The sequence below is a fragment of the Bhargavaea beijingensis genome, assembly GCF_900101985.1.
Lineage (GTDB): Bacteria > Bacillota > Bacilli > Bacillales_A > Planococcaceae > Bhargavaea > Bhargavaea beijingensis.
The window spans coordinates 1-57671 of the sequence record NZ_FNAR01000010.1 but is presented as its reverse complement, the minus strand read 5'-3'; the positions used below and the strand labels follow the sequence as shown (position 1 = coordinate 57671).

The window sequence follows — 57671 nt, the reverse complement described above, 5'->3', positions numbered from 1 at the left end:
CATGAAAAACGAGGAGATCTCCACGATCATCCATACGATCGGAGGAGGCGTCGGATCTGATTTCACTGTCGAAGACATCTCCTATGACAAAATCATCATCATGACCGATGCCGACACCGACGGCGCCCATATCCAGGTGCTGCTCCTGACTTTCTTCTACCGCTACATGAAGCCGCTGATCGAGGCAGGCAAGGTCTATATCGCGCTCCCCCCTCTTTACAAGGTCTCAAAAGGCAGCGGAAAAAAAGAGAAAATCGAATACGCCTGGACAGAACGGGATCTTGATGCAGCCATCCGGAAAGTCGGCAAAGGCTATGTCCTCCAGCGTTATAAAGGTCTCGGCGAGATGAATGCCGACCAGCTCTGGGATACGACGATGAACCCGGAAACGCGCACACTGATCCGCGTCACGATCGAAGATGGCGCGAAGTCAGAACGGCGCGTCACGACGCTCATGGGCGACAAGGTCGAGCCGAGGAGAAAGTGGATCGAGGACAACGTCGACTTCGGCATGGAGGACGGCGATACGATTCTCGAGAACGAATTCCTGATGGCCGAGACAGCTGCTGAGGAGGAACAGGCATGACGGAAACCGCACAATACCAAGACCTTCCGCTCGAAGAGGTCATCGGCGACCGCTTCGGGCGGTACAGTAAATACATCATCCAGGACCGGGCATTGCCCGATGCGCGCGATGGACTGAAGCCTGTCCAGCGGCGCATCCTGTTCGCGATGATGGAAGAAAACAACACACACGACAAACCATTCCGGAAATCGGCGAAGACGGTCGGGAACGTGATCGGCAAGTATCACCCGCACGGCGATTCCTCCGTCTATGAAGCGATGGTCCGGATGAGCCAGGACTGGAAGCTCCGGCACCCGCTGATCGAGATGCACGGAAACAACGGATCTGTCGACGGCGACCCGGCAGCGGCCATGAGATACACGGAAGCCCGCCTGTCCGCAATCGCTTCCGAAATGCTCCGCGATATCGGCAAGCGCACCGTCGACTTCATCCCCAACTATGATGACAACGAAAACGAGCCGACAGTCCTGCCGGCTGTGCTCCCGAACCTGCTGATCAACGGCTCGACGGGCATTTCCGCGGGATACGCAACAGATATCCCGCCTCATGCCCTCCACGAAGTGATTGATGCGGTCCTTATGAGAATCGATAATCCACAGGCGACAACCGATGAACTGATGACCGTTTTGCGGGGGCCGGATTTTCCGACCGGCGGCATCATCCAAGGCGCTGAAGGCATTAAAAAGGCCTATGATACAGGACGCGGCAAGATCATCGTCCGCTCGAAGACGGAGATTGAGAAAATTCGCGGCGGCAAGCAGCAGATTGTCATCACGGAAATTCCTTACGAAGTGAACAAGGCACATCTCGTCAAGAAAATGGATGAGCTCCGGCTCGACCGGAAACTTGAAGGCATTTCGGAAGTCCGCGACGAGTCCGACCGCACCGGCCTCCGGATTGTCGTCGAGCTGAAAAAAGACATCGACGGTGAAGCGATCCTCCAGTATCTGTTCAAAAACACCGATCTTCAGGTCAGTTACAGCTTCAATATGATCGCAATCGATGCGCGGCGCCCGAAACTCATGTCACTCGGCATGCTGCTGGATGCCTATATCGCGCACCGGAAGGAAGTTGTCACAAAGCGCTCGGAGTATGACCTGCTGCGTGCAAAAGACCGGCTCCACATCGTGGTAGGGCTCATGAAGGCCCTGTCGATCCTCGATGAGGTCATCCGCACGATCCGGGCGTCCAGCGACAAGCGGGATGCAAAAAACAACCTGATCGAATCGTTCGAGTTCACCGAACCCCAGGCGGAGGCGATCGTCTCCCTCCAGCTTTACCGTCTGACAAACACGGATATCACGGAGCTGAAAAAGGAAGAGGGAGAGCTCAAGGCGCTTGTCCAGGAACTCACCGAAATCCTCGCTTCCGAGAAAAAGCTGTTCCGAGTGATCAAAAACGAGCTGAAAGACATCAGAAAGCGGTTTGCCGAGCCGCGGCGCTCTGCCATCGAGGCTCAGATCCAGGAAATCAAGGTCGACCTGGACATCCTGATCCCGAGCGAGGACGTCGTCGTCACCGTCACAAAAGACGGCTACGCCAAGCGCACGAGCCTGCGCTCCTACGGGGCGTCCGGCGGCCGCGATCTGGAGATGAAGGAAACCGACCGCCTGCTGTTCGGTGGCACGCTCAACACCCAGCAGACACTCCTGATCTTCACCTCTTCAGGCAATTACATCTATCAGCCGGTCCATGAGCTGCCGGATATCCGCTGGAAGGACCTCGGACAGCATATATCGAGCATCATCCAGCTGGGCCCGGAAGAGGAGATCATCGCCGCGATCGGCATCGATTCATTCGACCGCGAAGACATGGACGTGGTCACGGTCACCAAGGGCGGCTTTATCAAGCGCTCCGCACTCGCCGACTACCAGGTCAAGCGGCACAACCGGGCCTACCGGGCCGTTTCCCTCAAGAAGGGGGACACCCTGCTGTCGGTGCACCTGGCAAGGGCCACCGACGAAGTAATGCTCTTCACGCATCTTGCCTACGGGCTCCGTTTCCCGCTGGAGGAAGTCGCACCTACAGGTGTCCGCACGGCGGGCGTCAAAGGCATCAACCTGAAAGACGGGGACTACGTCGTGTCTTCGGTTCTCCGTTCACCGGAAGACAGCCGTTCGCTGATCCTGGCAACACACCGAGGGGCGGTCAAGCGCATGCCGGTCGATGAATACGAGCTCGGCACGCGGGCAAAACGCGGCCTCGTATCATTAAAAGAACTGAAGACGAATCCGCACCGGTTGGCGGGTGTCGTTCTGGCCGGAAGAGAAGACACCGTCATTTTGCGGACGGACAAGGACGAAGAAGTGGCCGTCCTGGCGCATTCCTACCGGATGGCCGACCGATACTCAAATGGCAGCTTCGTTGTCGACCAGAAAGAAGACGGTTATGTGACCTCTGTTTATCTTGAAGTTGATATGAAAGCCAAAGAAAACGAACAGCCATAAACGGGCCCCCCCTGTCCGCACGCCAAAAAGGCTGCAGGCAGGGGGGCGTTTGTTTTCAGGAATAAGGTGTTGCCGGTTTCGTCATTCATCGTACCGGTTTCTGCATTCGCGCCCGCAATTTCGTCATTCAGCACATCCCAATGACGAAATGATCTGTTGAAATGACCAAACCAGACGTGTGAATGACGAAACCGCAGCAGAAAGTGATTAAAAAGCATAAGACAAAGCGGAGGGAAGCGCCCTCCGCTTTCATTCCTCTCCGGAATCGCCGATTCCGAGGTTATCGTAAGTATAATAGCCGTTTTCCTTATGGATCAGGCGCTCTGCGACATCGAGTGCGCCGGATGCGAAAATATCCTTGGACTGTGCATGGTGTGCAATGGTGATGGTCTCATCGTGGCCTGCAAACAGCACTTCGTGCTCACCGGTGATCGTGCCCCCGCGCACCGAATGGATCCCGATTTCTTCGTCCGTCCGCGCGCCTTCCGTCTGGTGGCGGTCGTGTACGGGATGGACATTCGGCCTGGCCGAAGCGATGGCGTCATACAGCTTGATGAGCGTCCCGCTCGGCGCATCCACCTTTTTGCGGTGATGGCGTTCTGTCATTTCAATATCAAAGCCGGGTAGGAGGGAAGCGGCATACCGGACGATTTCCGACAGGATATGGACGCCGTAGCTCATGTTCGCGCTGAAGAAGATCGGCTGGCGGACCGCCTTTTCCCTCATCTGCTTGATCAGGACTTCCTTTTCGCCTGTGGTCGCGATCACCAGCGGGAGGCCGGTGTCCGCATCAAGCAGGGCTTTCGTCAGGACAGGATGCGAGAAGTCGATGACCGCATCGGCTTCCGGCAGGCGCTCATCCGGACGATAAACCGGAAAGCCGTCCGCCGTCTGGCCGCGCAGCAGCAACACGCCCACAATTTCATGTCCCCGTTCCTTGGCAAGGGCAGCGACGCGCCGGTTCGACGCGCCATACCCGCAAAGCAGCAATCTCATGTCAAACCTCCATCATCATTGTTTCAAACTGCCGGATCAGCCGGCTGTGTTCCTCCTCTTCCAGCGGCAGGAGAGGGAGGCGCACTTCGTAGTCTCCGAAGCCGAGGTGCGAGGTGAGCACTTTGATCGGAATCGGGTTCACATCAACCGACAGCGCACTGATCAGGGGACTCAGTCGATAGTGAAGCTCCTGAGCCCGTGTCAGGTTGGTGAATGTCTGTTCGTACATTTCCTGGAACTGGGCAGGCACCGCATTGGCCACCACCGAGATGACTCCCTGGCCGCCAAGCGATGTGAACGGAAGCGCCGTGTCATCATTCCCACTGTAAAGCGCAAACGACGGATCGGTCACGAGGCGTACCCGGGACATATAGTCGAGGTCACCGGTCGCATCTTTCAGGCCGACAATATACGGATGGCGGCTCAGCTCCAGCACCGTTTCAGGCGTGATCGTCATGCCTGTGCGGGAAGGGACGTTATAAAGGAGGGCAGGAAGCTCCGCAGCATTCACGATCGCCTCGAAATGGCGGATCAGGCCGCGCTGGCTCGTCTTGTTGTAGTAAGGGGTGATCAGCATGAGGCCGTCCGCGCCGATTTCTTTGGCTTCACGGGAAGCGCGGATCGATTCCGCGGTCGAATTCGAGCCGCTTCCTGCAATCACCGGTACTCGGCCGGCAGCCGTTTCAACCGCAATCTCGAGAAGGCGGCGGCTTTCTTCGGCAGTGAGCGTAGAGCCTTCTCCGGTCGTGCCATTGATGACGAGCGCCTGGATGTTGTTTTGGATCAGGAACTCCAAGTGGCGGCGGAAGCTGTTGTAATCAACTTCGTCGTTCGTGAATGGGGTGGTGACTGCGGCGGCAACTCCTGTAAATAGGTGTGTCATGTAAAATCCCTCTTTCTATCCATAATGTATTCCGGTCTCCCGGTTTCCGGCACAAACGCCCGGTCAATGGATGAAATGTCCCATGCATCGGCAATAATAAAAGCCGGAAACGGTAGTTTCCGGCTTGTGATTGTGGTTGTCGACGATGCACGACCCTAGGGTCACAAGTGGAAGCACTCCATTATTACGAGAATAATGACAGCCTGCATATTGTTCATATACAGTCCAACGGGAAACAGTCTGCGAACCAAATCCCGTTTCGGCAAATCTCCCTTTCCGCCCGCTACCGGTCTGCAGCCGTTGCAGCGGGGTACTCATGATCTTTGCACCTCATCCATTGCTATTCAATTGTGTTAGTTTGAATCTTGTGTACTACGTTAACATGAAGAAGAAAAGAATGCAAAGGGTTTTGTGCAAATAATCGGAACTGGAGTTGCCGAACCGGATCCGATAAACAGGAAACAGCTGGATAAACGGATGAAAACGGTCATCAAGCCAAAAAGCCAGTAGAAAAAGCATCCGACATATCAACAGAAACGGCCAAGGTCCGAAATACGTCTCAACAGAAATGAGACGAAAGCGAATGGATGTTGATCAGGTATAAGCATCTCACTGATCCATCCCGGATCAAACAGGATGAATCAAATAAACAAACAGATCTCAATGAAGAAATACATCCCAAACCGCTGAACCAGGCAACTCCAAGACCCAAATTTCCGTTTCGTCTCAATATCAGGAGTATACTACATAATGAAACGCAACTTCCTAAAATAGAAATTATGTAAACTAAAAACAAGAGAAGCCGTTTGAGCCCCGAATCCTCTCCTCCTATCCAATCCAGCATACCGCATATCATCATCGGTACACCACGCCAATCAAATGGTTTGTTGAGTGCTCATGGCCCTTTCGATTTCAATGCATATCGAGCATTGAATAAGAACGCTTCGCTGTCGGCTTGCTTTTAGCATCCAGCTTTGATAACGGATCAACTCATGAGTCTCAAAAAGCTTGATTCGCTTTTTTGAATGCCGCTTATTACTAGTGCCGGATTGCACATTTCCTACAGGTCTTAAAGTGCTTCGTGAGTAAAGAATCATCATGTGTATCCATGGCTCATCGGCCACTGTTTGAAAATCGCGATTCTCAGATGGATGGACACAAAATAACCCGCAAACTGCACACCCGATCTTTGGTTTTTAACTTAATTGCAATATGACATCAAATAGGTACACAAATGCAATAGTTATACTTGCACCTTTCAATTATCGGAATATTATACAGCGCTTTCAATGGATCTGTTGCAATAATCTCTTATTGCAATCATTGAACTTGTATATTGCATCTATTTGACAGGCGGGATTCAGTTGACATCCCCGCCCAGAATCCGATGCATTTGACGCAGTGAACGGACAATGATTTCTTGTTCAAATTCTCCCATGGATACAAGGGCCTCATTCATCTGTTCCAGTATTTTTTCATCAATCTGTTTCACCTTTTTGCTGCCTTTGTCGGTCAGTGAAAGAATCTGGATCCTTCGGTCTCCGGGATAAGGTCTCCGTTTGACATATCCGCCGTTTACAAGAGTCTGAACCTGGCGGGAAAATGTTGTGATATCCATGCCGAGCCCCCTGGCCGTCTCCTGCATCGATGGCTCATTTCTCGACTGGATTTCATGCATGATGGTGCTTTGCTGCACAGAAACATCCGTGCAGGCTTCTTTGTGGATCTTGTTCAGTTCCCCGTTCAGTGAATGGAATGTTGCAAGCAGCTGTTCCATGCCTGGTCCCCCTCCCCTTCTGAATTTATTGTACATTCTAAAAACGGAACGCCCATCCGATTGGATGCGCGTTCCGCAAAAAAGTCAGGCATATTGGATTTCATCTTCGTCATAAGCATCGACAGCATTGTTGATATGAACTGTTGTCTTCAGCATCAGTTTTTCATTGTCTCTGTTGATCAGCCAGCGGTCATCCGGAACGATTTCAAAAGGAATCATCCGGGTTTTCTTCGACTTGGAATCACCGATCAATTCGATGGAATGCTTCGTAATGGTGCGGTCCACCTCTTCGAAATCACTCATGGCATCTTCCCGGTGAATCCGGACAAATACTTCCAGTGTGATATGGTCAATAATCTGATCCGCTTCCCCGCCGTCGATGTAGACGGTTCCGTTCAGCGTCTCTCCTTCTTCCAGCACTTGATTGTCGACGACTGTATCGACTTCAAGTCCTCCGATGCCGACCTTCGATAGGAATGATTTCAACATGTTACTCTCTCCCCGTATGTTCGATAATCCTCCTGCTATCCGTTTCATATCTCATGTCCGGATTGAATTCATGTTCATCGTATCGCTTTTTGAACAATTTGAACAGGTGGGACACAATGACCTTCAGAAGTGCATAACCCGGTATCCCGAGGATGACTCCCGGCACACCGAACAGCGATCCGGCAGTGAGAAGGACAAAAATAATGGTAATTGGATGAATATGAAGTGTTTTACCCATAACCTGCGGAGAGATAAACTTCCCTTCGATCAGTTGAACGATTGTCCAGACCACTGCGAGCTTCAGGATCATGAATGGTGAGGTGACCAGAGCGATAATCAGGGCAGGCGTAATGGCAATCACAGGGCCGAGGTACGGGACGACGCTCGTCACCGCAGCCAATGCACCAAGCGCCAGCGCATAGTCCATGCCGATAATCACGAATCCGATATAAATCAGCAGGCCGATGCAGAATGAGACGATCAGCTGTCCCTGGATGTAATTGCTCAGTTGCTGGTCCGCTTCGCTGAAGATTCCCTTTGCCTCACGCCTCATTCTCGGCGGCATCAGCTTCATGATGTATTCCGGGAGCTGATCCCCATCCTTCAGAAGATAAAACAGGATAAACGGAACGGTGACAATCGAGATGACAATGCCTGTCAGAGTGGAGATGAAGTTCGTCACTCCGGAAGCAATCCCGCCGGCCGTATCCCTGAAGAATCCGGCAATGTCTTCGAATAATGTATCGACCAACAGATTCAGGTTCACATCCAGCTGATTATAGTAGGTAGCAAATAGTGAGGTAGCCAGATAATCATCGATGTTCAGAATCAGCTGCCTGAAGTATTCCGGAAATTCCTGAACCAGGTTGATCACCTGCGTTTTCAGGAACGGGTAAATCAGGAATACAACGAGTGAGATCAGTCCGATTCCCCCGACGTAAATAATGAGAATCCCCCAGACCCGAGGGATTCTCGCCCTCTCCAGCAGCCGGAGTACCGGACGGAGCAGGTAAAACAATACGGTTGCCAGCACAACAGGCAGTACAACGGTTTGGACAAGTACTTTCACAGGCGTGAATACAAATTGGATCTGGTTGAACACCAGGATGATCAGACCGGTCAAAAGAATGATCCCCAGGACGAACAATGTCGTTCGCCCGCCCAGAAAACGGATCACCCGGCTTTGACCGGGATTGCCCTTTGTTCCTTGCATCGGCTTCCCCCCTACTCTCTGTTTATGGCATAAGGTGCGCTGATGCGCCTTTCATCGCTCCGGGAGTCCCAAGAAACTCGCTGATCGCTTCCCGATTGGCGGATACGTCAAGTTCAAGGACTGAGCCGGCATGCGAATAAGTTCCGAAACTGTAGGTCCCATCCACGGGAATGGTCATCCGTTCAAGCTCCAACCCACCCGAAGCGGCCGCTTTCAGCACTTTGCGGAGCCCGTCCAGGCCGCCGACATCGGTTTCAACGTAACTCGTAGCGGCACCGGCCAGTTTTGGAAGGCGCGGCAGGGTGCTTGGAGAAATCACTTCGTCCTTCAGGGCGGCAATGACTTTCTGCTGGCGTTTCACTCGTCCGAAGTCCCCTTCGCTGTCCGCACGAAATCGCGCATAGCCGAGAAGCTCTTTGCCATTCAGGTCATGAGTGCCCTGCGTCAGTGTTACACCAATTTTCTCGGACATCGGTTTTTCCACATCGATCCGGACGCCGCCGGGAGCGGCGATATCAATCAGTTTTTCGAAATTGTCAAAGTCTGTCACGGCATAATGGTGAATCGGTACACCGAACATGCCGGAAATCGTGTCCTTCGTCAATTGCACACCGCCAAGATAATAGGCTGTGTTCAGTTTGTAGGATTGATAACCCGGGATATCCGCATAGATATCCCTCATGAACGAGACAAGCTTGACCCGGTTGTTTTCTTTATCGAGCGACGCCAGGATCATCGTATCCGAACGCGACTTCCCCGATTTGTCGTCATCGATGCCAAGAAGCAAGTAATTTTCTACATAGGGATATTGCGGATCGATCGGATCGCCGCTGAACGGCCCGGAATCCGGCTTTTCTCCGGCCGCCAGTTCGCGTCCCTGGTTATATTGCCAAACGGAGTACAGGCCGGCGGCAATCGCCAAAACAAAAAGCAGAGCGAACAGTGTCCGGAACGGACGGAGCCTGCGGCGCCGTTTCCTGCCCCTCCTTGTATGCGATGTTTCCATTAGAATTCCTCCAAACTCTTATTCGTGAATAGGACGCCGCCTTCCTTACCGGGGTTGCACTTGCTGGCTGGTTTGCCGGGTGCTACAATACATTCCGAGTGTATCCATAGGAAGAGAAGGTGCTGAAATGGCAGGACAAAAGACCGAAAAAGCAATTTTCGCCGGGGGATGCTTCTGGTGCATGGTCAAGCCGTTCAAAGAATGGGACGGCGTGATTGATCTCGTCTCAGGCTATACCGGCGGAACGCTTGAGAACCCGACGTACGAGGACGTCAAGCGCGGAGACACGGGGCATTTCGAGGCGGTCGAGATCGAATTCCTTCCGGATGTATTCCCCTATGAGGAACTGCTGAACATATACTGGCAGCAGATTGATCCGACCGACGACGGCGGACAGTTCCATGACCGCGGTGACTCTTACCGGACGGCGATCTTCTATACGACCGAAGAACAACGTGAGGCTGCCTTGCGTTCCCGGGAAGCCCTCGAGACAAGCGGACGGTTCGACAAGCCGATTGTCACGGAAATCCTTCCGGCCTCGATATTCTACCGGGCCGAAGACTACCATCAGGACTATTATCTCAAAGAACGCGAGCATTATGAACAAGACCGTGCCAAATCCGGCCGAGACAACTTCATCAGCACCCATTGGGGACAGTGAGCATCCGTTTCGGCGGGTGCTTTTCTATTGATCTCCCTTGCTTTTTCACAATTATATCTTATATCAGCTTCCAGTCCGACTTACAAGGACACCCGAACTTGCGTTCTCAAACATCACCGGTTAATATTGGGAATGAAGGTGATGAATATGAAACTTATGCAGTGGGCGTATGCCCGCAAATATCAGATCAAAGCTGTTTTTGATGACTTTCCGGAGACGGTTTTTTTATTCAGGCGCATCGGTGAGTTTTATTTCCTTTTTTCATGCAGCGGCGGCGAATTTACGCGCCTGCCGGAACGAAATGACTACAACCGGATGGAGGAGCTCATCAACGAAGAGCTCGGTACATTGGAACATTATCTGAACCGCCGGAGCAACCGGCTCGGCGCTTCATAGACCGACGGTACTTCTCCGCATCTCCGGTTACAGTTCGGCATGTGTTTGTGGTATAATCGGAGCATTGTGAACAAGGAGGAGAATGCATGATCCAGGTCAGCAACGTCAGTCTTCGCTTCGGCGACCGCAAGCTGTTCGAAGACGTCAATATAAAATTCACACCGGGGAACTGCTACGGACTGATCGGCGCGAACGGCGCCGGGAAATCCACGTTCCTCAAAATTCTTTCCGGCGAGCTGGAGCCGCAGACGGGCAACGTATCGATGGGGCCAGACGAACGCCTCGCCGTTCTGAAGCAGGACCACTTCCAGTACGAAGAAAACGAAGTTCTTGAGACGGTCATCATGGGCCACAAGCGCCTGTTTGAAGTCATGACGGAGAAAAACGCCATCTATATGAAGGAAGACTTCTCCGACGAAGATGGCATGCGCGCAGCCGAACTTGAAGGCGAGTTCGCCGAAATGAACGGCTGGGAAGCGGAAACCGATGCGTCGATCCTCCTGCAGGGCCTCGGCATCCCGGAATCGATGCACCACGTCAAGATGAAGGAACTGAGCGGTTCCGACAAAGTGAAGGTCCTCCTCGCACAGGCGCTCTTCGGCAAGCCGGACGTCCTGCTGCTTGACGAGCCGACCAACCACCTTGACCTGAAAGCGATCCAGTGGCTGGAAGAGTTCCTCATCAACTTCGAGAATACCGTCATCGTCGTTTCCCACGACCGCCACTTCCTGAACAAAGTATGTACCCATATTGCGGATCTCGACTTCAGCAAGATCCAGGTCTACGTCGGCAACTATGACTTTTGGTACGAGTCCAGCCAGCTGGCGGCAAGGATGGCGGCCGAGCAGAACAAGAAAAAAGAAGAAAAGGTCAAGGAACTCCAGGCATTTATCGCCCGATTCAGTGCGAACGCCTCGAAATCCAAACAGGCCACTTCCAGAAAGAAAATGCTCGATAAAATCGAGCTGGACGACATCAAACCGTCTTCACGCCGATATCCGTATGTCAACTTCCAGATCGGACGAGAGATCGGAAACGATGTCCTCCAGGTAAAGGACCTTACGATCACCGAAGAAGGCCAGACATACGTAAAAGGCATCAACTTCACGATGAACAAAGACGATAAAATCATCCTTCTCGGAAATCCCCTTGCCAAAACGGCACTTCTGGATGTCCTTGCCGGCGAACGTGAACCGGAAGCGGGCTCATTCAAATGGGGCGTCACCACTTCGCAGGCGTACTTCCCGCAGGACAACAGCGAGTTCTTCGAAGGCACCAACCAGCCGACACTCGTTGACTGGCTGCGCCAGTACTCTCCCGAGGACCAGACGGAGACGTTCCTCCGCGGCTTCCTCGGAAGAATGCTGTTCTCCGGCGAAGAAGTGAAGAAAAAGCCGTCCGTCCTTTCCGGAGGCGAGAAAGTCCGCTGCATGCTGTCGAAGATGATGCTGACAAACGCAAATGTCCTGCTCTTCGATGAGCCGACGAACCACCTCGACCTCGAATCGATTCAGGCGCTCAACAACGGCCTGATCGCCTTCAAGGGCGCAATGATCTTTACGTCGCATGACCATCAGTTTATCCAGACGGTTGCAAACCGTGTGATCGAAATCTTGGATGACGGGACCATCCTCGATAAACAGCTCAGCTACGATGAATACCTGGAATGGCGTGACACTCAGGGTGTTGCCAACTGATTCCACAAAAAAGGAGACGGCAAATGCCGTCTCCTTTTTTCTGTTCATTTACCGCTTGCGGATAAACCGGCGCGCCAGCGTGCCGGCAGGAAGTTTCCGTATCACCTTGCCGCCTTTTGCGCTGATGCGTTCAAGCGTGCGTAGAAGCTTTACATTGCCCGTCCAGTGCTCCTCCAGCACCTCTTCTCCTGCCGAATTGACCAAAGTGTTCACGATGAACGTGGCGACCGCCACGTCATCGAGATAGCCGCCCGGCCCGAGGATACCTTCCGGCAGAAAATCGATCGGCGAGATAAAGTAAAGAATCCCGCTTGCGACAAGCAGCTTGCTTTTCCTGTCGATCCGGCTGTCGGTCATCGACTTCATGAGAAGATGGAACAAGTCCGGCGCAAACAGGATGATATCGGCAAACCGCCCCCGCTTTCCGGGCTTGTCCCCGAGCCAGGAGGCCACCTTTTCCCTCAGCCGCTCATAAAAGTCCTGCTGCTCCTTCCCAGAAGGCAGCGGACGCTTCAAATCTGAATCCATTCGATCACGTCCCTTCCCCGTCCTATACCAAAGTTACCGCCAAATAAAACGTACATGAAAAATATTCCAAGCCTGCCCCGTGAAACGAAAAAGAGGCTTCCGGAACATCCGGAAGCCTCCATATGAATCCGCCGCTCAGAGCTTGACGACGTTTGCAGCCTGTGGTCCGCGGTTGCCTTCGACAACTTCGAACTCAACTTGCTGGCCTTCGTCAAGCGTCTTGAAGCCTTCGCCCTGGATGGCGGAGAAGTGTACGAATACGTCGTCTTCGCCTTCAACCTCGATGAAGCCGAATCCCTTTTCCGCGTTGAACCATTTTACTGTACCTTGTTTCATGTTGACTTTACCCCCAACTTAAAAGAAATAATTTTAATATGGAACTTTTTTGGAGGAACAAAAAAATTCACATATTATAAAAAGTACCGACTTGAACCCCGATCACTTTTTATAATAGGTGAATCCGTGTTTCCAGTCCTTTTGTTCAATTAATGACATTATACCATCTTCAGGAAGCGTGTCAACGACGACGCCCGGAATATTTTTTTATTTTTTTGAAAACGGGTGCGGCTTTCCGTCTTTCATGACGATCAGGCCGTGATAAAGCTGCAGGTCCTCCGCGCAGTCTTCACAAAAGCAGATTTCTTTCACGTTCCAGAACGCCCAGAACTTGCCGTCTTTCTCCGCCTCATGCTCACACTCCTGCCGCAGCCGGGCAATCAGCTCGGACAGGCCCGCCCGTGCAGTTTCCTCGCAGTCGAAAACCTTCCGTTCCACGACATGCTCTTCCCAGCCCTCAAATTGCCACCATGGTTCATAGTCTGCTCTCATATAAATGATTTCATACATACCGATCAACCTTCTTTATCAATGTGATGCTGACTTCGATCCCATTGTAGCAAATGAATGCCCAATGTCCACGCGTAACGCTCGGCTGCAGGCGATTCGGATGTTACTCGAGCGGGTATGCGATATAATGGAGACAGGCCGCGCCGGAAACAAAAATGAAACTTTCCGGACGATCCGGACGTAAAAATAGTGAGATTCCTTTAGGAGGTCCGGCCAGATGAATACATTCCAGCAATTTTTGACGCGGCATGCGATCATGCTGCCGGTCAGTTTCGGATCTTGGCTGTATTTCCTGTTGGGTGCCGGCATGGGGTTCGTTCCCGCCACCGGCCTGCTCATCGCCATCTACCTTGCGGGCGATTTTGGGATCAGGCAGGTTCAGATCGGCTCAACGGTGAAACAGCTCGGAATGACTAGGTCCGAATATAAACATATCGTCCACCAGCTGGGACAGGCAAAAGCCAAACTGCGGCAGCTGAATACCCATTACGGCAGCATCCGTTCTGTACAGGCATTCCGCCAGCTGAACGACTTGAATAAGCTGTCCAAGCGGATCATCGGGATAGTCCAGCAAAACCCGAAAAAGTTCTATAATGTCGAGAAATTCTTTTATGCCCACCTCGACTCCGCGGTCGAGCTGTCATCCAAGTATGCGCTCCTGGCAAACCAGCCGGCAAAAGACGATGAAATGAAACAAGCACTTGAAGACACACGGGAAACCCTGAAAGACCTGAACGTGGAAATCCGCAAAGACGTCAAACGCGCGCTTGCCACGGACCTGGAAACATTGAGGTTCGAACTGGACTATGCGGATGTCCTGACGGGTAAGGAAAAAAGGCAGCTTGAACGGCAAGAGCAAAAACAGCTGGAACAGCCCGAAGAAGCGCCGCTGAAAGGAGACGACACTGATGACAGACAACAAACCCGCCCGTGAAACGGCTGACCTGACGATGGACGACCTTCTCGACAATCCGTTCGATCTGAAGCCCCAGACCGCCCTTCTCCCGGATGAGATGGCAAATCAGGCACCTGCCAAGCCGGGCGTCAAGCTGATGGAACGCCTCAGTGAGGAAGAGCAGCAAAAAGCACGGGATCTCGCCAAACAGATTCCCGCAGGAGATTATGAAGCGATCCTCACCTACGGCGCTAATGCGCAAAGCCAGCTTTCGACGTTCTCCCATAAGATGCTCGACCACGTCCAGTCCAAAGACATCGGCCCTGTCGGCGATGTCCTGAAAGACCTGATGGGAAAGCTGAACGAAATCGATCCGGAAGACTTATCTGTTGAGAAAAAAACAGGCATCCGAAAATGGTTCGGACGGGTGCAAAAATCCGTTCAGGAGCTGATGACGAAGTATCAGAAGCTGAGCACCCAGATTGACCGCATCGGCGTCCAGCTTGAGCATGCCAAGCGCGGACTCATCGAGGATGTCCATATGCTTGACCAGCTGTACGACCAGAACAAGGCCTATTTCCAGGCGCTTAACGTTTATATTGCTGCGGCAGAACTCAAGCGGGATGAAATCGCCAATGAAATCATTCCGGCAATGAGAAGAAAAGCCGAGGAGACAAATGACCAGATGGCGATCCAGGAAGTCAACGACATGGCTCAGTTTGTCGATCGGCTTGAAAAGCGCATCTACGACTTGCAGCTGTCCCGCCAGATCACGATTCAAAGCGCTCCACAAATCCGGATGATCCAACAGACGAACCAGACGCTGGCCGAAAAGATCCAGTCGTCGATCATGACCTCGATCCCTCTATGGAAAAACCAGATCGCCATCGCCCTGACCCTCAATCGCCAGCGTAAAGCGGTCGAGTCCCAGCGGGCGGTCACAGAGACGACAAACGAGCTTCTTCTCAGAAACTCCGAGATGCTTAAGATGAACAGCATCGAAACTGCCAAGGAAAACGAGCGAGGCATCGTGGAAGTAGACACGCTCAAGAAAACCCAGGAAAACCTGATCTCCACCATCGAGGAGACATTGGCCATCCAGGCGGACGGACGCGCTAAGCGGAAAGCCGCAGAAATCGAGATTGCCAGAATGGAAGAAGAACTCAAGCAACGCCTGATCGCAGTTTCGGAAAAAGCGGAAAACCGTCCTCAATGAGGACGGTTTTTCTGTTTATCCTACATATTTCCGGTAGCGAGCACCAGCAGTTTTCGGAGAATGCGCAACGTTTCGTCGGAAAAACGGTCGATCGATTCAGCCGACACCGACCGGTTGCCGAACATCATCCTGAACAGCTCTTGCTGGCGCGCAGTTGCCGGTGCCGAGGACAGAAACAGATGAATGACCGTAATCCCCTGCTTTTCCGCCTCCCGGACGGCTTCTGCCGTATCGACGATCCCGTTCTGGCCATATCCGAACGCAGAAGGCTCACCGTCCGAGAACACCAGCAGGAACCGGTGTGCCTCCGGACGCTGAAGTAATCTTCGGGTCATCCAGCGGACAGCGAAACCGTCCCTGTTGTCATCACCCGCCTCCAGCTGCAGGATCCTTTTCCCGTCATCCTTGCCGTTATCCTGGAACCGGTGCAGCCACCGGAAAGTATTCGGCTGGCGCGTTTTGGTCGCTGCCGCGGAATCTTCCTGGTAGACCGCTATGCCATGCGCCGTGTCCATCGAACGGAGAATGTCGTGAAAGAGAAGGACAGCTTTTTTCGTCTCGTCCAGTTTGTCCGCCATCGACCCCGAGCCGTCCACCAAAAGACCGAACGCTGCATCCAGCCGCTTGGACGGGCTCTGCTTCCGGTAGAACGGTCGCGGACGTTCGGTAAGGAGAACCGAAACCGGATTTTTGGACAGGCGCCCCTTCGGCAGCCCTTCCCTTCTCTCTTCCTTTTTCCTCTCGATCCGTTTCTGCATTTCTTTGACGATTGCGCGTACATGCGGGACGGATTCTTCCCGCCATTTAAGGATCCGTTCGAGGGCTTCAGTGCTGTTGTCAGCCTCGGCAAGCATCTCCCTATAAACGACTGATTCATTTGCCGTACCGAACCCTTCTGCTTTTTTCCAGGAGCCGGATTCGGCCGAAATCGCCTCGCTTCCCGCCTCACGTGCAACGCCTGTGCGCTCGTCTGCGGATGACCGGCCCCGCTCGGATGATGTCGCTTCCGTTCCTTCACGGCCTTCCCTGGCACCCGCCCCATCGCCCTCTCCAATCCGTCCGTGTTCAAGCTCATAGTTAAGGTGCATGCCTTTCTCCGACCGGTTGGCAGCATGCCAGGTCGAGAACAGCTCCCCGACCGAATCTTTCTTGCCAGATTCCCCTTTTTCCCGGTCTCTGGTTCCTCTATGGTAATGAAAGTCGGATTTCGGGCCTGTGAGCCCATCTCCTACCGCGTAATAAGTGTGATGGAGGTCTCTGTCCAGGCGTCCGTACAGCAACGGAGCCAAACGCTCTGCCACACGGACCGAGTCCGCCGTCGATCGGGCATCGAACACGTGGAAAAGCACAGGTTCCACGAGACCGGCCAGCTCCTCTTCGGATGAAGCATAGTCATCCGGCATTCCGTGAATGACAGCATAGAGGTGATTGAACAGCGCATCCGCACGGAATCCCCGGCTTAGGTTGACCGGCTGCTGGCCTTTATGAAACTCTCCGTAAAGCTGCCTTCTGAGCGTGAACGCTTCCGCCGTGCCGGACCGTTCGGCGATGACCTCGTCCGTGATGCGGAGCTCTTCGAACAACAGGACGGCCGACCGGAGAAATTCCCGGAGCGGATTCGTTTCCGTTGCTGCACGATACTCCCCCCAGACAGCCAAGTCGAACCGGGACCAGAATCCTGCCGCAAGCAGATAAAGGTCCGACAGCCTGCCCAGTTCGGTTACTACTGGGTCCCGATGCCTCCAAAACACGCTCATCGCCAGCTCATTGTAGGCAGGACGGAATTCGATATGCTGCCTTTCGGTCAGCCCGAGGTCCGCCACACCGGTAAGTGCTCGTGCAAGGCGCTCCAGCCTCAGCCTCTCCCCTGCATCGATCAGTTCGTCATTAAAATCGATAAACCGGTTAATGGATGTCATCAGGCATCACCGGATCCATGTGGCAGCAAGATCCATAACAAGTTGCCGTTCTCCCGGATCTTCGAGCTTTTCCGCGATTGCATAACGAACAGCCCGTTCAGGCCCCATATGAAGTGCCAGTTCCGTGGCATCGATCAGGCTTCTGATGGACGCGGCTTCATCGGCCAAAAGTCCGTTTTTCGCCTGGTTTTTCAGATCCTCCGAGATGTTCAGCATGGTCATGATAAGCGTGCGGGGAGCATCGGGGAACTCTCGTTCCAAGAGCGCCTTCGATTGTTCCTGGCCGAGATAAGGAACCTGGAAAGCGATGAACCGGTTTTTCAGCGCTTCATTCATCGGAACCGTCCCGACATATCCCTCGTTGATCGCGGCAATGACGGTAAAATCGGGATGGGCGTGGATGACCTCGCCGGTAAACGGATTCGTCAGCATCCTCCGATAGTCCAGCACACTGTGGAGAATCGGAAGGGTTTCCGGCTTCGCCATGTTGATTTCATCAATATAAAGGATATGGCCTTCTTTCATCGCCTTCACGACCGGCCCGTCGACGAAATCGATCACCGTATCCCCGTCCTGCCGGATGATTGTTTTGAACCCGATCAATGATTCGGCGTCAAGGTCGACCGAACAGTTGATCTGATGCATCGGCTGGTTGAAAAACGCCGAGACCGATTCGGCAAACTTCGTTTTTCCAGAGCCTGAAGGGCCCTTCAGGAGGACGGGACGGCGGATGACCACCGCCGTCAGCACATCCTCCCATAGGTGATCATCCGGTGTCACATATCCCCCCTGGCCGATCAGTGCCGCCTCCTCGGCGGGATACGTCCGGCCATTTCGTTCCTTCCGCTCTTCTTCGATAATCGCCAGCATAAACAGTCCTCCCTCAGCAAAAGGCCCGGCGGTTTTCCCGCCGGGCCTCCGGATCATTCAAAATACGTTTTATAGAAACCGCCGACTTTGCCCGTGTTGTCCACGACAAAAATGAATTCATCGGTCTCGTTTTTCACTTCGTATTCCTTGCCCGGTGTCAGCACATTCGACACTAAGTACTTTTCCGCGTCCGTATGCTTGCACGTCACTGTGCGGATCGCCGGCGCGTCTTTCCACTGCCTAAAATCCATCGGCTGCCGCCTCCTTTAACATGGTTCCATTATAGACAAAAGGGATCCCTGATTTCAATGATACAGGTGGAGCGTATTGTGTAAAGTGGAGTGGGCATAGTTTGCGGGGTGAGTGTTTTATCTGGTGTGCGGGTTTCGTCATTCACGGGAAAAGTCTCGTCATTCATGGCTCCGGTTTCAGTATTCACGACCGCAATTTCGTCATTCGTCCCAAGCGGATGCCCCAATGACGAAATGATCTGCCGGAATGCGGAAACCGCCGGGATGAATGACGAATCCAAACAGGCGAATGACGAAACCGCAACAGCAAATGAAAAGCCCCGTCCCCCTTGACGACTCCGCAAACCCCAAACAAAAAACGCCCCATTAAGAGGCGTTTTTCATCGTATTGCAGATCAGGAACCGAGGAGAAGGTCTTCCGGATTCTCGATCATTTCCTTGACAGTCTTCAGGAAGCCGACGGAGTCTTTGCCGTCGATGACTCGGTGGTCATACGAAAGCGCAACAAACATCATCGGGCGGATTTCGACGTTGTCGCCGACTGCCACAGGGCGCTTCTGGATGGTGTGCATGCCGAGAATCCCGACCTGCGTGCCGTTCAGAATCGGTGTGGAGAAGAGCGACCCGAATACGCCGCCGTTTGTGATCGTGAACGAACCTCCGGAAAGGTCGGACAGTGCAAGCTTCTTGTCGCGGGCCTTTGTCGCGAGGTCGGCGATGTCTTTCTCGATCTCGGCAAAGTTCTTGCGGTCTGCGTCACGCACAACCGGTACGACAAGGCCTTCTTCCGTGGATACCGCAATCCCTACATCATAGTAGTTCTTGAGCAGGAGGTCATTGCCGTCAAGCTCGGAGTTCACGTAAGGGTACTGTTTAAGAGCCGCAACGACCGCTTTCGTGAAGAAGGACATGAAGCCGAGGCGTGCACCGAACTTCTTCTCGAACTCGTCTTTTTTGCGCTTGCGCAGTTCCATGACGTTTGTCATGTCGATTTCGTTGAAAGTAGTGAGCATCGCTGTGTTCTGGCGAACTTCCAGAAGACGCTTTGCGATGGTCTGGCGGCGGCGCGACATTTTCTCGCGTGTTACGCGGCCGGATTCTTCATCTGAGGAAACGGCCGGTGCCGCAGGTTTGGCAGCCTGTTGCTGTGGCGCTTGCTTAGGCGCAGCAGCTGCCGCTTCGACGTCCTGGACGCGTACACGGCCCATCGGATCAACCGGTGTGATGGAAGCGAGGTCGATGCCTTTTTCGCGGGCAAGCTTGCGCGCTGCGGGGCTGGCGATCGTACGGTCGCCGGCGCCGGCTTCTTCGCTTGCTTCCACGGAGGCAGCAGGTGCCGCCTGCTGCTCTTCTTTTTTCGCTTCAGGAGCAGGTGCCGCTTCCGCTGCAGGCTTTTCAGCCGGAGCTGCGGCTGCGCCGGAACCTTCGCCTACGATGGCAATAACCTGTCCGACTTCCACTGTGTCGCCTTCTTCTGCGAGCAGTTCCTGGACTACGCCCGCTTCTTCGGAGATGACTTCGACGTTGACTTTGTCAGTCTCGAGTTCGACGATGAATTCGCCTTTTTCTACTTGTTCGCCCGGCTGTTTCAGCCACTGGGCGACCGTTCCTTCCGTGATGGATTCTGCAAGTTCAGGCACTTTGATTTCTGCCAAGGTGGATTCCTCCTTATGATCATGCAAACCTTAGGATTTGCTCAGTGCTTCATTGATGATGCGGTCCTGTTCAATCTTGTGGGACTTTCCGTCGCCTTCCGACGGGCTCGAACGGCGGATCCGGCCGCAGTAGCGCACCGGCTTCTCCCCTGCAAGTTCCCGTACGAACGGTTCTGCAAACGACCACGAACCCATATTTTTCGGCTCTTCCTGTACCCAGACGAATTCCTTCACATTCGGGTAGCGCTCGATGATTTCTGCAATCCGCTCAGACGGGAACGGGTACAGCTGCTCGACGCGGATAATGTGAAGCCATTCGTAGCCTTCGCCTTCCTTGACCTGCTCGGCAAGGTCGATCGCCATCTTGCCGCTGGCAAAGGCGATGCGCTCAACCTTTTCAGGATCATTTCCGAGACCCGGCTGTTCGATGACTGTCTGGAACTTGCCGGACGTCAGGTCTTCTACATCAGCGCCGACCAGCGGGTGGCGGAGAAGAGACTTCGGTGACGTGATGACAAGCGGACGGATGATGTCTTCGCCTAGATGCTGCGCCTGGCGGCGAAGGATATGGAAGTAGTTCGCGGCACTCGACAGGTTTGCGACTGTCCAGTTGTTTTCCCCTGCAAGCTGGAGGAAACGCTCAAGGCGGGCACTGGAGTGCTCCGGCCCCTGTCCTTCATAACCGTGCGGAAGAAGCATGACAAGCCCGGACGTCTGCCCCCACTTCGAAGCGCTGGAAGAGATGAACTGGTCAAAGATCATCTGTGCCATGTTGGCAAAGTCGCCGTACTGGGCTTCCCAGAGGACGAGCGCATTCTTGTTCTCAAGCGTGTAACCGAACTCATATGCGACAATCGATGCTTCGCTCAGCGGGCTGTTGTAGACCGCGAACGAGGCGTTGGCGTCACTGATATGGTGGAGCGGCACAAGTTCCCTGCCGTCTTGTTCATCATGAAGAACAAGGTGGCGATGCGCAAACGTGCCGCGCTGGGAGTCCTGTCCTGTCAGGCGGATCGGATGTCCGTCCTGCAGAATCGAACCGAATGCCAGTGTCTCCGCATGCGCCCAATCAATCTTGCCCTTGCCGTTAAACGGCTCTTCACGGCGCTTCAGGATGCGGGAAAGCTTCTTGAAGACACGGAAGTCTTCAGGGTAGTTCAGAAGCTCTTCGTTCATCTTGCGGAGACGATCTTCGGACACACCTGTTTCCACGCCCGGATAGCCGGCCATGATGGTTTCAGGCGTGCTGTTGTCCGCCATCTCTTTTGCGGATGTCTCTTTTACCTTGTCGTAAGACTCCTGAAGCATGGCGAATGTTTCAGCGTCGAACTTCTCGACTTCTTCCGGCTTCACGATCCCCTTTTCAGTCAGCTCCTGGCCGTACAGTTCACGGACTGTCGGATGCTGGTGGACCTTGTGGTACATGACCGGATTCGTCACAAGCGGCTCATCCATTTCGTTGTGGCCGTAACGGCGATAGCCGACGAGGTCGAGCAGGATGTCCTTGCCGAACTTGTTGCGGTATTCGAACGCGAAGCGGGCGATGGCGATGACCATCTCGGGATCATCCGCGTTGACGTGGATGACCGGAACTTCGTACCCTTTGGCAGGATCCGAGGCATAGCGGGTCGAACGGGAATCATAGAATTCCGTCGTGAATCCGATCCTGTTGTTCGCGATCACATGGATGGAACCTCCGGTCTTGAATCCGCTTGTGCGGCTGTAGTTCATGGTTTCCATATTGATGCCCTGGCCTGCAAATGCTGCATCACCGTGCACAAGAATGGCAAAAGCGTCTTTTTCATTTTGTTCCGGAAGGCCCGGATGGCCAGTATCTTCCTGGGCAGCACGAGTCTGGCCGGTGACGACAGGGTTGACCACCTCAAGGTGCGACGGGTTGTAGGCCAATTTGACCTTCAGGCCGTCAGGAGCCGTGTAAGTGGCGCCCATATGGTATTTCACATCGCCGAACCAGCCATGTGTCAGTTCGAGGGAACCGTCTTCTGGAATGAACGGCTCTTCCTCGAGGCCCGCAAATTGGGCAAGCATGATCTCATATGGCTTGTTGAGCACGTGGGTCAGAACGTTAAGCCGGCCGCGGTGAGCCATGCCGATGAGAACTTCCTTCATCTTTTCCTCATGGGCACTGCGGACAAGCTCATCCATCAGGACCACAAGCGAATCGAGGCCTTCGATGGAGAAGCGTTTTGCTCCGACGAATGTGCGGTGGATGAATTTCTCGAAGCCTTCGATCTTCGTCAGGCGGTCGAGCAGTTCGCGGCGCTGGCTATCATCCAGCCCCGGCCGAACTTTGCCCGACTCGATGTAAGAACGCAGCCATTTGCGCTCTTCCGGGTTGATGACCTGTGTGAACTCATAAGCCGCCTTGCCTGTGTAGATGCGCGTCAGATGATTGATTGCATCAAGGCCGTTCGATACCCCTTCCGGAACCTGTTCATGGAAGAAAATCGAAGCCGGCATCGATACGAGGTCCGCTTCAGTAAGCCCGTAAGCGGACGGGACAATCCTGGAATTGTCCAGTTCGCGGTCCTTCAGCGGGAAAATGTTCGCCGCAAGATGGCCGTTTTGGCGGATGGAATCCGCCAGCTGTGCCGCTGCAACGATTTTGCCGAACTGTGCCGGGGAAGTGCCTGCAGGCGCTTCAGCTGTGCCGGTAACGGAATCCGACAATACCGGTGCACCGAAACTCCTGAAAAGTTCCGCTAATTCTGGGTCGACCTGGTCCGGATCGTTCTGGAACAGATCATACTGCTCCATCACATACCCCAGGTTCGGCCCGGAGAAGGAACCCCAAGGCGAACCGGGAGCAGCAAAATTGTTTGACATGTAGATACCCTCCACTTTTTACGCTGGCATCGTCTACCTCTATATTAAAGGTCCGCATCAATTTTAGCATGCCGTCTCTGACACTGAAAGCAAACGGCATCCAAAGAGACGCCTGCGTTTTTGTCCAACTCAATCTTACTACTGTACCGACAAAATACAATCTTTTTTTACTAAAAAACAAGGCATATCCGTTGTAAGCGGATACATGCCTCTAGATTACTGATGGACGTGTAATATTAAACATTTTCAACCGGAAACATCCAATTTATCTGGAGTGTGAAAGAATCAGAGAAGCCATTTCTCCGGGGGTTTTCGGCGGTTCTGCCTGCTCCATTTTCAGGATGATATTCTGCGCGCGGTCCTGCAGCGATCGGATGGCGTCAAGAAACGCTTGGCGCCCGACTTCCTCTTCCTGCAGCACAACGGCGAAACCGGCTTTCTCGAACAGCCCGGCATTCAGGATCTGGTCCCCTCTGCTCTTTTCTGCCGACAGAGGAATAAGGAGCATCGGAAGCCTGAGCGCCAGAAACTCAAAGATGGAGTTCGAACCCGCACGGGATACGACCAGATCGGCCGCTTTCAGCATATGGCTCAGCTCATCTGTGACATACTCAAATTGCGAATAACCTTCCATCTGATCCAAAGCCGTGTCCAGATGACCCCTGCCGCACAAGTGGATGATATCGGTCGTTTTCAGAAGTTCCGGCAAATTGGAGCGGACCGCCTCATTCAATACCGCGGATCCCTGGCTGCCGCCCATGACGAGAAGGACCGGCTTCCTGCCGGAGAAACCGGAGATCCGGAGTCCTTTATCCTTTGATCCCTCGAACAGCTCCTGGCGGATGACCGGGCCCGTACAGGTCGCTTCGGCTTTCCGGACGTGCGGAACCGTTTCTGGGAACACCGTGAACACATGATCCGCAAACGGCATTGCCAGCTTGTTTGCAAGGCCGGGCGTGACATCGGACTCATGGATGACCACAGGGATCCCCGCCATCCGGCCGGCGAGAATCACCGGTACGGAGACAAATCCTCCTTTGGAGAAAATCAGTGATGGCTTCAGTTTGCGGATGATCCGATATGCCTGGAGCACGCCCGCTCCCACCTTGAACGGGTCACTGAAGTTTTTCATCGAGAAATAGCGGCGGAGCTTCCCGCTCGAAATTTCATAATAGGGTACGGACGGATGGGATTCCGTGATCAGATTTTTTTCTATTCCTTCGCGGGACCCGATATAATGGACGTCGTAGCCCTGCTCAATCAGCGACGGGATAATCGCCTGGTTCAGTGAAACGTGTCCGGCCGTACCGCCGCCGGTGAGGATGATGTTCGGTCGTGTCATTGCTTTTCCCTCAATTCATTTACAGTGTTTCAAACATATGAACGCATTATCCATCGTACCACAGCTGAATGCAAGTATCCTACGGAATGGAGGCAAGACAGAATGAAAACGCGCAGGCCGCTCCGCCTGAAGGCCGGCACGATGGCGAAAGTCGTCGGTCCGATCCTTGTCACCCAGGTGGCGATGTACCTGATGGCTTTCTTTGACATTCTCATGACCGGCCGCTATGACTCCGAACACTTGGCCGGCGTGACGATCGGCTCTTCATTCTGGAATCCCGTTTATACGGGGCTCGCAGGAATCCTCCTGTCCGTGACTCCGATCGTCGCCCAGTCGATCGGGGCGGGCCGCAAGGAGGAAGCGCGCCCCACGGTACAGCAGGGGCTGTACATCAGCCTGGCTCTATCCGCGGCAGTGCTGATCCTGCTGCAGGCCGTCATCCGCTTCGGTCTCGGCCAGATGCCGATCGAAGAAGAAGTCCGCCACGTATCCGCCGGCTATCTGACGGCAATGAGTGCCGGGCTGGTCCCGCTGTTTGCCTATACGGTCATCCGTTCGTTTATCGATGCCCTCGGCGCCACGCGGGTCACCATGATCATCACCCTGCTCTCCGCACCGGTAAACATTCTTCTGAACTGGCTGTTCATCTTCGGCAAGGCGGGATTCCCGGAACTGGGCGGTGCGGGAGCCGGTGTCGCGTCTGCCATCACTTATTGGATCATCCTGGCGATAGCGGTATTTGTCACCCGCACCAAACGCCCGTTCCAGCCGTTTCAACTATACGGCAAATGGGAGCGTATCTCCATTCCGAGATGGAAGGAGATTGTGTTCCTGGGCGTTCCGATCGGCATTTCAATCTTCACGGAAACAAGCATCTTTGCGGTGGTCACCCTCTTTATGAGCGGGTACTCGACAGAAACCATTTCCGCCCACCAGATTGCACTCAACTTCACCTCACTCCTTTACATGATTCCGCTCAGCCTTTCAATGGGTGCGACGATCCTCGTCGGCCATGAAGCGGGAGCAGGCAGGTGGAAGGAAGCGAAAGAATACAGCTGGCTCGGTGTCGGAATGGCAATGTTGTTCAGCCTGGTCTCCATCTTTATTCTCGTTACATTCCGTGAAGGGATCGCCTCCCTGTACACAGAGGACAGAGCCATCGTCCGGCTTTCCGTCCAATTCTTTATCTTCGCGGCGTTTTTCCAGCTGTCGGACGCCGTACAGGCACCCGTACAGGGAGCGCTCCGGGGATATAAAGACGTGAATGTCACGTTCATCATGGCCATCATTTCATACTGGGTGATCGGCCTTCCGGTCGGCTACCTGATCGCCAACCATACCGGCTTCGGCCCATTCGGCTACTGGATTGGCCTCATCACCGGACTGACCGCAGGAGCGATTACGTTATCGGTCAGACTGTTGCTTATCCAGCGGAAAAAAGCAGCTGCCATGCTCCAACTATAGTTCCTGTCAAACAGCCCCGTGCCTCCATTAATATGGAAGCGCGGGGCTGTCTTTGTTGTTACTCCAGAATACCGGAACGTTCCATTGTAAGTTTAACGCTTGCATCGATTTCCATGTCGGCAAACGTATCGTTCCAATTCCCTTTTTTCCAAATATCCTCATGGAAGGCACGAACCCTGCGCCCGATGCCGATGGCGTCACTGCCGGCTTCCTGGAGCCTTCCGATCAGCCGGTCAATGTCTTCTTCGATGAGTTTTCCCAGCTGGTCCTCCAGCTCATTAAATTGCTTTTCCCCTTTATACACAGGCCCGTGTGCGAACTCTTCCGCCTCAACTACAATCTGCAGATCGATGCCCGCCTGTTCTCCATCTATGTTGATTTTCTGCTTGTTGTCCACCAGCTCCAGCAGGATCGGAACCTTTTCCCCATCCACATCGACCTCATAGCTCATTCGGAGAATGGATCCTTCTTCTCCTTTGAGCATGGTGAGAAGTCGTCCCTCATCGACAGTCAGCATCTCTCCGGTATATTCCATGCCCTTGAACAATCCGGTTCCGGCAAGTTCGGGCTTTCCGGATTCTTGGTTGATCCTGATAACCGGAAGCGAGAGATCCATCCCCTCGTCAAAAAGGATGGTGCAGACTTGCTGAAGATCATACATGGTAGATAATGAATACTGGTGGAACGTATTGATCATCTTGCTGTAACTTTCAGAGCTGTTAAGGAATTTGGAGTAGTCCCCTGAGATTGCGAAATAATCCTTAAGCTCCCCCTGGGTCAACATCACATGAGCGATCACCCGGTTCCTGGGTATTCGAAAGAAGTTGTCCAAAAAATCATAGACTCTGTACCTTGCCGCATCTTCGGTCAAGAAAAGGATTTGCATAAAGCTGAGGTCCAGCACCTCGCTGGAGCGTTCGTTCGCATCGTTCCGGGCTTCCCCGTATGTGCGTCCCTTCGCTTCGATAGTGGAAATTTCCAAACTGCTGTCAGTCACTGCCGGAAAGCCATAATTCACTGTTACTTCTTCGGAATCTCCTTCAATACCGACCATGGTCACCATCTGGGTGTCTTTGAAGATCAGCTCATCCCAGCAACCGGACAAAAGCAGGGCTGCCGGTAACAAGATGATAAGCAAGCGCTTCATGAAGATATCCCCTTTCCGGCATTTGTCCGTCCTTTAATCTTATTGAAAACAATGACTGCTGCTGGCAGGGCCACTCCAAATATACCGTGTATATAGGGGATCACCTTGGCGTTGAACTGAACGGCATTCTTATTCACCACAAAATAGGTGGCGATAATGAATAGGACTGTCATCCATACAGCAATTTTTTTGTAATACAAGATTCCCATCAGGCCCAGCAGCCGAATCACAGCAAAAGCATAGAGAGAGATGGTTACGATGGACCAGGCCAGCCAAATATAGATGAAGAACAAGTCAAGCCGCTCTACGAAGGTCACTTCCTGGGACCTCAGCAAATAGATGATGGGATCAGGGAACAGTTCAAATTCCTTGAGGGAAAAATAGGCGAGCGGAAAAATCAGCATATATAGGAAGAATGCAAACCATATCGCGAAATAAAGGAACAACCTTCGGAAACCGACCTTCTCCGGTTGCATCAGCCTAAAAAGCAAGTACAGTTCAATCCCGACAAACGGAAGCTGGGCTGGCTGGACCGCTTTTCGAAATTCTCCCAAAGACAACTGTCCGACCGGTAACAGATTAGTCCAGATCAGATCATTGACAGCCATGGAAACAAACAAGATGAAAATCACAATTAGCGGAATGAGGATGACGCCAAGGTTAACGGCAGTGGACGGTTTGCTGAGCACAACCGCAAGCATCACCGAGCCCATCAGAACGATAACCAATAAAACAGGCGTCTCCGGAAAAGCCCAGACATTTAAGGTGTAGACATTTTTCCCTGTAAAACTCACACAAATGAAAAACCAATAACCCGCATACATGATGCAAATCGGTTTTGACCATACAAAATACTGGAAAAACCGCTCGAAGAGCCATATATGGGGAAGGAAAAGCAATCCAAGGCAGAAAAAAACGAACCAAGACTCGGTGCCGGCTATCTGGATCAGCGGTGACTGAAATGAGATGAAGACGGTGCCGGTCTGGGCGATAAACAGCATGAGGAACATCTGCAGTTGTGTAATTCTTGTTCCCATTACTTGCGGTTCCCTTCACTCGTGAAGGTTTTCTGCTGCTTGTCCGGACGGAAGTAAGGCACCCGGAAAAAGACATCCTTGAACCGGCTCGGATCGAACGGAGTAATCGGAGACAGGTAAGGCTGGCCAAGTGAGGTAAGATTCAACAAGTGAATAAAGAGGAACAGCGTCCCGATGACCATCCCGAGAAAACCGAGCAGTGCCCCGAGGATCATGAAAGGAAACCGGATCAGCCTCACCGCCATATTCATCTCCACGGAAGGGATCACGTAACTGGCGATGGCTGTCATCGCAACCACGATGACCATCAGGCTGGATGCGAGGCCGGCACTGACGATGGCATCTCCAATAATGATTCCACCGACGATGCCGACGGTCTGGCCGATCCGCTGCGGCAACCGGATGCTCGCTTCCCTGATCAGTTCGATGAACAACTCCAGGACGATTGCTTCGAACAATGGCCGATAAGGGATGTCGTTGACCGCCAGCTTTACCGTTTTGGCAAGTTCAAGGGGCAGGATTTCCGAATGGAAGCTTAAAACAGAGATATAAAAGGCCGGAAGCAGAATCGCAGTGAAAAAAGCGACTACCCGGACCATCCGATAAAAGGAGCCGACGATGATCCGGCTGTTGTAGTCATCCGGAGATTCATAAAATGCATAAAAGTTTGCAGGCCCGATCAGCGTCGTTGGAGAACTCTCGATAAAAATGGCCACTTTCCCCTCAAGCAGATTATAGGTCACCCTATCCGGACGCTCGGTATTGATATAAAGCGGAAAAGGCGTATACACATTGTCCTCCACATAATCTTCAATCTGCCCGACACTGTAGAATTCGGTATACGGAATTTCTCTAATTCGTCTTTGGATTTCGGTCAGCACATCCGAATCTATGGCATCCGACAGATACAACAAATGAATATTGGCAAAGGTTTTTTCTTGATGGAAGCTTTCCATCACCAAATCTTTGCGTTGAAGCCGTTTTCTGACCATGCCGACATTTGCGGCGATATTTTCAATAAATCCTTCGTGTGGTCCCCTCACAACGGATTCGTTCTCCGGTTCTTCAGGAGATCGTTTCGGGGCATTATTGGCCTGAATGGCAAGCATCATGTTGGTATCCGGAAAAATGACGATCAGATTGCCCATACACACCTGGGCGGCCAGCTTTTCCTGGTTAAAGGCTTCAGCGGAAGAGGTGGCTGAATTGCCCCATTGGTCACTTCCGGATACCGCCCTTTTTTCAAGCAACTCAAGATGCTTGTCTGCCATTTCGGTATTAATGAGTGTCGAATAGTAACAGAGAAAAGCAGAAACACCCGCGACCTCGCATTCCTTCACTTCAAGGTCTACTGAGTTATTGAAAAAGCTATGGATGGATTGCACATACTCGGCATTCAAATGAATCACCTCTTCCGCAAGTATCCGCTTCCTTCATCAGATTTATTCTCTCTTCTGCATGACGGACGAGATGCTCACCCGCACTTGAAAAAAGACCACAGAAAAAAGCCATCACTCATTAAACATCTTGAGTGATGGCTCGTTTTTCTGCTTGATTATTTCTGGATAAACTGCTGAGTCCAGTAGTGGCCGTTCGAATCATAGCCGATGCCGATGTGCGTGAACTCAGGTGTAAGGATGTTCTGGCGGTGGCCAGGCGATTCCATCCAAGCTTTCACGACTTCTTCAGGCGATCGTTGGCCCATCGCGATGTTTTCGGCAGCTTTCTTGTAGCTGATGCCGGCTGCCTTCATCTGGTCAAACGGGGAGCCAAGAACCGGGCTATTGTGTGAGAAGTAATTATTCTTGCGCATATCCGCGGACTTCGCCCTTGCCGCCTCCATCAGTTTCGAATCTGCCGCCAGCGGCTTGAGACCGGCTTTGGCGCGTTCAGCATTGGTGAGATCGAGGACTTTCTGTTCAACTGCGCTCAGGCCGGCAGTCTGCTGAGGCGCTTGTTCGTTCGGTTCAGCAGAAGGCTTGGACGGTTGCTGAGGAGTCGGGGCAGGAGCTGGAGCCGCAGGCTTTTCAGCTTCGGGCTTCTGTTCTTCCGGTTTTTCAGGTTCAGGGGTCTCTTCTTTAGGCTTTTCCGGTGCTGGAGCCGGTTTCTCTTCTTTCGGTTGCTCTGGGGCCGGTGCTGGTTCAGGTTTTGGCTGTTCCTGCTTGTCCCCGGTTTCTGGAGCTTCAGGTTCCTCCGGTTTTACAGATTCCGGCTTTTCCTGTCCGGCAGCCGGTTCAGGTAGTTTGAACCCATATTCTTTCAGGACTTTCTGGATCAGGCTATGGATGTCCAGCTTGGACAAGTCTTCGCCGTTATAACGGATGACTTCTCCGGCTACATATGTATGCAGAGAAACACCCTCCACGTTGATCTTCTGGGATGGTTCGTTTTCTGTTGCCTGCTGTGCGTGCGCAGCGATGCCCGGCGTCAGAAGCGCCGCGCTCATAGCGAGAACGGAAATCGTTTTTTTCATTCTCAATTCCTCCCTTCGGCAACCATCGTACACGAAGGGTGGAATGCATATCGTTCCAGCACTTTCCTCCAGGACCAGCCATCCCCCCGCCTATGAAAATAGGCGTCCCTGCGGATGGTTCATAGGAAATTTCCGGCAGGACGCCCGACTATTTCATTTTAAGAGCGGTTGACATCATGTTGTCAGAGACCGATAGAAGCGGATGAGCAGATCCTGATCTTCCTTGCCGAGAGAGGAAGATCGGATGCGTTCTGTGATCTCTGCCAACTTATCTTCGTGTTTTTTTCTCAACCTGGGATGGGTCAGCCTGTCAGCCAGTTCATCTTCGGCCAGGGAGCGTATCTCCTGGAAGGAGGATGCTTCCCGGGCGGCCGCCCTTCCCCGCCAAAGCTTCCTGTACGCCGAGACCAGGCGCTCCTGGTCATTCATCGCCTGGCACCCGGCACATGGATTCCGGAGAGCCCCTCACCGATCAGGACGAGGTTTGCCGGCATGTTCATGTATTCCGGAATCCATTGGACCATCCCGTATGCGTATTGGAACAGGGACGGATATTTGCTTCCCTTCAGCGGCACATAGCCCTTCATCCGGTAGACCGTCCCCGGCAATGAGCGGATCCAATCCTCGAATGCATCCCGGTCTACCGGCTCAGTGAATGTCACAAGTTGCGTGCCGATCGGAAGGTGGCTGCCGATGCCTGCTTGCCGCACGGGAGTTGTGGAAGGTTGCTGCTCCATGCCGCGGAGGGCGGCCAGGGGGATCTTGCTGTCCACCGTTTCAACAATCTGCGCAACAGGGTTCAGCGATTGGATGCCCATGACGGCCTCACTTTTCTCGGAATCCGTCAGCAGATCGCTTTTGTTCAGCAAAATGAATCCCGCATGGCGGATCTGTTCAAGAAACAGCATCCGGACCTGGGGCGACATGCCATCTGCCGACAGGTAACGCCTTCCGTCCGCCACAGTGACAATCCCCTTTACGGCGAGTTGGTCTCCAAACAAAGGGGAATGCACGGCATCCAGCACTTCGACAGGATGGGCTGCCCCGGTCGTCTCGATGAAAATAATATCGACGTTCTCGTGGAGCAGGGACTGCATCTGTGATTCGGTCTTTTCCGCGCCTGTGCAACAGATGCACCCGTTCAGGATTTCCTTCAGCGGCACGTCATCCTCAACCGCATCCGAATCAAAGGCCAGTTCACCGAGTTCATTCATGATCACTCCCGGCTTCAGTCCCATTTCTTTTGCCTGTCGGATCAGGCCTGCCAGCAACGAGGTTTTCCCGCTCCCGAGAAATCCGCTCAGGATATAAACTTCGGTCATCTTCAGTCATCCTTTCAATGAAACAGGCGGAATCCTGTTTGGACTCCGCCCGCTTCTATTTCTTTAATTGGTCATGCAGAATGTCAGTCGCTTTTTTCAACATCGGATCATCGGCCTCAATCTTTTTGCGCAGCTTATCCATCAGGGCGTAAGTCGTATCCCCTTCAAGAACACCAGTTGCCTCGAGGCCGGCTTCAGACTGGAGATTTCGGACCGCTTGTGCCGTCGACTCGTCAAAGACGCCGTCCGCTTCCCCAGGGTCATGGCCCACCGCGTCGAGCATCTGCTCGGCGGAGAGGATCGTCATCGATGTGTCACCGTCCTTCATCGCTTTTTCCGGATCGATATACGGAAGTTTCACGTATTCCGGATAGGCGACAGGGTCGGTCGGCTTGATGCCTTTCTCATGGATCCAGTTGCCGTCAGGCGTCAGCCACTTGGCAGTTGTCAGCTTCAGGTTCGAGCCATCCTTGAAATCCTGAGGGGACTGGACGGTGCCTTTGCCGAATGTTTTCTCGCCAACGCTCCGGATGCCCGAAGACTCCATCAGGGCGCCCGCCAAGATTTCGGATGCGGAGGCACTGCCCCCGTCAATCAGCAGGACGACCGGCATCTTCACCTTGGTACCGCCGGTGGCATAGGTGATCTGGGGTTTACTGCCCTTTTCTTCGATCTGGAACAGGCCCTTCCCCTCTTCTACAAAGAGATTCGAAATCTCGATTGCCGTACTGAGAAGGCCGCCGGGATTCTGGCGGACGTCAATCGCCATCGCCTTCATGCCTTTTTTCTCCATGTCTTCGATCGCTTCAAGCAGCTCATCGAATGTTTGTTCCGAAAAGCTGGTGATCTGGATATGGGCAACTTTGTCATCTGCCATCTCGGCATAAACCGTCTCAATCGGAATGACGTCCCGTTTGATTGTGACATCAATCGGTTCTTCAAGGCCCGCCCGCTCGATCTCAAGGGTGACTTCAGTGCCTTTCTCGCCCCGGATCAGCGTCACCGCCTCCGTCGAGGACTTGCCTTGGAGGCTCTCGCCGTCCACGGAAAGAATCACATCATCCGGTTGGAGATGCGCTTTTTCGGCAGGAGAATTCTTGATCGGCGAGACGATCATGATTTTCCCGTTGCGCTCCTGGATTTCCGCACCTATGCCCTCGAAACTCGAGGAGATGCTTTCATTCAGATGCTGGGCTTCCGTCTGATCCAGGTAATCGGAATAAGGATCCCCAAGGGCATCGATCATTCCGTTGATCGCCCCGTTCACGAGCTCTTCGTCATTTACATCTTCAAAGTACTGCTTTTTCACCGCATCATAGGCATTATAGAGCTTATCGAACTCGCCGCGATCGCTCTTCGGCGAAACGACCTCGACCACTTTGTCCTCACCGACGGTCAGCGCGAAAAATGTCACGCCTGCGGTCAGGAGGACGAGGCCGAACATGAGCATCAGAAGGAAAAACGGCTTGATGCGCAAATAACGCCCTGCAGGTGTCTGATGCCTTTCCTCCGGACTGTTGCCGTTCCGGCCATGATTGTTTTCATCCATGCTGTTTCACCACTTTCAACCGAAGGCCCGCACTTCGTGTACGGGCCGATATGCGGAAAAGACCGCCACCTTCCGATGGCAGTCAATCCGGGTCATTCCTGGATGGCCGCATCGAGGGCGACTTCGATCATCTCGTTGAATGTCGTTTGCCGCTCCTCTGAAGATGTTGCTTCGCCCGTAAGGATGTGATCGCTGACGGTCAGGACGGCAAGTGCCTGCCGGCCGAATTTTGCAGCGAGCGTGTAGAGGGCAGCCGTTTCCATTTCCACGGCAAGCACGCCGTAACTTGCCCACTTTTCGTGCTCCGCATCTTCGCTGTAGAAAAGGTCCTCCGTAAATACATTGCCGACTTTGAGGTGAAGTCCTTTTTCGATTCCTGCCTCGTATGCTTTCAGGAGCAAGTCGAAATCGGCTGTCGGAGCGTAGTCGATGCCTTTGAAGATGATTTCGTTCATCTTCGAGTTTGTCGAAGCGCTCTGCGCAAGAATAACGTCACGGACCTTGACGTCTTTCTGGATCGCACCGCAAGTACCGACCCGGATCAGCTTCTGTACGTCATATTCTTGCATCAGCTCCGTGATGTAGATGGAGATGGACGGAACCCCCATGCCTGTCCCCTGCACGGAGATCCGCTTTCCTTTGTATGTGCCCGTGTAGCCGAACATATTGCGGACTTCGTTGTACTGGACGACATCTTCGAGGAACGTTTCCGCGATGTACTTTGCCCGGAGCGGATCGCCCGGCAACAGGATCGTATCGGCGATATCGCCTTTTTTTGCATTGATGTGTACACTCATTTGGTCAAACCCCGCTTTCACAAATTCTTTTCCATCATATCGTGTTTTTGGAACGCCCGCAATCACAACACAGGCGTCCGCCATAAACGGACGCCTGGTTTCAGTCGCTTTCCCGGTATTCTTCCCATAGCTCGTCGAAAACACGCGAAAGCATGTCGGGGTCCGCCCGCTCCTCCAGGTAACGCGACAACACATCAAAACCGGTTTCCGTCTTCGGAAACTCATGGTCGAGAAAAGCCGCTTCCGCAAACACGGCTCTCGGGTCTTCTTTCGGCCCTCCCCGGTGGGTCAACAAGAATTGATAAAAGGTTCGCCTCACCGGAACACCGCCTTTCCGAATGGTTTCAGAAACTGCCGGGATGCTTACTCACCGAACAGCTTCAGATAATTGCCGTATCCTTCCTCTTCCAGCCTGTCCTTCGGTACGAAACGCAGTGCTGCGGAATTGATGCAGTAGCGCAGTCCGCCCGCTTCGTCCGGTCCATCCGGAAAGACATGGCCGAGGTGGGAATCCGCAGTTTTGCTGCGGACTTCCGTGCGGCGCATCCCGTAGCTGGTATCAAAGTGCTCTGTGACTTCAGAGTCCTCGATCGGCTTCGTAAAACTTGGCCAGCCACATCCGGCGTCATACTTGTCTTTGGATGAGAACAAGGGTTTGCCCGAGACGATGTCGACATAGATTCCTTCATCGAAATGCGCATCGTATTCGTTCTGGAACGGCGGCTCCGTGCCGTTTTCCTGGGTGACTTTAAACTGCATCGGTGTCAGTTTCTGCTTCAGGTCTTCTTTGTTCAAGATGTCACTCCTCCCACACGGTTTCCTGGAACGCTTTTCTGCCCGATCCCGCAAAATAGCGGTTGTAATGGGCCGGGTTCTTCAGATAGTAATCCTGATGTTCTTCTTCAGCCGGATAAAATGCTTTGGCCGGCAGGATCTGTACGGCGATCGGCCCGTCAAATTGGCCTGAGGCCTCCAGATCTTCTTTGGAGCGCTCGGCGGCTGACCGCTGTTCTTCGTTGTGATAGAAGATCGCGGTTCTGTAGGAATCCCCGCGGTCGAAAAATTGGCCGCCAGGATCGGTCGGGTCGATCTGCCTCCAGAAAATCTCGAGCAGCTCAGCATACGATATGATGTCCGGATCAAACGTGATGTCGACCGCCTCGTAATGGCCGGTCGTCTCCGAGCACACCTGACGGTAAGTCGGATTTGGCACATGCCCGCCGGTATAGCCGGACACGACCGCTTCCACACCGTCATATTTGTGGAACGGCTTCACCATGCACCAGAAGCAGCCCCCTGCAAATGTCGCTTTTTCGGTTGCCATCGCACGCCTCCTATTTCCGCGGAATGAGAATCTCAAGCTCAATCTCATCCTGCGGAAGATTGATTTCTTTTGCCCTTACCTGGATGCCCCCGGATACAGGCAGCCTGGACAGGTCGATAAACAGTTCCTCTTCCTTGGGACGCACAATCATCCAGCCGGGCAGTCCGACCGTGTCCCCAAGAAGCTTCAGGATCGTCGAAGGCGGAATCGTCAAGTTCCCGACTTCCACCGATTTCTGCTTGAGAGACAGGTTTCCGTCATCAAGCACTACAGGATCGAAGTGCATCATGACCGGCAACTGCACTGCGAAAACCGTCAGCTCCGACACCAGAAGCACATCATCTTCGAACTCCAGCGTAACGGGAATCCGGTCATTGTTGATGGCCTGCCTGATATACGTATTGGCGATGCCCTCCAGGTCCTCCCGGGTCGCCGTCACGGTCAGCCTGTCCACCTTTTCCCCGGCCGGAGCAGCTTCGGGAAGCGGAGTTCCTTCGACCGGCCGGCTGATCCAGAAAATAACCGCAAGGACGCCGGTTACAATTAGCGCAGCCAAAAGAAAAAACGCGATTTTCCATTTGTTCACCCGGCATCCCCCTTTCAAAACTCCAATTCCCCGCCGGACAGCCTGTTCAAACCGCACTGGGACAGAGATTCGATAATCCGGTCCGTCATGCGGCTGTAACCTTTGCTGTTCGGATGGAAAAAGTCAGTATGGTAAACCAGATCCCGGTTGGAGACGAACAAGTCGTCCACCGAGACAAAACACGCCCTGCCGTCCGCCACTGCCGCATCTTCGAGGACGCTGTTCCATTCGGAGAGGATCCGGTCGAAATCGCTTTTTTCTTCAGTCACGACCGTCAGTGGGTTATAAAGCCCCAGGATGATGAGTACGGCATCCGGATTGGCTCTGCGGATCTGAAAAAGCGAAGTCGACAGCCGATCCATGAACGGCCCCAGCTTTCCTTCAAAGGCTTTCGCGTCGAGGTTGAACAAATCCTTTTTGATGACCTTCATCAGGTCGTTCCCGCCGATGGTCAGTGTCAGGATATCTGCTTCCGCAATGGCTTCCCTGACCCTGGGGTCGGAAAGCTGTTCTTCAAGCTGATCGCTTCTGCGTCCCCGTTTGGCCAAATTCCGGACTTCCACATTTTTGACGCCTTTCCACTCCTCCATCCTAACCGCAAGGCGCCCGACGTATCCTTCCCGTTTTCTTTCATCGCCGACTCCCTGGGTGAGGGAGTCGCCGAGCCCCACCAGCACAACAGTCCTTGGTGCAAACGTCGGCGGCACGACGTATTGATCAAAGCCGCTTTCGCCAATCACTCCGAATTCGCCCGGATCGCCCCCCGGAATGCAGCCGGACAGGAAAAGGACTGCTGTCAGCATCCAAATCCATTTTTTCATCTCTTTATTCCCCTTTTCGAAACAAAAAACGGGGAACCGCAGGCTCCCCGTTTTCCATTCTCAATCCCAGTAATACATGAAGCCAATCGCACCGGGACCGGTGTGGGTACTGATGATGGGAGAAGTGAACATCATCTTCACGTCATTGAAGCCGTCCTCTTCGATCATTTGCTTGAGCGGATCTGCCATCGCCAGGCCGTTTGCATGCGAGATGCCGACTGCCCGGAGTTTGCGGCCGACTGTCTGCTCCTTGAAACTGTTGAAAAGTTGGCGCACGACTTGCTTATGGCTTCTTGCCTTACCGACAGGTGTGTAAACTCCGTCCTTCAGTGCCGCAATCGGCTTGATGTTCATCAAAGAACCGATCATGGCTTTCCCTTTTCCGATCCTGCCGCCTTTTACAAGGTTTTCAAGCGTATCCACGACCACATACAGTGCGGTGTTTTTCCGGATCGTGTCGACCCGCTCCAAAATTTCTTCGAAGTCTTTCCCGTCCTTTGCCATCTTTGCAGCCTCCTGAACTTGGAATGACAAACCGAAGGAGATAAACTCCGAATCGATCACGGTCACGTCGGCATCGGCAAGTTCGGCTGCGGCCCGGGCCGACTCGACGGTTCCGCTCATGCCGCCGGTCATATGGATGGACAGGATTTTTCCGCCTTCCTTACCGAGAAGTTCATACAGTTCCTTAAATACACCGACAGGCGGCTGGGAACTTTTCGGAAGCTCCACGCTTTCCGCCATCATGTCCAGGAATTCTTCCGGGGACAGATCGACCTGATCGACATACGTTTTGCCGTCGATCTGGATGGAAAGCGGCACGACGTGGATGCCGAGCTCGCGGACGGTCTCCCTGCTGATATCTGCTGTTGAGTCTGTTACGATATGAATGGTTGTCATCTTGTCGCCCCTTCAGATTGCGCTGATTCGCTTGCTGGTATTGGTGGTAAGAGAAGAATAGAATCCGGCGGACGGCAAAGTCAAGAAAAGAGAGGTGGAGGCCTTGGCCTTTGATTACAAGAACAATAAGGAAGAATTGTGGAATGCCATCACGCACGGACTCGGTTTCGTCCTGAGCATTCCCGCACTTGTCTTCCTCATCCTGAAAGGCAGCGAGTACCGGTCGGCACTCCATGTAACCGCCTATACCATTTTCGGCGTATCCATGCTCGTGCTGTACCTCATGTCGACATTGCTTCATAGTATGCCAGCCAAATATAAGCGATTCTTTTCGATCCTCGACCATTCGTCGATTTATGTGCTGATTGCGGGAACCTACACCCCGCTCGTCCTGACCTCGCTCGGCGGGACGCTCGGCTGGACCCTGTTCGGAATCGTATGGGGGCTTGCAGTCCTGGGAATTCTGTTCAAGGTATTCTTTATCCACCGGTATGAAGCGGTATCCCTCATCTTCTACATCGCGATGGGTTGGCTGATCGTTTTTGCAATCCGGCCGCTCCATTCGGTGATCGGCACCGGCGGGATCACGCTGCTCGTCATCGGCGGCCTGTTGTATACCGTCGGGGCCATCTTCTACGCCTGGCGCCGGATTCCGTACAATCATGCCATCTGGCATCTGTTCGTCATCGGCGGAAGCGCCGCGATGTATTTCTCCATATTGCTGTATGCATGAGGGCAGCCGGGTTTCCGGCTGTCTTTTGATATTTCCAGATTTAAGCCGGGTTTCCGGTTTCCTGCTGCTGTTTTTCAGCGGCCCGTTCCGACGTTGCTTCACGGATTCTGTCTTGGATGAGCCGGGTGATCTCGGCGGCGGATCGGTCAAGGATCTCCTGGTGGCTGATGGCTTCCAGGACGTCGACCGTGACATGGGCCGGTCGGATCCGGTTGTTGTTCCGCTCCATGATGTCGGACGTTCCATGGATGGCGACCGGGACGATCGGGACCTCGCCTTCTTTTGCGATACGGACGAATCCGGATTTGAAGTCACCCGGCTTTCCGCCCCGGCTTCTCGTTCCCTCCGGGAAAATGAGCATCGAGTGGCCGGATCGGAGTTTTTCCGCCATGTCATAAATGGAACGGACGGCGCTTCGCCTATCCGAGCGGTCGACGAACACACAGTTCATCTCTTCCATCCACTTCCGGATGACCGGCAGTTTCCTGACTTCTTCTTTGGACATGAATCCGAACGGCTTTGGAAGATGGGCGATCAAAACCGGGATGTCAAAGTTCCCTTCATGGTTGCTGACGAACAGCACCGGCCCGTCCGGCAAGTTTCCTTTGATGGACATACGGATGTCGCTGTTTGTCCTGCGCAAAATGCCGGTTGCCCACCTTCTCGGCTCCCTGATGACCGTATCGGCCAGCTTTTCCGGAGAGGCGTCACCCTTCATCCGGCGGACCTGCCTGAGAGCCGGGATGGAAAAAGGCAGATAGCCGAAAAGATAGCCATATGTCCGGATTGACCTTACCACGTTCAAAGTGTCTTCTTCCTCTCATATATCCGGTAGTCATACCGGATGCCATCATCCGACTCATGTTCTTCCGATTGGGAGACGAGCACCCAGCCTTCCTTGTAGTCAGGAAAATAGGTATCCCCGTCGAACGGTTTCCTGATGAGCGTGATATAGAGCCGGTCGGCCCGCTCCATCAGTTCATCGAACAGGCCGGCGCCTCCGATGACCATCACTTCAGGCGCATAGTCCTCTGCCCGGCTGATCGCCTCATCAACGGAATTTACGACGACGGCACCCTCGGCCTGATATTCAGGATTTCGGGTGACCACGATATTCAGGCGCCCGGGAAGCGGACGGCCGATCGATTCAAACGTCTTGCGTCCCATGACCATTGCCTTGCCCATCGTCTGTTTTTTAAAATACGCAAGGTCACCCGGCAAATGCCATGGCAACTGATTGTCTTTTCCGATCACGAGATTCGGATCGTGTGCCACAATATAGGAAATCATCGTTTGTCCTCCTTTATGATCAGACTGCTATCGGCGCTTTGATCCTCGGATGCGGGTCATATCCTTCCACGCGGATGTCCGCCGTTTCCAGCCCGAAAATCGATTTATCGCCTGCGTCAATGACAAGCGACGGTAGCTTTCTGGGCTCGCGGGAAAGCTGCTCGTTCACCTGATCGAAGTGGTTGGAATAGATATGGGCGTCACCGAGCGTATGGACAAACTCGCCCGGTAAAAGTCCGGTTTCACGCGCGATCAGATGGGTCAGGAGCGCATAGGATGCAATGTTGAACGGCACCCCGAGAAAAACATCCGCACTGCGCTGATAAAGCTGGCAGGAAAGCTTGCCGTCCGCCACATAAAACTGGAACAGTGTGTGGCACGGCGGCAGCGCCATGTCTTCTACCTCAGCCGGGTTCCATGCGCTAACAATATGGCGCCGGGAATCCGGGTTGTTGCGGATCGATTCGATGACGTTTTTGAGTTGGTCGATCGTCCCGCCCCGACCGTCCGGCCACGAACGCCACTGTCTGCCATAAACCGGCCCGAGATCTCCGTAAGCTTCAGCAAACCGGTCATCCGACAGGACCTTTTCACGGAATTGATCCATTTCCTCATCAAGGATCGCCTTGAATGCCGGATCCGTTGCTGCACGGCGGCCAAAGTCCGTCATGTCAGGACCCCTGTATTCGTCGCTTTTTACGTATTTTTCAAATGCCCATTCATCCCAGATCGCGTTTTTTTCCGCCATCAGTGTACGGACATTGGTGTCCCCTTTGATGAACCAAAGCAGTTCAGACACGATCAGGCGGAACGCCGTTTTCTTCGTTGTCATGAGCGGGAACCCCTCACTCAGGTCGAACCGCATCTGATGGCCGAAAATGCTCCGTGTCCCGGTGCCCGTGCGATCCCCCTTGTCCGTCCCGTTTTCCAAGATGGTTCTGCAAAGCTGCAGGTATTGTTCCATCGATCCAACCTCCCATGGCCCGCAACCGGACCGTATTCCATACAGGATTTTTATGTAGGTCTACATTCCGGAAAACATGTTTCCGCACTCCTTATTGTACGGGAGAATCGAGAGGGAATAAAGAAAAGACCCGGCTGGGGATCAAGTCCCAATCGGATCTTCACGATAGCCATTTCGGTGGTGTGTTTTTCGACCAGAAGATATCGCCCAGCTCAATGTGCCGGCTGTATCCGTCTTCGGAAGTATGGTAATGGAAGTTAAAGTAATAACCGTCGAGCGGACGCTTGTCCGTCCGGACGTGAAAGCGGATCAGGTCCTCACCGCTACCTGTGTCAAAAATGTGAAAGATTTTTTCAGAGTAGCCGCCTGCCGGCTGTTCGCTGATGGAAAGTGAGCGGATTGCGTCATCATCAATAGAAGCAAGCGTCATCTCGATCGCTTCTTCAATCTTCGGGAGGATGACCTGATCGAATTCACCGGAGATGGCCGGACCGATTTTCGTTCCGAACTTCTCGTACGACTGATCACGTGCTGCGGTCTTTGCAAGCTCTGAAAAAGGCGCATCCTCAACTTCTGTAAGTGTCGCGGGCAGTTCGGCCGCAACGGCAGTCCCGGCACTGCCCGCTACCTCTTTATGGTCCCGTTCGTCCAGCAGCTGATCCCAGATTTCATGGCTCGGTGTGATAAATCCCAAAGTGACAAGCGCAACGGCAGCCATCAGTGATTTCCGGATCCACTTCTTCATGGTCTTCCCCCCGTTCTTCTATTGGCCGGCAGATCCTGCCCCTGTTTTGGATAGTGGTTTCCTTCTCGCTGTTTTCATTGTACAATAGACGAGGACTCAATATAAATAGTTCCCAAGCTCCAAAGGAGGTACAATGATGGACGCAAGCATCTGGATCGGAATCGGCTTCCTCGGGCTTCTTGCCTATCTGAGCTACTTCAACTTCACTCACTGATCAGCAAACAAACGCCCCTTTTCCGGGGAACGAGAAACTCCCTGAGCATGGTGCTCAAGGAGTTTTTTCTATAGTTGTGGAATCCGTTTGTTGCCCCATCAGCCGTTTGTAGGCATTTTCCTCTTCCGACAGGGCGGCAGACAGAATCTTACGGGTTGCCGAAAGGTAAATGGCCGCGGTCTCCGCGTTGCCTGCTTCCGCCTCTTCGATTCCCTTGGGGATCTGCTCAAGAAGCAGTTTCATTTTGGCCCTCGTCCGCTCACGGGCATCGTGGATCTGGTTAAGCCGTTCTAATTCCTGTTCTAATTGATCAAACATACGAATATCTCCTTCCTGGGATAGAGCGCCGTCCGCAGCGGGAACGGCAACACCCCAAACGATGAATAATCCAATTATACAAGAATCAATGGTTTTTTTATACTTTTTTGTCTTTTCAACATAAAACCAGCCGCACGGGTGATCCGTGCGGCTGGTTTTTAGGATTCGATGTTGAGATAACCGTAATGAAACTTGGTGTTCGGGCGGTCGATTCGGGTGAAGCTGTACCGATCAAACAACTCCGACCGGAAGTGGGCTTTCAGTACGATTCTCCGCCGGGCGACCCGGACAGCTTCCGAAAACAACCGGTCATCCGGCCGGTCGTGGATCCCTGCAGAACGCAGTGGCGCGAAGGCGGCAGCTTCCTCGATTGCTTCCTCGAACATCGGATCCAGGTAAACGATGTCGTAACTGTCCGCCCCGCAGCTTTCCAGAAAATCGGCAGCTTGTGCATTCCGCACCCCGATCCGGCGCATGGCGTCCAGCACCTCTTTCGGTGAGTCGGTGTAGGTCGCCAGTCCATGGCCGACAAGATAAGCGACAATCGGGTCGGCTTCACAAGCTGTCACCAGTCCGGAGCGCCCTGTGACAAACGATGCGACCGTGCTGTCGGAAGCAAGGCCCATTGTGCAGTCGAGGAATGAATCTCCCACCCTCAGATTACACGCATCGACCATGGCATCTCTTCCTCCGCACTGCAGCCGCTTGATGCGGATGGCGGCAAGTCCCGGGTGGAAAAACAGGGGCTTCACATCAGGATCGGAGTGATACTCGTACCGCTCCTTGCCGGCCACGACCACCGGCCGGCCAAACTCCCGCATGAGTTTCCTGACAGAACGTTTTTTGCGCGGCACAAATTCCGTGCCGATTTCACACGCCACTTGCTCTGCAAGCCGGACACTCTCACCGTCCGGGTGCTGGCCGGTGGTGACGACGGGCAGGTTCACTTCACCATCTGCCGGAGAACACCGGAAACATGTGACTGGACCTGCTCCAGGTCATGGTCTTCGATCTGCTCACGCGGGATGAAGTATTTCAGCTCGGAGCCTTCAAGCACCGCAATCGACGGCGAGCTCGGAGGCACTTCCTCGAAATACCCGCGCATTTTCTCTGTCGCTTCCCGGTCCTGGCCGGCGAATACCGTGACGAGGTTGTCGGGTTTTTTCTCTAGTTCCTCCAACGCCCCGGTCACAGCAGGACGCGCAAGTCCTGCCGCGCAGCCGCATACGGAATTGATGACGACGAGTGACGTGCCTTCCGCGGACGCCATGAAAGCATCCACTTCTTCCGCCGTTGTCAGCTCCTGGAACCCCTGGTCCGTCAATTCACGTCGCATCGGTGCTGCCACCTGTTTCATATACGATTCATATGCTTCCATTATTCATTCCCCTTTCGCTTTCGTTCTCATCTCGGTCATCTGCTTCCACATTGACCCCTTTGCTTCCTCCCCGCCTTCTATGCGGGCCGCGGCCATTTTGGCTTGGAGCTTAACCTCGAATTCCGGGTCGTCTTCCATCTCCTTCAATGCAGGAAGCGCCTTTTTCGTACCGGTTTCGTACAGGTACATCGCACCGCGCCAGCGGACGATCTTGCTTTTGTCCTTGAGCGTGCGGATGGCGAGATCCTCGAATTCAGGGAATCCGAGGTCACTCATTGCATCGGCTGCCGTGCGGCGGACCGGTGCGCTCTTGTCTTCCATCGCCTGTTCGATATAAGGGACAACGGCCGCGTCCTCGATCATGCCGAGATAAACGACGGCCAGGCGGCGGACGGACATCTTCTCGTCCTTCAGCGCCTCCATCAGAAGCGGCACGTCGGACATGTCCGGATCGGGCAGCTGATCCAGCAGCCGGAACCGTTCTTCCCAGCTGCCGGCCGCCCGGTACTCTTCAAGCGTCACGTTTCGGCGGCCGAGGACAGGCGCTTCTTTTGTCTCGCTGCCGGCTTCCATGATGGCATCCAGCCGCTCCTGCGGGTAGGCGGCCTCGAGCTCCTTGACGATCTCTTCGCCAATTTCCTTTTTGTCACCGTACCGGATTCCGTAATCCGCCCATTTTCGCTGAAGGATGTAGTTCTCGTCGTCCCCTTCCATGAGCACGTTCATCGCGTCGACAAACCGCTGTCCGAGACCGAATCGTTCCTCGCCGCGGTCGTCGAACACCTTTACCTGGAGCGGGACGCCTTTGTATTGCTGGATATGGATGTACACTTCTCCAAAGTGCTCGTCCGCTTCTGCCGCTTCGGTGCTTTCTTGTTCCTGCTCCTCTCCGAACACTTCACGGACGCCCGCCAGGATCGGTTCCCAGTCATACTTGCCGCTCCGCTCAATCGCGAGAAAGTCCATGACGTGATAGATGCCTTTCACGCCTTCGATCTCGAAAATCTGCCGGATAAACTCCGGGGCTTCTTCCAGGCTGTCCGGCTTATAGTTGAACGCCCTGCCGAATGGCAACTCCCTGTCGATCACGATTTTCATCGAGTTCGGGCTCGGCGTCGGTTCGATTGTAACGATTTTCATGTCTGATGCCTCCATTGTAAATCATGATTCGGCGAGTTCTTCCAGATAGCTCCACCGCTCGATGAGGGCTTCATACTCCTGATTGAGTTCATCCAGCCGGGCGGAAATCTCACTTACTTTCCCGTAATCGGCCCCGGCGCCGGCCAGCGCTTCTTCCGCCTCCATGATTGATTGCTCGGCAGACTCGATCTCACTGCCGATGTTTTCCCATTCCTTTTTCTCACCGAGCGTCATCTTCTTTTTCTTTGGCTTTACCGGCTGCTGTGCCGGTTTCCCGGAAACAGCCGACGCGCCGGCATCCTCTTTTTCCTGCATTGCCGCCTTTTCCAGGTAATCCGTATAAAGCCCGAGCTCCTGTGTGACTTCCCCGGAACCGTCAAGGACCCACAGTTTGCGGGATGTCCGGTCCAAGAAAAACCGATCGTGGGAAATCGTCACGACGACACCCGGGAACGAGTCGATGAATGTCTCAAGGACGGACAATGTCTCCAGGTCGAGGTCATTTGTCGGCTCGTCGAGCAGCAGGACGTTCGGCTGCTCGATCAGCAGCCGCAGCAGATACAGCCGCTTCCGCTCGCCACCGGACAGCTTTCCGATCAGCGTGCCGTGGACGTTCGACGGAAAAAGGAACTGCTCGAGCATCTGCACGGCGGAATACCGCGATCCGTCCTGCCTCCCGATGTCATTCGACGCCTCCATGACATAAGAAATGATCCGCTGATTCGGATCCATCTCCGGCAGGTGCTGCGTGAAATGAGCGATCTTCACCGTCTCGCCGCGGATCAGTTCCCCGCTGTCCGGCCGGATGGACCCGGCCAGCAGATTCATGAGCGTCGACTTGCCCGCCCCGTTCGGTCCGATGACCGCCACGCGGTCTCCGCCCTGAAGCAGGAATGAAAAGTCTTTGATGATTTCCCTGCCGCCATATCCTTTCGTGATCTGCTCCCCCTCAAGCACTTTCTTGCCGAGGCGCGACGACGCAAGCGACAGATCAAGAGGATCCGGACCGTCTTCTTTTTTCACTTTCTCCGACAGTTCCTCAAACCGGCCGATCCGGGCTTTCTGTTTGGTCGAGCGGGCTTTGGCGCCCCTCCTGATCCATTTCAGCTCATTCCGGTAGCGGTTCTTGTTTTTCTCGAAAGTGGCCTCTGCCTGCTCGATCCGGAGCGCCTTCGCCTCGAGGAAATCCGAATAGGTCCCCCTATGGCTGTAAAGCGTCCGGTCGGCCAGCTCGTAAATCTTCGTCGCGACCGAATCCAGGAAGTAGCGGTCATGCGTGATAAATAGAATTGCGCCGCCAATCTGCTTCAGGTAATCCTGGAGCCACTCGATCGAAGCGACGTCCAGATGGTTGGTCGGCTCGTCCAGCAGCAGGAGATCCGCCGGCTCGAGCAGCACCTTGGCCAGCGCCACCCGCTTGCGCTGGCCGCCTGAAAGGCTGCCGGTTTTCGCTTCATAATCGGAGATGCCCAGTTTCGAGAGAATCGTTTTTGCCCTTGCGTTCAGATCCCACCCTCCGTCAGAGTCCATCCGGTTCTGCAGCTTCGCAAACCGGTCCTGGGACGCTGCGCTTTCCGGGTCGCTTCCGAGTTCGCGAAGCGCCTCCTCATATTGCCGGTTCAGCCGGATCAGCGGGGAATCCCCGCCAAACACGGTCTGAAGCACCGAGCGCTCAGGATCCGGCTGCGGGTCCTGAGGCAGATGGGCAATCCGGTAATCATTCGGATGGTCAAACGAAGACGTGTCCGCATCCAGCGCTCCGGCGATGATTGACAAAAGAGTCGACTTGCCGGTCCCGTTGATGCCGATCAGGCCGATGCGGTCCCCTTCGTTGATGGTGAAGCTGATATCGTTGAACAGTGTCTTGTCGCCGACAGTCTTTGTCAGGCCCGACACGATGAGATGCCCCATGCTAGCCACTTCCTATTCCGTATATAGACAGTTCCATCATACTAAAAATAGAGGTCCGGAACCAATCCTGCTGTTTTGCCCCCTTTCAGAGGAAAATTTTTTCAGAATCTTAACCTTTCCGGGAAACGATATTGATACAATGGTAGCAGGTGACAATCACAATCACACACAAGGGGGGAGCGAATTGAAATTCCGGCTGACGAAAGAAGAGAAAAGCTGGGCGTTTTACGACTGGGCCAACTCCGCCTATTCCATCATCATCACTACAGCCGTCTTCCCGCTGTTTTATAAGGCGGCAGCAACCAATGCAGGCGTAAGCGCGACCGACTCGACAGCCTATCTTGGCTATACCATCTCCATCTTCACATTCATCCTTGCGCTGCTGGCGCCGGTGCTGGGCACAATTGCGGATTACCGGGGCATGAAAAAGAAGTTTTTCACCGCCTTCTTTATCTTGGGGACGGGAGCCACGGCCGCACTTGCCTTCATCCCGTCAGATAACTGGCTGATGCTGCTCGTCGTCTACACGTTCGCCGCCCTCGGCTCGACAGGAGCGAATGTGTTCTATGACTCGTTCCTCACCGATGTCTCCACTTCCGAACGCATGAACCGGGTTTCGGCGTTCGGTTACGGAATCGGGTATATCGGCAGCACGATCCCGTTCATCCTCTCGATCACCATCATCCTGTTGTCGCAGTCAGGCGTCCTTCCGCTGTCCGTGACCAATGCCAGCCGCGCCGCATTCCTGATCACCGCCGTTTGGTGGCTCCTGTTCTCGGTGCCGATGTTCCGCCATGTGCACCAGATCCACTTTATCGAACCTGAACCGAAACCGGTGGTGCAGGCATTCAAGCGTCTCGGCAACACGTTCCGGGAAATCAGGAAATACCGGGGGCTGTTTTTGTTCCTGCTTGCCTACTTCTTCTACATCGACGGTGTCGGCACGATCATCTCCATGTCGACCGCGTATGGCTCGGATCTCGGCATCGATACGAACAGCCTGCTGATCGTCCTGTTTGTCACACAGGTTATCGCCGCTCCGTTCGCGGTCATCTATGGCCGGCTCGCCGACCGGTACGGGACGAAACAGATCCTTTATGTCGGCATCGCCGTCTACACATTTGTCTGCATCTATGCTTATTCAATGGATTCCGTCGCCGACTTCTGGGTGCTTGCAATGCTCGTCGGTACCTCGCAGGGCGGCATCCAGGCACTTAGCCGATCCTACTTCGGCAGGCTTGTCCCGAAAGAGAACTCCAACGAATTCTTCGGCTTCTACAACATCTTCGGGAAATTTGCTTCGATCATGGGACCGCTTCTCGTCGGCGTCACCGCCCAGATGACCGGCAACACAAACGCCGGCGTCTTCAGCCTTGTCATACTGTTCATCATCGGCGGCATCATTTTGTACTTCGTCCCGAATCCCTCACGATATGAGCCGGTGCCGGAAACCCCTTAATTTCATGTTTTCTGACTGACCGTCCAGACTGGCTGGAGCAGCCGGATGGTCTTTTTTTTGCCCTTTGACTGACGTTCACGTTAAAATAGTGGCATTTAACTCGGCTTGCCGGGTCCATCAACAGGATAAGAAGGGTTGTCCATGAAACAAGTTTGGAAAATTTTCTCGACAGACATCGTGAATTTATCAAAAAATTGGGTGGCTGCAATTCTCGTAGGAGGTCTTGTCTTCCTTCCCTCCCTCTATGCATGGTTCAACATTTATGCATCCTGGGATCCCTATGGGAATACCGACCGGTTGCCGGTTGCGGTCGTCAATGAAGATCAGGGAGCAACAGTGCGTGATGATGAAATCGATGTCGGCAGTCAGCTTGTCGATTCGCTCAAAGAAAACGATACGATCAACTGGAAATTCACAGAGCGGAAAGATGCGCTGAAGCGGGTGGAAAACGGAGAGTACTTTGCCGCAATCATCGTTCCGGAAGACTTCTCCGAAAAGTTGGCTACAGTGACGAGCGGACACCCCCAAAAAGCGACGATGGAGTACTATGTGAATGAAAAAACCAATTCCATCGCTCCAAAAATCACTGAAAAAGGCGCATCTGCCATCGTCGAAACCGTCAGCAAAGAGTTCACCTCCACCGTGAACAGCGTCATTTTCGACATGTTCAACAAACTGGGCATCGAGTTGCAAACAGACCTTCCTGACATTGAGAAATTCGAACAATATGTATTTTCCATGGAAGAAAAATTGCCGGGCGTCCAAAAATTGCTGGAATCGGTTCTGAACGATGCCGACCAGGCTCAAGCTCTCCTCAGCCAGGCAGAACAAAAAATGCCGGAGGCCAAGCGGCTGACTGCCGAAGGTCTCAGTACAGTCAATCAAACGCTCGGTTACCTGGATACAGCCGAACAGCAGCTCGCGGCGCTTGAGCCGCAGATCGAAAAAGATCTGGAGACGGCCGCCCGTGTCTCCGGCGAAATCAACGACATGCTGCTTGAAATCCAAAAAGCAGACCTCGACACAACCCAACTGGATACAGCCAAAAGTGGGTTGGATGATAAAATGACCGAAGCCATACAATCCGTCGATAACATCCAGAAGCAACTGCTCCTGTTAAAAGAGATCAATCAGGATGCTTCGGAAACCCCCGTTCCCGAAGCCGATCAGGAAGAGGCGCCGACATTGCCCGAAGAAGATTTGCAGGGCAGACAGACGGAGTCATCAGCAGCCGGCCAATCCGCGATTGACAACGCCATCCAGACAACCGGGCAGCTGAAATCCGCGCTCCAGGAAGCGCAGGACAACGCCCGGGCGGTCGAAGAGGCAGCCGCCGGCTATGTGGAACAGGCAAAAGGTTGGGTGAATGATGTTCAGGGGATTGCCCAGAATGTTTCGGTCAGTATCGACAGTTACACGAAAACATACAACGAGACCATTAAACCGACGATCCAGAAGGAGATCAAAGATGCCCGCAGCACGCTGGCCGAGGCAAGGGATCTGCTGTCGGGCATACAAGCCACCCTTCCTGAGGCCGAAAAGATTATCACCAGCACATCCGGCCACCTGTCGGAAGGGGAACAAGGGATCGAAGAGGCGCTTAACCAATATCCGTATGTCTATACAAAGATCACCGAACTGGCGGACCGGATCCGTTCCGTGCAGGGTGAAACGGACATCAATGAAATTATCGATCTGCTGTTGAACGATCCAGAAGCCGAGAAGAGCTTTTTCGAAGAGCCGATCCTGCTTCATGAGAACAAACTGTTCCCGATCGAAAATTATGGCACCGGCATGACGCCGTTCTACACGGTACTTTCCATATGGGTAGGATGTCTGTTGCTCGTCTCTCTGCTTTCGACAGACATCCATCATGCCGAGCAATTTTCTCAGAAGACGGTTTATTTCGGCCGTCTGCTGCTGTTCCTTCTGATCGGAGTGCTGCAGTCACTGATCGTGACGATCGGGAATATCCTGGTTCTCGGTGTTGACGTTGCCGAACCGCTCGGCTTCGTCTTATCAGGTCTGCTGATCAGCACCGTGTTCATGACCATTGTATATACGCTCGTCTCTGTTTTCGGAGACGTCGGAAAAGCCATGGCGATTGTGCTGCTGGTTCTCCAGATTGCCGGTTCAGGGGGGACTTATCCGGTCGTCCTGTTGCCTGATTTCTTCCAGATGATCAGCCCCTACCTGCCGTTCACCTATGCAATTGATCTCATGAGGGAAATGACCGGTGGTGTCGTTCAGGCGCGTATTGCAAAAGATATACCGATACTGGTCGGTATCGGAGCAGCCATGATGGTCTTCGGTTCCTTCCTTAAACCGATCTTGAACAAGTGGATGAATCAGATTCTGAAGAAATCACGTGAATCCGGCTTATTCCATTAATTCTCCGGAAGAACACGCCATGCCTTTCCGGAGGCCACTGAGAAATCCCCCAAAAAGAGCCATCACTTTCAAAGTGATGGCTCTTTTACGCCTATTAGGACACGCTAAGGCTCATTCATGTTCTCCAATAGATCCGGAGGCCTGTGAATGCCGTCATTTCCCCCCGGCTGCCGATTTCGAACCGGATTCTTTTACCGGTCCTTCCATTAACGAACCGCCCGGGGCCTGCAGGATGCAATTCATCGACACGCCCGCCGGAAGTCAACGTCAAGTTGTTTCGTTCCGCATGGATACGGAACCCGTCCGGGTCTTCTTCATTCCCGTAGAATCCGGCGAATGACATCCGTTCACCGGGAGATTGCGCCAAATTCGGAAGAGAGACAGCCGCCTCTTCAGAAGACTTTCCGAGCACTGTACAGACGGCGCCTTTCATCAGCTTTTCCGCGGACACGCCCGTCCGGTTCGTGAGGACGGCAACCGTGACACCCTGATCCGGAAGAAAGCCGAAAGACGAGGAGACACCCGGCTGGCCTCCCCCGTGATGGACAAGGACGCTACCCCCGAAATCTGGCGTGAGCATCAGACCATGGCCATAGAAGGAGGTTTCATCGACCTCAGCGACAAGTTCTTGCATCCCAGCCGGATCCACATTCCCGAGCACTGATTTCCTGAATGCCTGGTCCGTATACAATCTTCCGTAGACAAGCAGGTCATTCACCGTCGAACGGATGCCGCCTCCGACCGCGTAATTGCCGAGCCCCGGCCAGTTCGCCGGCTGAAGATCTTCCGTATATTGAACGGCGGTGTTCGTCTCCTCCCCCTGTTCCGGCGGCGTGAACGATGTCCTGTTCATTCCGGCTGGCCGGACAATGCGCTCCATGATGAATTCACGGTAGTCCATGCCTGCCGCCTTTTCGATCACCGCGCCGAGCAGCAGGAACGCATCATTCGAATAGCTGATCTGCCCCCCGGGTGGACCAATCGGGTTGAGTTCCAGGCTTTCCAAATACCTGATGTGTTCACCGAATTCTGTAAGCTCTTCACGGCGTCTGACCGGCGGCATGCGCGTTGTATGAGAAAGGAGATGACGAATGGTCGTGCTCCTTAAAACGGGAATCGTCCCTGCTTCCGGCAAATGTTCAATCACCGGATCCGCAACCGAAAGTTTTCCTTCCGCAGCCAGAATATGTACGGCAAGCGCCGTAAATGATTTCGTAACAGATGCCGTTCCGAATACCGTGTCCGGTGTCACTTTTGTGGCACCTTCCACATCAATGTTGCCGAAGCCATTTACAAAAAGGGGGGCCCCGTTGCGGGCGACCCCCACTGCCATTCCGGGAATCCCTTCCTCCACCCGGAGTTTCTCTGCAAACTGTTCAAATGCATTCCATTTCATATCTTTTTCCCCCTTCCCCACTCTTATTCGACTGCCGGGCCTGGTGTCCTTCCCCTATTCAAAAAGGAAGCCTCCCTCAGCATCATGCAAAGGAAGGCTTCTGTTCATTTCAAAACAAATTCGGTCGAGCTATGGCCCGCCTTCGACTTGGTCACCTTGAGGACCGCCGGCATGGCAGACTTGAGTTCCTCGACATGCGAGATGACGCCGACCACGCGGCCGTTGCGCTGCAGTCCGATCAGCGCTTCGATGGCTTTTTGCAGCGACTCCGGATCGAGCGAACCAAACCCTTCGTCGATGAACATGGTATCGACACGGATGTTTCCGCCGAAGCCCTGGATGACGTCCGCCATTCCGAGAGCGAGGGAAAGCGACGCATTAAACTTCTCACCTCCGGAAAGGGTCCGGACATCCCTCGCCTGTCCCGTATAGGCATCGTACACATCAATGCCCAGGCCGCTCTGCCGCCCGCGGGCTTCCTGCCGGTCGCTGCGGAGAAGTTCAAACTGGCCGTTCGACAGATCTTTCAGCCGCTCGTTTGCCGCCAGCAAGATGCGCTCCAGGTATTCAATCTGAAGATATCGCTCAAATGACAGCTTATCTGCGTTCTGGCCGCGGATCAGATCATGAAGGCCCGCTACCTTGCCTAGTTTTTTCTCCATCGCTTCCGCTTCGGCTGCGGCCTCCCGCATGGCGGCAATGCCTTTTCTGATCGTGTTCAGTGTGTTGCGGGAGTGGATCAGCCGTTCCTGCGCCTGCTCGAATGCAACTTTTGCATTTTCAGCAAGTTTCCGGAGGCCGACCAGGTCCGCACGATCGCTGCCTTCAAGACTTGCGGCCAGTTCACTTTCCCTCAGCCTGACGGCGTGCAGGTCGTTCTCGAACGACCGGATGGCCGCTTCCATTTCGTCCGCAAGATGATCTGGCATGAGCGCCGCCCGGTAAGCCCCAGAAGAGTTGAATGTTGATGCGGCAAGCTTTTCCTGGAATGCGGCAGCCGCTGCAACGAGCCGGTTTTCTGCTTTTTCTTTTTGGCTGCGGGCGAAAGCAAGTGACTGCTCCGCAGCCTTCCGCTTGTCCGACGCGTTGGCGGCGGCCGCTTCCAACTGTTCCTTGAGACGATCGTGATTTCCGATCTGATTGCGGAATTCCGCCAGGCTTGCCTCAAGCGTGCGGATGTCTCCATAACCTTCCGGTATCGATCGTTCCAGCCCTGCGATTGTCGCTTTTAGCGAGGCAATCCTGTTGGAAGTGCCGGCCAGCTCCTCTGTAAGCTTTGTCAGCCTGGCTGCCATCTCGTCTGCTTTTACCCGGAGAGTCTCTTCGTCTTTCCGCACCGATGCAAGACGGTTGCGGCGCGACTTGGCCGCTGCAATGTCATCTTTCAGCTGTTCTGCTTCTTTCTTCTTAACGGAGAGAATGTCGGCAGCACCGGAAGCCTCCAAACCCCGTCCTGCAAGGCGGTCAGCGGCTTTCTCCAGCAGGCCGCTCTGAATCTGGAGGGCACCTGAAGAGCTGAGCGCATCGGATTGGGCTCTGAGAAATGTCGCCTCGGCCGCTTCAAGCTCCTCGGCATCCGGGCCGTCCGCCGCGCGGGCAGGCGCAGGATGTTCAGCACTGCCGCACACCGGGCATGGTGAGCCATCATGGAGATGAACGGCAAAGGCTGCGGCCTGGCTGTCTTGCAGCTGCTTTTTCAGCCGCTCCAGCATAGACTCAGCCTCTTCCTTCCATCGTACGTCACGCTCTGCAGTTTCCGCCGCATTTTTGACAGTTTCCTGGAGGCGGAGATGTTCAGCCAGCAGCTCGCAGTCCCTCTCGGTTGATGTAAGCCGTTCATGCAGGTCATCGGTGCATGCAAGGGCTGCTTCAAGGGCCGAGATGTCCTCGCGGAGCGATTCCTGCCTGTTCCGGAGCTTTCCCGCATCCGTGCGCAGTGACTCCGTCCCTTCCAGCAGCCTGCTTTGGACCGCCCCGGCAGTTGCCAGGTCTTGAAGCGCTTGTTCCCGCTCTTGCAGGCGGGGACGGGCTTCTTCAAGCCGCTCTGCTTCCCGCCTCTTGGCATCGATATGCGGGTCTTGTTCCCTCACTTCGAATGCCCGTGAAGCGGCTTCCGCCTCGGCTTGCTGTGATGCGGTCAGCGTCTGGTCCGCCTGTTCGACGGCCTGAACCGCCTGCTTTTGCTCCTGCTCAGCTTCCGACATCTTCTCTTCAAAAGGACGAATTCTCGCTGCAAGTCGGGCAAGGGTGACAGCGCGGCGTTTTTCTTCCATGATAGGCAGCTGTTCATTCAGTTGAGACAATTGCCGCTTTTTTTCTTCCCATTCTACCAAACGTGTATTGAGTTCCTCTGCAGCGGACAGTCGACGGTTGGCTTCCGCGAGATCAACTTCCCTCTGTTCCACTTCTTTTGCCAGCCGCTCCGCCTCGGCTGTCCGGCGCTCTTGCTCGTCAAATAGCCCCTCGATCACTTTTCCGGTGTTCGGGTGTTCGTCGGAAAGGCTGGCCCCCAGTTCCTCACGAAGGTCGGGCAGTGTATCAAGCAGGTGCCGGGACTGCCAGGCAATCCGGCCCGAAGCTTTTTTCCATTCCGCCTCGACGGCTGATTTCCGCTCTTTCAAGACTGCTTCCATGTCTTTGTATTTCTTGGTGCGGAAAATCTTCCGGAAGATCTTTTCCTTGTTTTCCGTATCGGACGTCAGCAATTTCCGGAACTCGCCTTGCGGCAGCATCACAATCTGGCTGAACTGGTCGTGGCTGAAGCCGATCAGGTCAGCCACTTTCGCATTGACCTCGGTCGTCATCTGTCGGTCCGTGACCGGCTTTTCCGATTCCCCGTCTACCCTGAACAGCTCAATCCGATCGCCGGTCGCGCTCTTGTTCCCTGCCTTTACATGGGGCATGCGGCGCATGATGCGGTAGGTGGCTCCGCCCGACTCGAACCAAAGCTCGACTTCTGTATGTACTTGGTCATCCGCAAAGTCGGAGCGCATGCTCCGGTCCTCACGCTCTTCACCGCTCGCCTTGCCGTACAGGGCGTAGCAGATGGCATCGAAAATCGTCGTCTTCCCGGAACCGGTCGGGCCCGAGATGGCAAACAGACCACGGTCCCCCAGTTCCCTGAAGTCAATTGTTTCGCATTCCTTATAGGGCCCGAATGCCGTCATCTTCAACTTGAGCGGTCTCATCGTTTCACCGCCTCCTTCACGGTCTCGTGTTCATTTGCCAGCAGCTCATCCAGCACGCTCCGGAACAGCTCCTCGGTCTCCTCATCAGGCGCACTGCCGGTGATTTCCTCGTGGAAGGCCCGGAACATGCCGGCATCATCCATCTCATCCGTCCGTCTGGCCGGCTTGTCCGTTGCGTCAGGCCGGACCGGCATCACCCGGGAAACATGCAGGGCGTTCGGGAAGACAGACCGCATCCGCTCCATCGGATACAGGACAGGCGTTTCATCGAGAAGACGGACAAACACATAGTCTTCGGAATGCGGCATCTCAAGAACTTCAGCAAGCGTCCCCTCGACCGTCCTCATGTCACGCCGCGGGACTAGCGGCCGGTGCTCGGCGGACACCCGCCCCTCGCCGTCCAGTTCCACACAAAGGAACCCCTTGTTGTGGGTCTCTTCGGAAATTGAATACTTCAGTGGAGATCCGGAATACCGGACCAATGGATTCCCGACAGCATGGGCCCGGTGAAGGTGGCCGAGCGCTGTGTAATGGAACTTTCCGAAGCGCCCCGCATCCACGTATTCCGCCCCGCCGACTGACAGTGGGCGTTCGGATGTGCTGGTGTTCTCCTCGGGCTCCGCACCGGGTGTCACGAAGGCATGACCGACCAATACGTGTCGTGCCGCCGTATCAAGATTGCCGCAACGGTGCTCAAGCAGGCACCGCATCGCCTCATCATGGTTCGTCACCGAATCGTCTTCATACAATGCCCTGACAACTGATGGGTCGGCAAACGGCAAACAGTGGAAATGAACTTCGCCGTGCTCGTCATCCAAGATCACCGGAGCGGCATCCCGTTCCAGGATACCGGCCATATGGAACCCTTTCTCCTTCATAAAGCCGCTGCCGAAATGGAGTCGGTTCGGGCTGTCATGGTTACCGGCGACCGCGATGACCGGAATTCCGAGACCGAGCACGATTTCCGAGAGGACGTCATCAAGCAGGCGCACCGCATCCGTCGGCGGAACCGCCCGGTCGTACAGATCGCCTGCGACGATGACGGCATCCGGCCGTTCCGTCCGTGCCGCTTCAATCAACTGCTCAAGCACATGGCGCTGATCCTCCGTCATATGCACCCCCTGGACGATCTTGCCCAAATGCCAGTCAGCAGTATGGAAGATTTTCATCTATTTCCCACCTTTTCATCCGAGTCTTTATCTATTCAAATGATTATACCATCTCGATCATGTCGCATAAGACCGTTTTCTGGCTCAGCCGCTTCTCCCGGCCAGCAAGACTTCCGCCTCGAGAGCGATCTCGACATTCCCTCTGATGGCCCGGCTGATCATGCAGGACGTCTCCGCCTTTTCTGTCAGGCGACTGGCAAGGGAGAGCTTCTTCTCGTCTGTTCCTGCTGCAAGCACCAGCTTCGGCTTATGCATAATCTTCCTATAGCTAAAGACCCCATTGGTCACATCTACGGTTGCCTCGGAATCCATTGTCAGCGACTCCTTGTCGATGCCGGAACGTTCCAGCATGGCGGCAAGCGTAATGATATAGCAGGTCGCCGCCGCCCCCAGAAGCATTTCATCCGGATTCGTTCCGACACCCGGGCCGTCCATTTCAGGTGGGATCGAGATTTCCGTCTTCAGGTTACACGCTTCGATGGTGCCGACATCATTCCGGAGACCCGGCCAATCCGCTTTCAGTTTAAAGATATGTTCTGCCACGGAATCACCTCTCTCTTTCCCTTCATGGTAGAACAGATGTGCGCACATTAGCAAGAACAAATAAACACTCGATATCCGTTGAGGCGGGTGCTGGTCTGGGATGCCGGGCGTTTTGGTTTCTCCTTTTGTAAAGGCACGAGAGAGAGGCTTCGTCCAGGACGGCGGGCATCTCGATTTAAAAGAACAGAGCTGCTGGTTGCTGGTCACCGGTTTAAATTTGTATATTTTTCCGTTTGCTGATATGATAAAGAGAATTATTTTTGTTCGGTGTAAAGGATAAGATGAATATTCTCTTTTCATCTTGATAATACTATGGACACGAATAGTAATATAATGTGCGGTAATGCACTAGGAGGCAACGAAAATGGAACAAGGTACAGTAAAATGGTTTAACGCAGAAAAAGGTTTTGGCTTTATCGAACGCGAAGGTGGAGACGATGTATTCGTACACTTCTCCGCAATCCAAAGTGACGGATTCAAATCTTTGGATGAGGGCCAAAAAGTTACGTTTGACGTTGAGCAAGGCGCTCGCGGAGCTCAAGCGGCTAACGTTCAAAAAGCTTAATCTTAAATCGTTTATACAAACAGGCCCTTTTTAAAGGGCCTCAGACTGTAGACAAAGTGAGTATATTACTCCGTTGTCTGCAGTTTTTTTCTTTTCCATAAAATCCTCCGGATTTCCGCTGCGGGCCCTCGCTTACCGCGGGCGTTGCCTTAGCCTCCTCGAGCTTCGCTCTGCGGGGTCTTCGGCTAACGCTTTTCCCGCAGGTGTCTCGGGCCCTCCGCTTCAATCCGCCATATGGCTTATTGAGGCAAACCGTACCTGTTTATATAATCGAATGAACAGACTACAAAACGGGTGATGAATATGCTGTTGAAATCGAATGGAACC

Annotated in this window: 54 protein-coding genes and 1 riboswitch (1 of these 55 running past the window's edge); of the genes, 12 read left to right on the top strand and 42 right to left on the bottom strand. The window is 53.8% G+C overall.

The genetic code is table 11. The features are described from left to right. Positions 1-586: the 3' portion of a DNA topoisomerase IV subunit B gene (gene parE / locus BLT01_RS08980; RefSeq protein ID WP_092097387.1), read on the top strand. The gene continues 1379 nt to the left of window position 1, outside the view; only the last 586 of its 1965 coding nucleotides appear in the window; its start codon lies off the left edge, out of view; its stop codon occupies positions 584-586. Continuing rightward, entirely contained in the window at positions 583-3033 is a 2451-nt protein-coding gene (gene parC / locus BLT01_RS08975) for a DNA topoisomerase IV subunit A (protein ID WP_092097339.1), read from the top strand. The genes parE and parC overlap by 4 nt, the downstream gene beginning before the upstream one ends. A gap of 249 nt (positions 3034-3282) precedes the next feature. On the opposite strand, the gene dapB is transcribed toward parC, so the two are convergent. The 6 genes from dapB to BLT01_RS08945 form a co-directional block, all read right to left on the bottom strand. Continuing rightward, on the bottom strand, positions 3283-4029 hold the full coding sequence (dapB, locus tag BLT01_RS08970) for a 4-hydroxy-tetrahydrodipicolinate reductase (RefSeq protein WP_092097336.1): 747 nt from the start codon (positions 4027-4029) through the stop codon (positions 3283-3285). 1 nt (position 4030) lies between these two features. After that, positions 4031-4912, bottom strand: a complete 882-nt coding sequence (dapA, locus tag BLT01_RS08965; protein WP_092097333.1) for a 4-hydroxy-tetrahydrodipicolinate synthase — start codon at positions 4910-4912, stop codon at positions 4031-4033. A 163-nt stretch (positions 4913-5075) separates the two neighbouring features. Beyond that, positions 5076-5254, bottom strand: a riboswitch (Lysine riboswitch). Positions 5255-6272: 1018 nt separating this feature from the next. Beyond that, the gene (locus BLT01_RS08960; protein WP_176765099.1) at positions 6273-6689 is read right to left on the bottom strand and encodes a MarR family winged helix-turn-helix transcriptional regulator; all 417 of its coding nucleotides are present in this window, start codon (positions 6687-6689) and stop codon (positions 6273-6275) included. 84 nt (positions 6690-6773) lie between these two features. Further along, the gene (locus tag BLT01_RS08955) at positions 6774-7178 is read right to left on the bottom strand and encodes a sporulation protein (RefSeq protein ID WP_092097328.1); all 405 of its coding nucleotides are present in this window, start codon (positions 7176-7178) and stop codon (positions 6774-6776) included. A gap of 1 nt (position 7179) precedes the next feature. Further along, positions 7180-8391, bottom strand: coding sequence for an AI-2E family transporter (locus BLT01_RS08950; protein ID WP_092097325.1), 1212 nt, complete (start codon positions 8389-8391; stop codon positions 7180-7182). Positions 8392-8413: 22 nt separating this feature from the next. Beyond that, a complete protein-coding gene (locus BLT01_RS08945; protein ID WP_092097322.1) occupies positions 8414-9397 on the bottom strand; it encodes an LCP family protein in 984 nt (327 codons plus the stop codon). Between the two features lie 127 nt (positions 9398-9524). On the opposite strand from BLT01_RS08945, the gene msrA (BLT01_RS08940) reads away from it, so the two are divergent. The 3 genes from msrA (BLT01_RS08940) (at position 9525) to BLT01_RS08930 (ending at position 12151) form a co-directional block, all read left to right on the top strand. Further along, positions 9525-10058 (top strand): peptide-methionine (S)-S-oxide reductase MsrA, encoded by a 534-nt coding sequence (gene msrA, locus BLT01_RS08940; RefSeq protein WP_092097319.1) that lies wholly within the window; start codon positions 9525-9527, stop codon positions 10056-10058. A gap of 141 nt (positions 10059-10199) precedes the next feature. Beyond that, positions 10200-10454, top strand: a complete 255-nt coding sequence (locus BLT01_RS08935) for a hypothetical protein (protein ID WP_092097316.1) — start codon at positions 10200-10202, stop codon at positions 10452-10454. Positions 10455-10540: 86 nt separating this feature from the next. After that, on the top strand, positions 10541-12151 hold the full coding sequence (locus BLT01_RS08930) for an ABC-F family ATP-binding cassette domain-containing protein (protein WP_092097314.1): 1611 nt from the start codon (positions 10541-10543) through the stop codon (positions 12149-12151). A gap of 48 nt (positions 12152-12199) precedes the next feature. Here BLT01_RS08930 and BLT01_RS08925 read toward each other — a convergent pair whose 3' ends face one another. The 3 genes from BLT01_RS08925 to BLT01_RS08915 form a co-directional block, all read right to left on the bottom strand. Further along, on the bottom strand, positions 12200-12679 hold the full coding sequence (locus BLT01_RS08925) for a YkvA family protein (protein ID WP_092097312.1): 480 nt from the start codon (positions 12677-12679) through the stop codon (positions 12200-12202). A gap of 135 nt (positions 12680-12814) precedes the next feature. Beyond that, complete coding sequence (locus tag BLT01_RS08920) at positions 12815-13015, bottom strand: cold-shock protein (protein WP_008298364.1); 201 nt, start codon at positions 13013-13015, stop codon at positions 12815-12817. Between the two features lie 207 nt (positions 13016-13222). Then, positions 13223-13525 carry a DUF1033 family protein gene (locus tag BLT01_RS08915; protein WP_092097309.1) on the bottom strand — a complete coding sequence of 101 codons (303 nt, stop codon included), beginning with the start codon at positions 13523-13525 and terminating at the stop codon, positions 13223-13225. A gap of 217 nt (positions 13526-13742) precedes the next feature. Between BLT01_RS08915 and BLT01_RS08910 the strand changes: the two genes are divergently transcribed. Both BLT01_RS08910 and BLT01_RS08905 read left to right on the top strand, forming a co-directional pair. Continuing rightward, positions 13743-14459, top strand: a complete 717-nt coding sequence (locus BLT01_RS08910) for a 5-bromo-4-chloroindolyl phosphate hydrolysis family protein (RefSeq protein WP_092097306.1) — start codon at positions 13743-13745, stop codon at positions 14457-14459. Then, positions 14434-15636 (top strand): toxic anion resistance protein, encoded by a 1203-nt coding sequence (locus tag BLT01_RS08905; RefSeq protein ID WP_092097303.1) that lies wholly within the window; start codon positions 14434-14436, stop codon positions 15634-15636. Before BLT01_RS08910 ends, BLT01_RS08905 begins: the two co-directional genes overlap by 26 nt. 20 nt (positions 15637-15656) lie before the next feature. On the opposite strand, the gene BLT01_RS08900 is transcribed toward BLT01_RS08905, so the two are convergent. The 6 genes from BLT01_RS08900 to BLT01_RS08875 form a co-directional block, all read right to left on the bottom strand. Then, entirely contained in the window at positions 15657-17555 is a 1899-nt protein-coding gene (locus BLT01_RS08900; RefSeq protein ID WP_092097300.1) for a vWA domain-containing protein, read from the bottom strand. 6 nt (positions 17556-17561) lie between these two features. Next, entirely contained in the window at positions 17562-18425 is an 864-nt protein-coding gene (locus tag BLT01_RS08895) for an AAA family ATPase (protein ID WP_092097297.1), read from the bottom strand. A gap of 53 nt (positions 18426-18478) precedes the next feature. Then, entirely contained in the window at positions 18479-18676 is a 198-nt protein-coding gene (locus tag BLT01_RS08890) for a DUF6501 family protein (RefSeq protein ID WP_092097294.1), read from the bottom strand. Between the two features lie 395 nt (positions 18677-19071). Further along, a complete protein-coding gene (gene odhB / locus BLT01_RS08885) occupies positions 19072-20331 on the bottom strand; it encodes a 2-oxoglutarate dehydrogenase complex dihydrolipoyllysine-residue succinyltransferase (RefSeq protein WP_092097291.1) in 1260 nt (419 codons plus the stop codon). Between the two features lie 30 nt (positions 20332-20361). After that, complete coding sequence (locus BLT01_RS08880; protein ID WP_092097288.1) at positions 20362-23178, bottom strand: 2-oxoglutarate dehydrogenase E1 component; 2817 nt, start codon at positions 23176-23178, stop codon at positions 20362-20364. Positions 23179-23443: 265 nt separating this feature from the next. Then, positions 23444-24520, bottom strand: a complete 1077-nt coding sequence (locus BLT01_RS08875; protein ID WP_092097285.1) for an undecaprenyldiphospho-muramoylpentapeptide beta-N-acetylglucosaminyltransferase — start codon at positions 24518-24520, stop codon at positions 23444-23446. A 102-nt stretch (positions 24521-24622) separates the two neighbouring features. Between BLT01_RS08875 and BLT01_RS08870 the strand changes: the two genes are divergently transcribed. Further along, complete coding sequence (locus BLT01_RS08870; protein ID WP_092097283.1) at positions 24623-25984, top strand: MATE family efflux transporter; 1362 nt, start codon at positions 24623-24625, stop codon at positions 25982-25984. A 58-nt stretch (positions 25985-26042) separates the two neighbouring features. On the opposite strand, the gene BLT01_RS08865 is transcribed toward BLT01_RS08870, so the two are convergent. The 14 genes from BLT01_RS08865 to BLT01_RS08800 all read right to left on the bottom strand — a co-directional run bounded on the left by BLT01_RS08865 (position 26043) and on the right by BLT01_RS08800 (position 37940). Continuing rightward, on the bottom strand, positions 26043-27131 hold the full coding sequence (locus BLT01_RS08865; RefSeq protein ID WP_092097281.1) for a Ger(x)C family spore germination protein: 1089 nt from the start codon (positions 27129-27131) through the stop codon (positions 26043-26045). Continuing rightward, positions 27128-28168 carry a GerAB/ArcD/ProY family transporter gene (locus BLT01_RS08860; protein WP_092097277.1) on the bottom strand — a complete coding sequence of 347 codons (1041 nt, stop codon included), beginning with the start codon at positions 28166-28168 and terminating at the stop codon, positions 27128-27130. Before BLT01_RS08860 ends, BLT01_RS08865 begins: the two co-directional genes overlap by 4 nt. Then, entirely contained in the window at positions 28168-29568 is a 1401-nt protein-coding gene (locus BLT01_RS08855) for a spore germination protein (protein ID WP_245696904.1), read from the bottom strand. The genes BLT01_RS08860 and BLT01_RS08855 overlap by 1 nt, the downstream gene beginning before the upstream one ends. A gap of 155 nt (positions 29569-29723) precedes the next feature. Further along, complete coding sequence (locus BLT01_RS15505; protein ID WP_407639306.1) at positions 29724-30647, bottom strand: CAP domain-containing protein; 924 nt, start codon at positions 30645-30647, stop codon at positions 29724-29726. A gap of 168 nt (positions 30648-30815) precedes the next feature. Further along, positions 30816-31070, bottom strand: a complete 255-nt coding sequence (locus BLT01_RS08845; protein ID WP_092097274.1) for a hypothetical protein — start codon at positions 31068-31070, stop codon at positions 30816-30818. Continuing rightward, entirely contained in the window at positions 31067-31963 is an 897-nt protein-coding gene (locus tag BLT01_RS08840) for a CobW family GTP-binding protein (RefSeq protein ID WP_092097271.1), read from the bottom strand. The genes BLT01_RS08845 and BLT01_RS08840 overlap by 4 nt, the downstream gene beginning before the upstream one ends. A 55-nt stretch (positions 31964-32018) precedes the next feature. Then, positions 32019-33512, bottom strand: a complete 1494-nt coding sequence (locus BLT01_RS08835) for a lmo1851 family serine protease (RefSeq protein WP_092097269.1) — start codon at positions 33510-33512, stop codon at positions 32019-32021. A gap of 92 nt (positions 33513-33604) precedes the next feature. Further along, positions 33605-34309, bottom strand: a complete 705-nt coding sequence (gene deoD / locus BLT01_RS08830) for a purine-nucleoside phosphorylase (protein WP_092097384.1) — start codon at positions 34307-34309, stop codon at positions 33605-33607. A 100-nt stretch (positions 34310-34409) separates the two neighbouring features. Then, complete coding sequence (locus tag BLT01_RS08825; RefSeq protein ID WP_092097266.1) at positions 34410-34628, bottom strand: YozE family protein; 219 nt, start codon at positions 34626-34628, stop codon at positions 34410-34412. Positions 34629-34672: 44 nt separating this feature from the next. Further along, a complete protein-coding gene (gene msrB / locus BLT01_RS08820; RefSeq protein WP_376739643.1) occupies positions 34673-35068 on the bottom strand; it encodes a peptide-methionine (R)-S-oxide reductase MsrB in 396 nt (131 codons plus the stop codon). Positions 35069-35108: 40 nt separating this feature from the next. Then, positions 35109-35633: a peptide-methionine (S)-S-oxide reductase MsrA gene (gene msrA / locus BLT01_RS08815; RefSeq protein WP_092097261.1), complete on the bottom strand. Its 525-nt coding sequence runs from the start codon at positions 35631-35633 to the stop codon at positions 35109-35111. Between the two features lie 10 nt (positions 35634-35643). Next, a complete protein-coding gene (locus BLT01_RS08810) occupies positions 35644-36219 on the bottom strand; it encodes a YpmS family protein (protein WP_092097258.1) in 576 nt (191 codons plus the stop codon). A gap of 14 nt (positions 36220-36233) precedes the next feature. Then, positions 36234-37040, bottom strand: a complete 807-nt coding sequence (locus tag BLT01_RS08805; RefSeq protein ID WP_245696903.1) for an SGNH/GDSL hydrolase family protein — start codon at positions 37038-37040, stop codon at positions 36234-36236. 60 nt (positions 37041-37100) lie between these two features. Next, a complete protein-coding gene (locus tag BLT01_RS08800; protein WP_092097256.1) occupies positions 37101-37940 on the bottom strand; it encodes a DegV family protein in 840 nt (279 codons plus the stop codon). A 103-nt stretch (positions 37941-38043) separates the two neighbouring features. Between BLT01_RS08800 and trhA the strand changes: the two genes are divergently transcribed. Continuing rightward, a complete protein-coding gene (gene trhA / locus BLT01_RS08795) occupies positions 38044-38673 on the top strand; it encodes a PAQR family membrane homeostasis protein TrhA (RefSeq protein ID WP_092097253.1) in 630 nt (209 codons plus the stop codon). Between the two features lie 40 nt (positions 38674-38713). Here trhA and BLT01_RS08790 read toward each other — a convergent pair whose 3' ends face one another. From BLT01_RS08790 to BLT01_RS08750, 9 genes are all read right to left on the bottom strand, one after another. After that, the gene (locus BLT01_RS08790) at positions 38714-39472 is read right to left on the bottom strand and encodes a lysophospholipid acyltransferase family protein (RefSeq protein WP_245696906.1); all 759 of its coding nucleotides are present in this window, start codon (positions 39470-39472) and stop codon (positions 38714-38716) included. A 2-nt stretch (positions 39473-39474) separates the two neighbouring features. Continuing rightward, on the bottom strand, positions 39475-39963 hold the full coding sequence (locus tag BLT01_RS08785) for a dihydrofolate reductase (RefSeq protein WP_092097247.1): 489 nt from the start codon (positions 39961-39963) through the stop codon (positions 39475-39477). Positions 39964-39982: 19 nt separating this feature from the next. Continuing rightward, the gene (locus tag BLT01_RS08780) at positions 39983-40927 is read right to left on the bottom strand and encodes a thymidylate synthase (protein ID WP_092097244.1); all 945 of its coding nucleotides are present in this window, start codon (positions 40925-40927) and stop codon (positions 39983-39985) included. Positions 40928-41087: 160 nt separating this feature from the next. Continuing rightward, positions 41088-41672: a YpjP family protein gene (locus tag BLT01_RS08775; protein WP_092097241.1), complete on the bottom strand. Its 585-nt coding sequence runs from the start codon at positions 41670-41672 to the stop codon at positions 41088-41090. Positions 41673-41940: 268 nt separating this feature from the next. Then, entirely contained in the window at positions 41941-42204 is a 264-nt protein-coding gene (locus BLT01_RS08770; protein WP_092097239.1) for a hypothetical protein, read from the bottom strand. A gap of 158 nt (positions 42205-42362) precedes the next feature. Continuing rightward, the gene (locus BLT01_RS08765) at positions 42363-43151 is read right to left on the bottom strand and encodes a class I SAM-dependent methyltransferase (RefSeq protein ID WP_092097236.1); all 789 of its coding nucleotides are present in this window, start codon (positions 43149-43151) and stop codon (positions 42363-42365) included. Next, positions 43148-43582 (bottom strand): BrxA/BrxB family bacilliredoxin, encoded by a 435-nt coding sequence (locus BLT01_RS08760; RefSeq protein ID WP_092097233.1) that lies wholly within the window; start codon positions 43580-43582, stop codon positions 43148-43150. Before BLT01_RS08760 ends, BLT01_RS08765 begins: the two co-directional genes overlap by 4 nt. A gap of 3 nt (positions 43583-43585) precedes the next feature. Next, complete coding sequence (locus tag BLT01_RS08755) at positions 43586-44722, bottom strand: conserved virulence factor C family protein (protein ID WP_092097231.1); 1137 nt, start codon at positions 44720-44722, stop codon at positions 43586-43588. A gap of 21 nt (positions 44723-44743) precedes the next feature. Next, a complete protein-coding gene (locus BLT01_RS08750; protein WP_092097228.1) occupies positions 44744-46633 on the bottom strand; it encodes an ABC-F family ATP-binding cassette domain-containing protein in 1890 nt (629 codons plus the stop codon). Positions 46634-46817: 184 nt separating this feature from the next. On the opposite strand from BLT01_RS08750, the gene BLT01_RS08745 reads away from it, so the two are divergent. Beyond that, positions 46818-48092, top strand: coding sequence for an MFS transporter (locus BLT01_RS08745; protein ID WP_245696902.1), 1275 nt, complete (start codon positions 46818-46820; stop codon positions 48090-48092). Between the two features lie 141 nt (positions 48093-48233). Then, entirely contained in the window at positions 48234-50483 is a 2250-nt protein-coding gene (locus tag BLT01_RS08740) for a YhgE/Pip domain-containing protein (RefSeq protein ID WP_092097223.1), read from the top strand. Between the two features lie 115 nt (positions 50484-50598). Here BLT01_RS08740 and BLT01_RS08735 read toward each other — a convergent pair whose 3' ends face one another. From BLT01_RS08735 to BLT01_RS08720, 4 genes are all read right to left on the bottom strand, one after another. Further along, positions 50599-51879 (bottom strand): serine hydrolase domain-containing protein, encoded by a 1281-nt coding sequence (locus tag BLT01_RS08735; protein ID WP_092097221.1) that lies wholly within the window; start codon positions 51877-51879, stop codon positions 50599-50601. Positions 51880-51983: 104 nt separating this feature from the next. Then, positions 51984-55067, bottom strand: a complete 3084-nt coding sequence (locus BLT01_RS08730; protein ID WP_092097219.1) for an AAA family ATPase — start codon at positions 55065-55067, stop codon at positions 51984-51986. Next, a complete protein-coding gene (locus tag BLT01_RS08725) occupies positions 55064-56236 on the bottom strand; it encodes an exonuclease SbcCD subunit D (protein WP_092097217.1) in 1173 nt (390 codons plus the stop codon). The genes BLT01_RS08730 and BLT01_RS08725 overlap by 4 nt, the downstream gene beginning before the upstream one ends. Before the next feature lie 84 nt (positions 56237-56320). Then, a complete protein-coding gene (locus BLT01_RS08720) occupies positions 56321-56779 on the bottom strand; it encodes an OsmC family protein (RefSeq protein ID WP_092097214.1) in 459 nt (152 codons plus the stop codon). Positions 56780-57143: 364 nt separating this feature from the next. Between BLT01_RS08720 and cspC the strand changes: the two genes are divergently transcribed. Beyond that, positions 57144-57344 carry a cold shock protein CspC gene (gene cspC, locus BLT01_RS08715; RefSeq protein ID WP_092097212.1) on the top strand — a complete coding sequence of 67 codons (201 nt, stop codon included), beginning with the start codon at positions 57144-57146 and terminating at the stop codon, positions 57342-57344. Positions 57345-57671 lie beyond the last annotated feature (327 nt).

Coding starts and splice junctions, on each gene's coding strand:
- parC (WP_092097339.1), top strand. CDS start 583: ATGACGGAAACCGCACAATACCAAGACCTTCCGCTCGAAGAGGTCATC.
- dapB (WP_092097336.1), bottom strand. CDS start 4,029: ATGAGATTGCTGCTTTGCGGGTATGGCGCGTCGAACCGGCGCGTCGCT.
- dapA (WP_092097333.1), bottom strand. CDS start 4,912: ATGACACACCTATTTACAGGAGTTGCCGCCGCAGTCACCACCCCATTC.
- BLT01_RS08960 (WP_176765099.1), bottom strand. CDS start 6,689: ATGGAACAGCTGCTTGCAACATTCCATTCACTGAACGGGGAACTGAAC.
- BLT01_RS08955 (WP_092097328.1), bottom strand. CDS start 7,178: ATGTTGAAATCATTCCTATCGAAGGTCGGCATCGGAGGACTTGAAGTC.
- BLT01_RS08950 (WP_092097325.1), bottom strand. CDS start 8,391: ATGCAAGGAACAAAGGGCAATCCCGGTCAAAGCCGGGTGATCCGTTTT.
- BLT01_RS08945 (WP_092097322.1), bottom strand. CDS start 9,397: ATGGAAACATCGCATACAAGGAGGGGCAGGAAACGGCGCCGCAGGCTC.
- msrA (WP_092097319.1), top strand. CDS start 9,525: ATGGCAGGACAAAAGACCGAAAAAGCAATTTTCGCCGGGGGATGCTTC.
- BLT01_RS08935 (WP_092097316.1), top strand. CDS start 10,200: ATGAATATGAAACTTATGCAGTGGGCGTATGCCCGCAAATATCAGATC.
- BLT01_RS08930 (WP_092097314.1), top strand. CDS start 10,541: ATGATCCAGGTCAGCAACGTCAGTCTTCGCTTCGGCGACCGCAAGCTG.
- BLT01_RS08925 (WP_092097312.1), bottom strand. CDS start 12,679: ATGGATTCAGATTTGAAGCGTCCGCTGCCTTCTGGGAAGGAGCAGCAG.
- BLT01_RS08920 (WP_008298364.1), bottom strand. CDS start 13,015: ATGAAACAAGGTACAGTAAAATGGTTCAACGCGGAAAAGGGATTCGGC.
- BLT01_RS08915 (WP_092097309.1), bottom strand. CDS start 13,525: ATGTATGAAATCATTTATATGAGAGCAGACTATGAACCATGGTGGCAA.
- BLT01_RS08910 (WP_092097306.1), top strand. CDS start 13,743: ATGAATACATTCCAGCAATTTTTGACGCGGCATGCGATCATGCTGCCG.
- BLT01_RS08905 (WP_092097303.1), top strand. CDS start 14,434: ATGACAGACAACAAACCCGCCCGTGAAACGGCTGACCTGACGATGGAC.
- BLT01_RS08900 (WP_092097300.1), bottom strand. CDS start 17,555: ATGACATCCATTAACCGGTTTATCGATTTTAATGACGAACTGATCGAT.
- BLT01_RS08895 (WP_092097297.1), bottom strand. CDS start 18,425: ATGCTGGCGATTATCGAAGAAGAGCGGAAGGAACGAAATGGCCGGACG.
- BLT01_RS08890 (WP_092097294.1), bottom strand. CDS start 18,676: ATGGATTTTAGGCAGTGGAAAGACGCGCCGGCGATCCGCACAGTGACG.
- BLT01_RS08880 (WP_092097288.1), bottom strand. CDS start 23,178: ATGTCAAACAATTTTGCTGCTCCCGGTTCGCCTTGGGGTTCCTTCTCC.
- BLT01_RS08875 (WP_092097285.1), bottom strand. CDS start 24,520: ATGACACGACCGAACATCATCCTCACCGGCGGCGGTACGGCCGGACAC.
- BLT01_RS08870 (WP_092097283.1), top strand. CDS start 24,623: ATGAAAACGCGCAGGCCGCTCCGCCTGAAGGCCGGCACGATGGCGAAA.
- BLT01_RS08865 (WP_092097281.1), bottom strand. CDS start 27,131: ATGAAGCGCTTGCTTATCATCTTGTTACCGGCAGCCCTGCTTTTGTCC.
- BLT01_RS08860 (WP_092097277.1), bottom strand. CDS start 28,168: ATGGGAACAAGAATTACACAACTGCAGATGTTCCTCATGCTGTTTATC.
- BLT01_RS08845 (WP_092097274.1), bottom strand. CDS start 31,070: ATGAATGACCAGGAGCGCCTGGTCTCGGCGTACAGGAAGCTTTGGCGG.
- BLT01_RS08840 (WP_092097271.1), bottom strand. CDS start 31,963: ATGACCGAAGTTTATATCCTGAGCGGATTTCTCGGGAGCGGGAAAACC.
- BLT01_RS08835 (WP_092097269.1), bottom strand. CDS start 33,512: ATGGATGAAAACAATCATGGCCGGAACGGCAACAGTCCGGAGGAAAGG.
- deoD (WP_092097384.1), bottom strand. CDS start 34,309: ATGAGTGTACACATCAATGCAAAAAAAGGCGATATCGCCGATACGATC.
- msrB (WP_376739643.1), bottom strand. CDS start 35,068: ATGCAGTTTAAAGTCACCCAGGAAAACGGCACGGAGCCGCCGTTCCAG.
- msrA (WP_092097261.1), bottom strand. CDS start 35,633: ATGGCAACCGAAAAAGCGACATTTGCAGGGGGCTGCTTCTGGTGCATG.
- BLT01_RS08805 (WP_245696903.1), bottom strand. CDS start 37,040: ATGAAAAAATGGATTTGGATGCTGACAGCAGTCCTTTTCCTGTCCGGC.
- BLT01_RS08800 (WP_092097256.1), bottom strand. CDS start 37,940: ATGACAACCATTCATATCGTAACAGACTCAACAGCAGATATCAGCAGG.
- BLT01_RS08785 (WP_092097247.1), bottom strand. CDS start 39,963: ATGATTTCCTATATTGTGGCACACGATCCGAATCTCGTGATCGGAAAA.
- BLT01_RS08780 (WP_092097244.1), bottom strand. CDS start 40,927: ATGGAACAATACCTGCAGCTTTGCAGAACCATCTTGGAAAACGGGACG.
- BLT01_RS08775 (WP_092097241.1), bottom strand. CDS start 41,672: ATGAAGAAGTGGATCCGGAAATCACTGATGGCTGCCGTTGCGCTTGTC.
- BLT01_RS08770 (WP_092097239.1), bottom strand. CDS start 42,204: ATGTTTGATCAATTAGAACAGGAATTAGAACGGCTTAACCAGATCCAC.
- BLT01_RS08760 (WP_092097233.1), bottom strand. CDS start 43,582: ATGGAAGCATATGAATCGTATATGAAACAGGTGGCAGCACCGATGCGA.
- BLT01_RS08755 (WP_092097231.1), bottom strand. CDS start 44,722: ATGAAAATCGTTACAATCGAACCGACGCCGAGCCCGAACTCGATGAAA.
- BLT01_RS08750 (WP_092097228.1), bottom strand. CDS start 46,633: ATGGGGCATCTCATCGTGTCGGGCCTGACAAAGACTGTCGGCGACAAG.
- BLT01_RS08740 (WP_092097223.1), top strand. CDS start 48,234: ATGAAACAAGTTTGGAAAATTTTCTCGACAGACATCGTGAATTTATCA.
- BLT01_RS08735 (WP_092097221.1), bottom strand. CDS start 51,879: ATGAAATGGAATGCATTTGAACAGTTTGCAGAGAAACTCCGGGTGGAG.
- BLT01_RS08730 (WP_092097219.1), bottom strand. CDS start 55,067: ATGAGACCGCTCAAGTTGAAGATGACGGCATTCGGGCCCTATAAGGAA.
- BLT01_RS08725 (WP_092097217.1), bottom strand. CDS start 56,236: ATGAAAATCTTCCATACTGCTGACTGGCATTTGGGCAAGATCGTCCAG.
- cspC (WP_092097212.1), top strand. CDS start 57,144: ATGGAACAAGGTACAGTAAAATGGTTTAACGCAGAAAAAGGTTTTGGC.